Raw genomic sequence first — 57,671 nt, forward strand, 5'->3', positions numbered from 1 at the left:
AATGGCAGCTTCCCAACGTTTTCTGCCAGCACTTTCGTATAGTTTCCATGTTCCTAAAAAATGAATAACCTGTACGGCTAAGAAAAACACAAACCAAAGATATAGTGTCATAATTTTGAAAATTAGAAGTTAGAAATTAGAAGTTAGAAATCGATCTATTTTCTAATTGGAATTTGGAGTTTTTATTGTTTAGGATTTATTTTATTTGGTTAAATTCAATACATCTTTCATAGTAAACACGCCTTGTTTCCCAGCCAGCCATTCTGCAGCGATTACTGCGCCTAAGGCAAAACCTTCTCGATTATGAGCAGTGTGTTTTATTTCGATGGAATCAACCTCAGAATTGTAGGTTACGGTATGAGTACCAGGAACAGTCCCTGTTCTTATAGCTTCGATATGGATTTCATTCTCTTTCGGGCTGTTTAATGTCCAATTGGAATAATTACTGTTTTCAATAACTCCTTTGGCTAATGAAATAGCTGTTCCGCTTGGAGCATCTAGTTTTTGATCGTGATGAATCTCTTCCATTTCTACTTTGTAATAGTCAAATTTTGACATGATTTTGGCAAGATATTCGTTGAATTCAAAGAATAAATTAACACCAAGGCTAAAGTTGGAACTTGATATAAATCCTCCGTTTGTTTCTTTACAAAGGGCTATCATTTCGTCATAATGCTCCAGCCAGCCTGTTGTACCCGATACTACAGGAACATTGGCATGAAAACAGCTGGATATATTGCTTACTGCTGCTGTTGGCACGCTAAAATCGATGGCAACATCGGCAGTCGAAAGTCCTTCGTATGTATTGAATTCATCTTTCTTTAAAACAATTTCATGACCTCTTTCTAAAGCAATTCTCTCGATTACCTGCCCCATTTTTCCGTATCCTAAAAGCGCAATTTTCATTATGTGTAATTTTTTTGTTTTTTTTATAAAGAGAGCAATAATTTTCGAATCTAAAAGCGATAATTAAGTGTTAGTCCCATATTTGACTTTAATGTTACAGCATCGGGAGTTATTTCTGGTCTTACTGATAAAGTCTGATTAACATTGAATTGAATTAATGCTGCATCTACATTGGCATCTATAATGTTTAGTACATAAAAGCCAATCACAAAAAGTCCTGATAACGAAGCATTACGTTGGTAAAGTTCCTGTGCTTTTATTAATGTAGCGTCTGAAAATCTGGCATATTCTGGGTCTGGATTACCCGCAAGTCTGCTTTTATAGGCATCGCGATATTCGTGGTACTTCTTTTTATTGTCGGCATATAAATATAAACTGGTCCCCATAGCTCCATAAACTAATGGGATTTTCCAATATCTTTTATTGTATGCCTGACCTAATCCGGGTAATATAGCCGAGAAAAAGGCTGCTTTTGCAGGTGTCAATGGATCTATTTCTGTTAATTTTAAAGTATCTTTTGATTGTAAAACAGCATCTTTTTTTGCTTGTGCAAAAATTGCTGCGTTTCCAAAAAGAAAAAGCAATAGACCTATGAATATGATTTTATTCACTACCCTTCTATTAATTTTATAATTCTATTGAAGTCTTCTTCAGAATGAAAAGGGATTGTAATTTTACCTTTACCATTTCCAGCAACTTTTACATCTATATTTGTTCCAAAATATTTGTTGAAAGTACTTACATCTTCATCATTAATTTCAAAAGAAGCAGTTTTTGCAGGGATAGCTGGTTTTGGTTTCAAACTTTCGTGATAGTTTTTTACCAAAGTTTCAGTCTCTCTAACGGATAGATTTTGGCTTACTATTTTTTGATAAATATCTGTCTGAACATCATGATCGTCTATGTTGATGATAGCGCGGCCGTGACCCATACTGATGAAACCGTCGCGTATTCCAGTTTGAATAATCGGATCGAGTTTTAAAAGTCTTAAATAATTGGCAATAGTAGAACGTTTTTTACCAACTCTTTCGCTCATTTGTTCTTGAGTTAACTGAATTTCATCAATCAATCGTTGGTAAGAAAGAGCAATCTCTATTGGATCTAAATCATGACGCTGGATATTTTCAACCAAAGCCATTATTAATGACTCATTATCGTTTGCAATACGGATGTAAGCAGGAACGGTAGTAAGTCCGATCAATGTAGAAGCGCGTAAACGGCGTTCCCCAGAAATTAATTGGTATTTATTGAAGTCTAATTTACGTACAGTAATAGGCTGAATTACCCCCAATTCCTTGATGGAAGTGGCTAGTTCACGTAAAGATTCTTCGTTGAAATTACTTCGGGGCTGAAATGGATTTATTTCTATAGCATCAATTTCAAGCTCTATAATATTGCCGACAACTTTATCTGCATTTTTATCTTCTACCGATTGAATATCGTTTTCAGGATCTTTTAATAATGCAGATAAACCTCTACCTAAGGCTTGTTTTTTTATTGCTTTTGACATACAGCTATTTACTATTTTTCTTTATAATTTCTTGAGCTAAATGAATGTAATTAACAGCTCCTTTGCTTGTAGCATCATAGTTTATAATGCTTTCTCCAAAACTCGGGGCTTCACTTAATTTTACATTTCTTTGGATCACGGTTTCAAAAACCATATCGTTAAAATGCTTTTGAACCTCTTCGACCACTTGGTTCGATAGACGTAGTCTGGAATCAAACATAGTTAGTAATAAGCCTTCAATGTCTAAATCTGGATTGTGGATTTTTTGAATACTTTTTATGGTATTCAATAATTTACCCAAACCTTCCAATGCAAAATATTCGCACTGAATAGGGATAACTACAGAATCTGCAGCAGTTAAGGCGTTCAAAGTCAAAAGTCCAAGAGACGGCGCGCAGTCAATCAAGATATAATCGTATTGGTCTTTTATGCTTTCCAATGCTTTTTTAAGCATGTATTCTCTGTTTTCTTTATCGACTAGCTCAATCTCAATCGCAACAAGATCGATATGTGCTGGAATTAAATCAACATTTGGCGACGAACATTTTATGACAGCCTCCAAAGGGGTATGACTGTGTTCGAGAATTTGATAGGTTCCAATTTCGACTGTTTCTACATCAATTCCTAAGCCTGATGTGGCATTCGCTTGAGGATCAGCATCTATTAGTAATACTTTTTTTTCTAAAACACCTAATGAAGCAGCTAGGTTAATTGAAGTAGTTGTCTTTCCAACTCCGCCTTTCTGATTCGCAATCGCTATGATTTTGCCCATTTATTTTCTAAATTTTGAACGGTAAAAATACAATTATTTATGGGTTTTGAAAATCTATTTTGTTAACAAAAACAAATAGTTTTACACTCCCCAATTTATCTTAGGAATACTGTGGATTCTTTGCTTTTTTGGTAATTAATATATCTGAAAAAAGAGAACTGTATAATTAGTTCTCTTTTTGATCTATTATTGATTACTTTTAATCATCACAATCTGAATGGTGAATTCTGTAAACTGCTAACTCTTTTTCTTTGCCTTAATCATCATTTCTAATTGATCCCAAAGCTCTTCGGGAATGGCTTCTAATAAATTAAATTGTCCAGCACCTTTCAGCCATTCGCCTCCATCAATAACAATTACCTCACCATTTACATAAGCAGAAAAGTCAGAAACCAAATATGCGGCTAAGTTGGCTAATTCCTGATTATCACCAACTCTTTTTAAAGGGACTTTTTTTGACAGGTCAAATTTTTCGGCAAGATCTCCAGGCAATAATCGATCCCAAGCACCTTTGGTAGGGAATGGACCTGGGGCTATTGCATTGGTACGAATTCCGTATTTTGCCCATTCTACTGCCAGACTTCTTGTCATTGCCAGAACACCTGCTTTTGCTGTGGCACTTGGAACTACATAAGCAGAACCGGTCCAGGCATAAGTAGTAACAATATTCAAAACGGTTGCCGAAGTTTGTTTAGTATCTATCCAATGTTTTCCAAAGGCAAGAGTACAGTTTTTGGTTCCTTTTAAAACAATATCAATTACAGTATCAAAGGCATTGGATGATAAGCGTTCTGTTGGCGAGATGAAGTTCCCTGCAGCATTATTTAATAATACATCGACCTTGCCAAAAGCTTTTAATACTTCCTGCAGCATATTTTCGACTTCTTCATAATGGCGAACGTCACATTGTATAGGTAAGCAAATTCCATTGGTTTCTGCTTCTAATTCTTTGGCTGTGTTTTTTAATTTGTCTAAATCTCTTGAAGTGATGGCTACTTTTGCTCCTAATTCTAAGAAATACTTGGTCATCGCTTTTCCTAATCCGCTTCCACCTCCAGTAACTACTATTACTTTTCCTTGTAAAGCATCGTCTCTCAACATTTTATCGGTATAACTCATAATTTATTTTTTTTGGATTGTAAATGTAATAAAATAAAATAGTATGCATGCATAATTATTTTTAAGTTACAAAGTTTCTTAGGCTCTGAGTTGCTAAGAAAATGAAATGCGTATGCTAAAAAAAATTGACGCTTAGAAACTTAGCATCTCAGTAACTATATTACTTCCAATCTTCTCGCTGCTTCTGCTAAAGTTAAATCATCCTTGGCAAAACAAAAACGGATCAGTTTTAAATCTTTTCCATTTTCATAAAAAGTGGATATTGGAATGGCAGCGACACCATAATCGATGATTAATCGTTTGCAAAAATCAACATCGTTCTCATTGGAAATGTCGGCATAGGAAACTACTTGAAAATAAGTTCCTTCACAAGGCATCAGTTGAAATCGGCTGTTTTTTAATAGTGCCCTAAAGTAATCTCGCTTTTCTTGATAAAATGAGCTGATCTCATTTACATCGACTAAGGCTAAATATTCTGAAACGGCGATTTGACAAATGCTATTGACACTAAAAACTAGGAATTGGTGCACTTTTTTGATTTCTTTCATTAAATAGTTAGGTGCTACGAGATATCCTATTTTCCAGCCCGTTACATGAAATGATTTTCCAAAAGAGGAAACAGTAATGCAACGGTCAAGCAGTTTTTTTCGGGTATGAGTTGAAATGTGTTTTTGTTCAAAAGTGATGTATTCATAAACTTCATCAGAAAGCAATAATACATCGGGGTATTTTTCTAAAAGGGACTCCAATTTTTCAAAATCAGATTCATTTAAAATTTTTCCGGTTGGATTGTGAGGATTATTGATGATAATCATTTTGGTTTTCTCCGAAAATGCACTGTCAATAATGTTCCAGTTGGGTGTGTAATCATCATTGAGTGCTACGCGAATGGGCTTTGCTTGGCTTAACAAAATTGGAGCTTCATAGCAATCATAGCTTGGATCTAGAATAATTACTTCATCATCTGGTTTTAGCAAAGCTAGTAATGTGGTGAATATGGCTTGGGTTGCACCAGCTGTGACGAGTATTTCGGTTTCGGGAAGGATATTACGATTGTAAGATGATTTTACCAATGCTGCAATTTTGTTTAGCAATGGCGGATAACCAGACATAGGCGTATATTGATGAACGTCTTCAAGCGCTAATCGGGAAACAATTTCAGTTAATCTTTCGTCAACAGGGAAGTTTGGAAACCCTTGGGAAAGATTGATTGCGTTGTGTTCTGATGCCATTTTGGACATTTCAGTAAAAATGCTGGTCGTTACATTGGGTAATTTGCTCATACAATAAATGAAATTATTTAGTAGTATAAAAGTAGTTGAATTATTTTTTGTTAAAATATGTTCGGGAAAATAAAACTCTCTTGAGGTAAAATGAATGTTCTTGCGGACTGAGTGAGGGATAGAAGCAATCCGCCGCAGCGGAGCGTATAGCCCGACAGCATAAAGGAAATGGGCCGTCTTACCGCTGTGATGAGCTGGCCCATTTTTTTTATGGTGGCACTTCCAAAAGATTTTGAGAGTGCTAATTTTTTTACATTTTTTGGATGATAAAAATAGCAGGGTGCTTGTGTAAATCGATAGTTTCTTTTTCCATGCCGAAATTTTCTTGGTTTTTAATTCTTGAAGTTTTGAAAACTAATTTAGCTTTTCCAATTCCTTTTTAAATTTCTCGACATAAGGTCCAAAGCGACTGTCTTTGTCAATTTGAGTAAAGTTTATCCACTCGTTGAATTTTTTAAGTTATTCTGACTGTAGAATGCGCATAAAATATTGAATGCATTTTCAGATTTATAAGTTTTGTCAGTTATATCTTTTTCTATTTTATAATAGGTTTTTATTGCATCGGGGAGCTGGTTGTTATGTACTTGCGAATAAAGTAATTCTTTGTAAGCATAAGCGTCGTCCGGTGTTTGTTTAATTACTTCTTTCAGGATATTAATCGCATTTTGAGGTTGATTTAAACAATTATATGAAAAAGCAATCTCAGTTTTAAGCCCTTTGTAGTTTGGGTCGATGTTTTTTACTTTTTCTAAGTATGTCAATCCTTTAGCACATTCGTTCCAAGCGTTATAAGTAGAGCCCCATCTGAATAACCTATTGGCTGCGTTTTCGTCTTCTTGATATGCTTTGAGCCAATCGGGAGTTTTTGAAATATCGAATTCGGCAAAATAAGATTCAGGAATAATTGCTACTAAAGTTTTGTTTGGCTGTAATCTGAATTTCATAGAACTTCCCGCTTCATTTTTACTGATAAGAAATTTTTCATTGCTGTTTATTTTGAATGAACCAGCAAAATCGAAAGTTAAACCTGCTTGATTGTCCATGTATACAAAACCATAGGTGTAGGAACCAGATGAGTCAGACGGAAAGACAACCCATTTATCTTCGCAATCAATAGGTTTTGAATTGAAATTTAATTTGTCTTGAGCTACACAACAAATGCTTATAAAAAAGTTTATAATTAAAATGAAGATTTTCATAATTATTGTTGGTTTTGAATAGAAGGCTTAGTTGTAATTTTATTTTCAAAATTAAGAAAAAGTTGTATTATACCCTTTCTGGTTGACTAATTGTTTTTTTTAAAATAAAAACTTATTGCTTTATAAATTTATATGTAGTGGAAAACCCTCCTATTTTAAGATTACATAAATAGATGCCTTTGGATAAGCTGGCTAAATTGATAGATAACTTTTCATTAGGCGCAACTTTTTTAGAAGAGGAGGAAATTTTTTCTCCAGTGATAGAATATATATTTATAGTTGCGTCTCCTGAAATAGTATCGGATAAATCAATATTTAAAATAGTATCAACGATTGTAGGGTATAGTTTTATACTTTGGTTTAAAGTGAGATCTTCGATACCTAAATTTGAACAGGCAGATAATGCTCCCCCTGCTGTAACATTCAATGTTGCACCTGCTCCACAAGTTGCGTTTGGGATATAAGTTGCTACATCAGTAACGGATAAAGGCGTATACATATAAGAAGGTTTTGTAACAGTTCCAGCATCTAGGCCTGTAACGGCCGTTGAAGTTGTTCCTTTGAGACAGCCGTCAAACTGTACTCCAACAGTTCCTCCATCTGTTGAAATGTAGTCTTTATAAACAGTAGCAATTGTAGCAAAATTGGTGTTTTCAATATAACAAGTTGTGTTTTTGTCTCCGCCACCTAGACCTATGGCTAATGAACTGCCAACTGTTGTTTTATAGTAACAGTTTAGTATGTGTAATTCTGAATTTCGAGCTCTAGGCATTCTTTCTTTGCATCCCTCCGCCCAATAACAGTTTTGAAAAGTTATGCTATAATGACCATCAGTTGGAAAATCACTTTTACTAGAGCCCACTAAATCTGTAAATCGGTGATCTGCAGTTCCGCCTGATCCGCCAGCTGTTGGAGTTTTTAAATAAGTAAATTTACACCAAGAAATACTTACGTTATCGGCGCTTCCTTTGTTGTCAAAATTACCGTCCATTCCGTCTTGAAACTCGCAATGATCTACCCAGATATTGGTTCCTTCGTTAGTAAGATTGTCTTTGCCGTCAACATCATAGGCTCCTGGACCTTCAAAAATAAGATTTCTTATGATAACATTATTTGAGCCAGATTTTATGTAGAGGATTCCTGAATTAGCGGCAGATGTTGGTGAATCTCCAGGAGTTATCTGTAAGTTTCTTAGTCTTGCTCCAGGTAATCCTATAATGGTTCGATTGGTAAGCAATACGCTTGTATAGCTGCAGTCAATCGTTCCTGAAACTAAAATTACAGAATTGGCTACGGCAGTTGATGTAAGTGCAGTTTTTAATTTGTCATAAGTATCAACTGTTACGGTATTGGAGGCAGTTGGAGTGCCTCCACCGGTAGCGGCTGCACCAAATCCTTGCGGACTTGTCATGTAATAGTTTTGTCCAGACATGCTGTAAAGACCAAGTAAAAATACACCTAAAAATAATAATTTTCTCATTTAATAAAGTTTTTGGTTTAGTAAATTTAAGGGTGAAATCGACGCAATATACAATAAAATAGTTTGAGCGCAATCGATTACATTAAATTTTGATAACTTGATGTTTTTTGAATAAAAGCGGTTTTATCTAGCGAAGTGTGTGAGGGATAGGAAGTAACGCAGATGAACCCGACAGCATAAAGAAAATGGGCCTACTCATCGAAACAGTGAGTAGACCCATTTTCTTTATGGTGGCACGCCCAAAAGGTTTTGAGAGCGCTAAATTTATTTTTACATTTTATGGATGATAAAAATAGTGGGGCGTTTGTGTAAATCTATGGTTTCTTTTTTCCATTCCGAAATTTTCTTTGTTTTGATGTATTCCGTTGGTAAGGTGATATCGGTGGCTATGCATAGATGCGTTTCAGGATGCAGGGTTTGGATTAAATCTTCGAGTAATTTATTGTTGCGGTACGGTGTTTCGATGAAAATCTGAGATTGATTTTTTTCAAAAGATATGCGTTCCAGACTCTTGAAACTGGCTTTTTTTTCGTCTTTTTCAATGGGTAAATAACCATGAAAAGTAAAGCTTTGACCATTCATTCCGGAAGCCATTATAGCTAATAATATAGAGGATGGACCAACTAACGGAATGACTTGGATGCCTTTTTCATGTGCTAATTTCACAATTACAGCACCAGGATCGGCTACCCCAGGACAACCTGCTTCGCTCATGAGTCCCATGTTTTTTCCTTCTAAAAGAGGTTTGATAAACTCTTGATGTTCTTTAGTTTCAGTATGTTTATTTAGGATAAAAAGTTTTAATTCGGATTGTTTTTTCTCAGGATTAGTGAGTTTGATTGATTTGCGGGCTGTTTTGTCGTTCTCAACAACGTAATAGTCTATTAAATCAACGCATCTTTTTATGGTTTGCGGCAATACATCCATTGGGTCGCAATCGCCCATTGTGGTTGGAATTAAATATAGTTTTCCAAAAAGAGGTGCTGATTTCATAAATTGATTTTGTTTTTTAGGAACGAGAAGTTTTTAGCCTTATAAGAATGGTTTCTTGCTGGTGTATTTGTAGTCGCTGGCAAAGTTATGAAAAAACAGATTTGGTTTTACTCTGAATGTTTGGCAATCAGTCTTTGGGCTATTACATCACAAGCTTCGTCTAGCATTTGATAGACCATGTCAAAACCATTTGCTACGCCATAGTATGGATCTGGCACATCTACATTTTCATCAGGGAATATGGAATTCAAAATGAGTTGGACTTTTTCTTTTTGGATTTCGTTATTGGCAAGATGAATAACATCTCTGTAATTGGTGTTGTCCATTACAAAAATATAATCAAAAGTATCGAAATCTGTTTTTGAAAATTGTCGGCCTTTTTGATTGGCAATGTTTAAGCCGTTTTTTTTTGCCGTTGTTATTGAGCGATTGTCTGGAGCGTGACCAATATGCCAAGAACCTGTTCCTGCAGAATCTACGAAGAATTTATCATTTGGGAGTTTGGAGGCTAATATGCCTTCTGCCAGTGGAGAACGACAGATATTCCCCAAACAAACCATTAAAATCTTAACAGGCATTACTTTATAGCGTTAATTTTGAATTAATATCCTCGACATACTTTTTAAACTGTTTATCGGTAGCAACTAAATTATCAACCGTTTTGCAGGCGTGCAGTACGGTAGCGTGATCACGGTCTCCAATTTGAGAACCAATATTGGCCAATGAAGCTTTGGTGAATTTTTTAGCAAAAAACATAGCTAGCTGTCTAGCTTGCACTACGTGCCTTTTTCTTGTTTTAGACTGTAGGGTTTCTAAATCTAATTGGAAATAATCGGAAACAATTTTTTGAATGTAATCGATTGAAATTTCTCTTTTTACATTTTTTACAAATTTTTCTACGACACTTTTAGCCAATTCAATGGTTACTTCTTTTTTGTTGAAAGAAGATTGTGCAATCAATGATATGATAGCGCCTTCTAGTTCGCGAACATTTGATTTGATGTTTCTGGCCACATATTCTATAATTTCATCAGGCATTTCAACACCATCACGATATAGGATATTTTTTAAGATAGAAATTCTAGTTTCGTAATCTGGTTGGTGTAATTCAGCAGATAATCCCCATTTAAAGCGAGATAATAAGCGTTGTTCAATATCCTGCATGTCTACAGGAGCCTTGTCTGAAGTCAAGATTACCTGTTTGCCATTTTGGTGCAAATAGTTAAAAATATGAAAGAATACATCTTGTGTTCCTGATTTTCCGGAAAGGAACTGAACATCATCAATGATTAAAACGTCGATTAATTGATAAAAATGAATGAAATCATTTCTATTGTTTTTCTTTACCGAGTCAATATATTGCTGCGTAAAAATTTCGGCAGAAATATATAAGACAGTTTTTTCGGGAAATTTATCCTTAATTTCAACCCCAATAGCATGTGCCAAGTGAGTTTTTCCTAATCCAACTCCACCGAAAATTAATAATGGGTTAAAGGATGTTCCTCCTGGTTTATTGGCAACAGCCATACCTGCTGAACGGGCAAGTCTATTAGAATCTCCTTCTAAGAAATTATCAAAACTGTAATTTGCATTTAATTGAGATTCAATTTTTAAATTGCGAATTCCAGGAATTACAAAAGGATTTTTTAATTCAGGGTTAAGGTTTTTAAAAGGTGCATCTACTTCTTGCGCTTTTACAGGTCCTCTATTAGCACTTGGCAATTGTTCCGTAAACGGTTGTTTGTTGCCATAAGTGTTTTCCATTTTAATTTTATAAAGTAACTTTGCATTTTTTCCAAGTTCTTTGGTTAAGGCTACTTTTAATAATTTTACGTAGTGTTCTTCTAGCCATTCGTAGAAGAATTTACTTGGTACTTGAATATATAATGCATTATCGGTAAGTTCAACTGATTTAATTGGCTCAAACCAAGTTTTATAGGCTTGATCTTGAATGTTGTCCTTTATAAAGGACAGACAGTTTTCCCATACTGATTGTGCAGTCTTGTTCATATATCTAGTTAAATTATTTTGTTTAAAGTAATCTGTATCTTACAAAAGAAGTGTAAAATAGTTTCATATTTCGGGATAACAAATATGTGAACAATTATCTGTAAAAAAAAATATTTAGGTTATAATTTTTAAAAAAAAAAGTTGTAAGGAAGTTTTTAAAGTTTAAAATTTTAAGTCAAAATTAATGAAAGATCATCAAATTCAAATTCGTGTTCGTTACTCTGAAACAGATCAAATGGGCGTTGTATATCATGGAAATTATATTCCCTATTTTGAGATAGGAAGAGTCGAATGGCTTAGAAACAAAGGGATTTCATATAAAAGCATGGAAGAAAGCGGTATAGGCCTCCCTATTGTGAATATGAATATCAATTATAAAAAATCAGCTATTTATGATGAGTTGTTAACAGTACACACAGTTTTCAAAAGTCAGACGTCTGTGAAGATTGAATTTGATTGTGCAATATACAATGAAGCGAAAGAGTTATTAACAACGGCTCAATTTTTATTGGTTTTTGTATCTCTAAAAACAGGAAAACCAATTGCTCCGCCGGATTACATTTTAGAACTATTAAAAACTTTTGAATAATCATTAGAATGAGTTCTTTTAACTGAGAATTTATAGTTTTTTTATGTCAATTTCAAACAATGAATTAAAAGTGTCGAATATCATTTCGGCATTTTTTTTTCTGGTTTTTACTACAATTTTACCAATAGGCAAATTGGTTTCTTCATTTATTTCCATTTCTTGAGAAGCGATATCCAGTTTTTTTTCTTTGATCACCCGCATCACTTTGTTCATATTTTTATAATCAAACGAAATCTGAAAAGGAATGTCAATTGTTTTTTCGATTATTTCACAAGATTCCAATGTGATTTGCGCCGAAGTTTTATAGGCCGAAATCAATCCGCCAACTCCTAATTTTATTCCGCCATAAATTCGAACGACAACCACAAGTACATTAGTAAGTCCAAAGGATTGGATTTGGCCGTAAATTGGTGCGCCAGCAGTATTGCTAGGTTCTCCGTCATCATTAGCTCTGTATTGAATGGTTTCGGCTCCTATTTGATAGGCATAACAGTAGTGAACAGCGTGGGGATGTTTCTTTTTTAAGACTTCGATAATGGGTTTTACTTCTTCTTCGGATTCTATTGGGAATGCATATCCAAAGAATTTGCTGCTTTTTTCCTTGAATAAGGATTCTTCAGAAGGAAATACAATGGTGTTATAGGTGTCTTTCATGTTTCAATGTCAATATCAAAAATCAATTTCAATTTAAAAAAAATCAATATTGAAGGCTTAATATTTAATGGGTTTGCTGAATGTTTTTTATTTTAATTTTTTTATTGCCATTGAAATTGATTTTTACCATTGCTATTGAATAATTTTTTTCTCAAACAAATCAACAACATCTTCTTCACCTACTTGTAAGTTCCAAATATGAAGACCAAGTGCCTGTGCAGCATCCGTGTTTTCTTTTTTGTCATCGATGAATAATGTTTGTTTTGCCTGCAGTCCGTTTTGATTGAGTACAAAACTGTAAATATCTGGATTTGGTTTTCTCATGCCGATTTCAAAAGAAAAATATACTTTTTCAAAACATTGATAAAAATCACTGTAAAATGAAGCTCCTGATTTTTGTTCGAAAGTATCAATGTGAATAGCATCAGTATTGCTCAATAAAAACAAGCGATACTTTTGGGAAAGCATTTGAAGAAATTCCAAACGGTATAATGGGAAGTCTGCTAATATAGAATTCCAAGCTTCACGAATATCTTCGATAGAAGCGTTATTAGTGTGTTTTTGAATTCCAGACAAAAAATCTTCTCCCGAAATGGATCCAACTTCATATTGCAGGTTCAATTGGTTTAAATCTTCGTTCCATTGGGATATGCCAAGATTCTTTAAACCATCTAAGGTTGCTTGTTTATCTAAATTAATAAACACATCTCCAAAATCAAAAATGATAGCATTAATCATGGTTTTTTAGTATTGTAAGTTCGTCCTTTTCAATTAAGTGTTTTTCAGAATTTGTTTTTGGCAGTAAAGGAGCTTGAATTCCTTTGCCCAAAGTTGTTTTTCCTGTAAAAATTCGAGCTTCATCCCAAAGATTAGCATCGATAAAGGTCTGTAAAGTTCGAAGTCCTCCTTCTATAATTACCGATTGAATATTATGAATGTATAACGAATCAACAATTTGCGCGGCTATATTTTGTTTAAAATCTATTCTTTCAAAGGTAGTGTTTTCTTCGGGAATAGTATTTTTGGAATCAGTAAAAACGATTGTTTTTGTCTGATTGTCAAAAATTTCACTTTCTTTTGGAATACGATTGTTTTGATCTAATATTATTCGCACTGGATTGTTTCCATGCCAATCTCTGGCATTCAGTTTTGGATTGTCATCGATAACAGTTTGTGTCCCCACCAAAATAGCTTGTTCTTCAGTACGCCATTTGTGAACCAATTGTCGGGAATAGGTATTGGTGATCCAAACTGGTTTTTTCTCCAGTTTTTCAAGAGGCGCAATATAGCCATCTTGGCTCTGTGCCCATTTTAAAATGATATAGGGTCTTTTCTTTTGATGAAAAGTAAAAAATCGCTTGTTGAGTTCGTTGCATTCGTCTTCCAGGATTCCAACTGTAACATGAACACCCGCTTCAATTAATTTTTTGATGCCATTTCCAGCGACCATGATATTTGGATCTACAGTACCAATTACGACATTTGGGATTTTATTTTTTATGATCAAATCGCAGCAGGGAGGTGTTTTTCCAAAATGACTGCACGGTTCCAGACTCACGTAGATAGTAGCTTTTTTTAGCAGCGATTTATCCTGTACCGAATTTACGGCATTAACTTCGGCATGGGGTCCGCCTGCTTTTTTGTGCCAGCCTTCGCCTATAATTTTGCCTTCATAAACAATGACGCTTCCCACCATGGGATTGGGATAGGTTGTTCCTAGTCCGTTTTTGGCCAAAGCTATGCAGCGGCTTATGTATTTTTCATGTATCTTCACCTTGCAAAAGTAGTAATTTTGAGATTAGGATTTAGTTTCAAAACTTAGGATGTTTTACCATTTACAATGGCTATTTTTGTTTGCAGAATTAATAATAGGGAGTTTTTATGAATAATTGGATTATTAGAAAAATAGAAAAAGAAGACAATCAGGCGGTTGCTCAGCTGATACGGGATGTTTTTGATGAATTGAATATCCCGAAAGTAGGAACAGCCTATGAAGATCCATATCTTGATTTGATGTTTGAAGAATATAGTAAGCCAAGATCTGTTTATTATGTGGTGGAAAGTGATGGACGAATTATAGGTGGAGCAGGAGTGGCACCGCTGGCAAACGAGGTCGAGACTTATTGTGAACTGCAAAAAATGTATTTCCTGCCAGAAACCCGAGGAAAGGGAATTGGAAGCCAAATGATGGAACTATGTCTGCAAAGTGCCCGCGATTTCGGTTTTGAAAAATGTTATTTGGAAACGATGCCTTTTATGCTAGATGCTCAAAAATTGTATAAAAAAACAGGCTTCGAAAATATTTGTTCTCCAATGGGAAGTACTGGGCATATCAGTTGTCCAGTTTGGATGCTGAAGGAATTATGATTTTAGATTTTTGATTAACGATATTTGACCCAAGCGACAGCGAACTGGCGAAGCATTTCAGATTTACAACTGAAAGCTGAAAAAATAAAAAACATTCCTATTTGGAAATAAAAAACATGAAAATAAAAGAATACAGAATCCAATTTATTGAAGCACTTGCTTCGATTTATGGAGAAGGAGAAGCCGAGAGTTTTTTCTATTTGATATTGGAAGAAAAGCAACAATTGAAAAGGATTGATTTGGCTTTGCATCCCGATTTATTTTTTTCAGAAGATGAAATTACGGTTTGGAATTCTATTTTGGAACAATTAAAATTGGAAATTCCGATTCAGTATTTGTTAGGAAAAACGAGTTTTTATGGATTGGATTTTGAAGTCAATGAAAATGTTTTGATTCCAAGACCAGAGACCGAGGAATTAGTAGATTGGATTGTTTTCAATATTCGAAAAAGTGAAAGATCTAAAAATCTAAAAATTCTGGACATCGGTACAGGAAGCGGATGCATTGCTATTTCGTTGGCAAAGAATTTTCCGAATGCCCAGATTTTTGCAATTGATGTTTCTGAAAAAGCGTTGTCAACTGCCAAAAAAAATGCCGAACGTAATGAAGTAGAAGTTGCTTTTATATCCCAAAATATTCTTGAAACACTGGATTTAGGACAAGAGTTTGATATTATTGTTTCGAATCCGCCGTATGTTCGTAATTTAGAAAAAGAGGAAATAAAGAAAAATGTTTTGGACAATGAACCTCATTTGGCGCTTTTTGTTGAGGACGATGATGCCTTGATTTTTTATAGAAAAATAGCTGAATTGGCTCAAAAGAATTTATCAAATTCAGGGCAGCTGTATTTTGAAATCAATCAATATTTAGGAAAGGAAATGATTGATTTGTTAGAAGGAATGGATTTTAAGAATATTGAATTGAGAAAAGATATTTATGGGAATGAGAGGATGGTTCTTGGAGAGCCTAAGTAATTAAAGTTTTTAGATTCACTATCAATTTATTATTAACCAATATTCTCTATTAAATAATAGTAAGCGTAAAAATTTAAAAACACTGATAAAATGAAAATAAAATTTAAAAAAACGATATCCTTTTTATTTGAATGAATTTTAATGTTTTCCTTATTGTTGAAAGTGAAATAGTAAATGTACATTATTATATATACAAATATGTATGTGAGTATAAACCAGTACGGCTCAACGGATTTTATCTCAAGAAAATAAAAAAGTATATGAATACCTAAGAGTATGAAATTTGTATAAATAAATGATATGAATTTTATCGCCATAAAAGCAGGATTTCTCCTCTTTATAAATGTATACTCATACTCAGTTATAAATATCCAATCAAAAACTTTCTTTATAAAAAAACTCATATCTTGATTTTATAGAAATATTATTTTGGAAAACCTGTTTTATAAACTAATGATTTCGATTTCCAGGAACTGCGTGAGGGATAGAAGTCAATGCCTTTAAGTTAAGAGAAAAATTAAAAAAAAATAGCACACAGATTTAGCAGTTTCGACAGATTTCTTTCTCATTTATCTGCGTAAATCTGCGAAATCTGCGTGAAAATAAAAAAAGGCAATCCTTTTCTTAATGTGGTCACGCCCAAATTATTTGACGAAAACAGAAACCTACTCGTAACGCAGCGCCTCAATAGGATCCAGATTTGCCGATTTTACCGAAGGATATAATCCGGATACAACAGCAACAATAAAACTGGTTATAAAAGCGGCTATGATGGCTCCCCAAGGAATTACAAAGGCAAAGTTCATTAAGCTCGAAATTCCAAAACCAATTAAGATTCCAAAAATAATTCCGACAAAACCACCTATTTGACCAATGAGCAGTGTCTCAATAAAAAACTGAAAGGCAATAGTCGTTTTTTTGGCACCCAAAGCTTTTCGGACCCCAATTTCTCGAGTGCGTTCCGTTACCGAAACAATCATAATATTCATCAAAGCGATAGATGATCCCAAGATCGTAATAATCCCGATGAGCCAAGCAGCCATATTTAAATATTCAGAAATACTCAATATTTTATTGATTAAATCATCGCTTCGCACTACGCCAAAATTATTGTCTTTTACAGGATTTAATTTTCGAATTTTACGCATAGCACTAATAGCGTAGTCGGTAGCAGGACTTAATAATTCTTTTTTGCCAACCATGACGCTCACCGAATAGTTAATATTAGGAGCGGTAAATAAGGAGCGCGCTATTTGTATAGGAATTAAAACCCTTAAATCCTGACTGTTCCCAAAAGTAGAACCTTTCTCTTTTAGAACTCCGATTACTTTAAATTTGGCACCTCTTATCGAAATCGTTTTGCCTACTGGGTTAACATCTTTCAGAAGTCCTTTTTTAAAATCAGAACCTATTACACAAACATAGGCGTTATTAGAAATGTCAAAATTGGTAAAATTTCTACCCAAATCGGCTTCCAGCCCCGAGTTGCTTAAAAAATAATCGTCAACACCTAGAACACTTATTTCAGGATCTGTTTTTAAGGCTTCATATTTTACTTCGGCGGTTGATGTGGCTGTAAACGACAATGACGTTTCGGTCATTGGGTAATTGTATTTGTTTTTGAAAGCCACCGCTTCTGGATAGGAAATGATAGGGTTTATAACTTCGCGTTCCCCGCCACCACGACGTCGAGAGGTGTTTTCGTATTGATTAATGTTAAACGTATTGGCTCCCATCGAAGCAAAGTCAGATGATAGCGTGTTGCCCAGTGCCGCCACAACGGTCAGGATTCCAACCAGCGCCGTTATGCCAATGGCAATAATCAGCACCGTCAAAGTAGTTCGCAGCAATTGAGTTCGGATAGAACCCAAAGCGATTCGGATATTTTCTTTAAATAATTTTAGCATCATGGTAGTTTGACACGAAAACACAATTTTTGTTACAACAAGTATTTGAGAAATTCTGCTAATTTTTTTAAGGAGCTTATTCCAGCTGTCCGCAATATCTTTTATGCCGAACCCCGGCATAAAAGGATATTTGCTTCCATCTGGGCTAGGGCATTCCGTTAGTAAAGAAGCATTAAATTAAATCACAAATTTTTCAAACGGAATTATTTTAAAAGTAAGATATTTGCAGAGTGATTAGAGAATTATGTTTTCGATTAAAAAAGTTTTACTTGAATCTAATAATCTAAAAATCCAAGAATCTAATAATCTAAATAAATGGCTTCAAAACCGAGCATTCCAAAAGGAACCAGAGATTTTTCACCTGCTGAGGTGGCAAAAAGACAATACATTATCCAAATTATAAAAAGCAATTTTGAGAAATTTGGATTCCAGCCTATAGAAACCCCCTCATTCGAAAACTCCGAAACCTTGATGGGGAAATACGGAGAAGAAGGCGACCGATTGATTTTTAAAATATTGAATTCGGGAGATTTTTTGGCTAAAGCCAATGAAACATATTTGGAAGCCAAAGACAGTACTAGATTAACATCCAGCATTTCTGAGAAAGCGTTGCGTTACGATTTAACCGTTCCGTTTGCGCGTTACGTAGTGCAGCACCAAAATGAAATTGAATTTCCGTTCAAGAGATACCAAATCCAGCCTGTTTGGCGTGCTGACCGTCCGCAGAAAGGGCGTTTCAGAGAATTTTTTCAATGTGATGCCGATGTGGTAGGGTCAAAATCCCTTTGGCAGGAAGTAGAATTGGTGCAATTGTACGATTCCGTTTTTATGGCATTAGGTTTGGCAGGCGTAACGATTAAAATCAATAATCGAAAAATACTTTCCGGGATTGCCGAAGTAATCGGTGCATCCGATAAATTGATTGACTTTACGGTCGCTTTAGACAAACTGGACAAAATAGGCGAGGACGGTGTAAAGAAAGAAATGATTGAAAAAGGAATTGCCGAGGAGGCGATTGTCAAAGTACAGCCGTTATTCAATTTCACGGGAACAATCTCGGAGAAAATAGAAAAACTTTCTGTTTTACTTTCTTCATCAGCCGAAGGATTAAAGGGAGTTGAGGAACTTCGTTTTATCTGCGATAATGTTACCAATTTAGGATTGTCAACCGCCAGTTTGGATTTGGATGTAACACTAGCCAGAGGATTGAATTATTATACAGGCGCTATTTTTGAAGTAGCCGCACCCAAAACGGTTACCATGGGTTCCATCGGCGGCGGTGGCCGTTATGATGATTTGACTGGTATTTTTGGATTAAAAAATATGAGCGGCGTTGGGATTTCTTTTGGACTTGACCGAATTTATTTGGTTATCGAAAAGTTAGGATTGTTCCCAGAAACGGTAACTTCTACGTCCAAAGCTTTGTTCATTAATTATGGAGAGAAAGAAGCTTTTTATTCGATGAAAGCCATCAAAGAATTGCGTTCCTCTGGAATAAAAGTGGAATTATATCCTGATAATGCCAAAGTCGCCAAACAATTCCAGCATGCCGATAAACGATTTATTCCTTATGCAGTAATCGTGGGCGAAGAAGAAATGAATGATAATCAGTATAGTTTGAAAAATTTAGTTTCTGGAGAACAGAAAAAAGTAAGCTTAGATGATCTGAAGGGAATCTTAAAATAAACAATGAGGCAACCAGATGAGGTTGCCTTTTTTTATGGAATGAATTTACTTTTTTCCAGCATCCAGTCGTAGATTTTATCTTCTCTGAAATAACGCTCCACACTACCGTGATTCCCGCCTTTTACAATCGTAAAGGTGACATTGGCATCGGGATTGCAGGTCTGGATTGCTTTAACCATTTTTTTAGATTCTGATAATGGGACGATATAATCTCTGTTTCCGTGTATAACCCACAAAGGAATTTTTGTCAGATTGTAGGCGTCTTTTATATTTCCGCCTCCACAAATGGCCACTGCAGCCGTTATTTTATCAGGATATTTGCCTGCAAAATCAAAAGTTCCGTAGCCACCTAAACTCATGCCACATACATAAACTCTCGACAAATCGGTATTGTAATTGTTTTGGACATACTCCAAAAGCTGTAAAAGCTTGTCTGGATTCCAAGCACCGTGAGCTACTTGTGGAGCAATTACTATAGCAGGAATTTCTTTCCCTGTTTCGATTGCCCGAATTACTCCGTAACGTTTTACCCGATCCAAATTTGTTCCCGACAGACTTTTTCCGTGTAAAAATAAAATGACGGGTGCTTTTTTATCTAATATTTCCTGATTGGGCAGATTGATCCAGAAAGGATAGTCGGTTTGGTCAGTAATTGCTTTTAGTTGTGCTTGTGCTTTAGGAATGCTGCAAAGAATAAACAGGTAAAATAGAATATAAAATCGCATTAATTTTTTTGATAAAGATTTGAGTTGGGTTTGCAAATTAAGTTTTTTATAATCGTTGCCGCCAGCTTTTTTGATTTTTAATTGAGAAAAAATAATAATTCAATGTCTGTTTTACTTTTAATTCTCATAAAATCAATTAAATATGCATAAGTCCGATAATCTACAGTATCGAGTGTTTTTGAATTTCAATTAAGTAGGAAAAAAGAATATTAATATTTAAAAAATTTTCAAAATTTGTCTTAAATTATTGATAATTAATTAATTTTCATTTGTTTTAAAATGCAAAAAGTGTGAATGATGCAAAACTTGCTTGGAATTGTATAATGTTTTCAGAAGATAGCAAGGTCACCTTTGTTCGATAAAAACAATTAACTCTTAAAGCAAAATAAAATGAAAGCTAAAATTTTACTATTCACTTTTTCGATACTATGTTTTGGACTAATTTCTGGCTGCGCAAGTGATGATTATGAAGAAGTCATAGGTGTGTGTCCAGTGGTAGCGTCTACAATTCCCGTAGCTAATGCAGTAAATGTACCAGTGGGGCAGACTATTTCCGCTGTATTCAACGAGGAAATGGATCCGAGTTCGATTAATTCAGCCACATTTACAGTTGTTGGAGCTTCGCCAGTAGCAGGAACGGTTACTTACGCTGGTACAACAGCATCGTTTAAACCAACACTTCCGCTAGCAGAGAATACCACCTATACAGCTAGAATTTCTACAAAAGCAAAGGACTTAATGGGTAATTTTTTGCAGGTTGAGCATGTATGGGCATTTTCAACAGGTACGATTCTAAGACCTGTCGTGATTACAACAGATCCTATTAATAATGCCGTTGCTGTGAAGTTCGATAAAACAATTTCGGCTACATTCAATATGGCTATGAATCCATCAACTTTAAATGGGACTACTTTTAAAGTTAGCCAGGGAGTGAATGCTGTAGCGGGAACAATTACCTATACTGGGTTGACAGTTTCTTTTGTTCCAACGAATCCTTTATTGGCTAATAAAGTTTATACAGTAACTATAACTAAGGATGCTAAAAACTCATTGGATGCCGCAATGTCAGCAGATTATACTTGGACTTTCACAACAGATGTTGTGCCGACAGTAACTACAACAGACCCTAATAATAATGCTGTTGGCGTAGCTTTAAATCAAACTGTTACCGCTGATTTTAGTACCATAATGGATGCTGCTACAATCAATACGGCGACATTTACTTTGAAACAAGGAACGGTAACAATTCCGGGAACTGTTTCATATACAGGTACTACAGCTTCCTTTAATCCAACAAATTCACTTGTAGTTGGTACAGTTTATACCGCTACAATTACAAATGGAGCTAAAAACGTTGTTGGGACTGCTTTGGCTAGTGACTATGTTTGGAAGTTTACTACTATATTGACTCCTCCTGCTCCAATAATCGTTAATCTGGGTACTGCTGCTGTATTTGGAGCTTTTGGCGGAAATGCGGGAATAACAAATCAAGGGTTAAATACGGTAATCAATAACGGAAGCATCGCGACTACTGCTGCTTCAACGCTTATTACTGGGTTTCATGACAGTGTTGGGATTTATACCGAGACGCCTCTAAATGTTGGAAATGTGACAGGAAGCATATTTGCCGCACCTCCAGCTCCGGGAAATGCTACTTCATTTGCAGTAGCACAACAAGGACAGCTTGATGCAACGGCAGCCTATTTGAGTATTTCACCAGCTTCAAAACCGGGAGGATCAGATCCAAATGCAGGCGAATTAGGCGGATTAACATTAGCTCCGGGTGTTTATAAATCAGCAAGCGGTACTTTCAAAATCAGTAATGGAGATCTTACTCTGGATGCAAAAGGTGATCCAAATGCTACTTGGGTTTTTCAAACTGCGGCAGGTCTGACAGTTGGAATCGCAGGTCCTACAGGCGCTAAAAGCGTAATACTAAAGAATGGTGCATTAGCCAAAAATGTGTTTTGGTATGTAGGCAGTTCTGCAACTATTAATGGTGCCGGCGGCGGTACAATGGTTGGAACTATTATTGCGACTTCGGGTGTTACTTTTTCTACTCCTGGGAATGCAGTTCAAACGGTGCTTAATGGAAGAGCAATATCATTAGTAGCATCAGTGACAATGGTAAATACTACGATTAATGTACCATAAAACAATAGTGCTGATAAACAGTATATCCCGTTTTCGGACGGGATTTATCTCAAGAAAAATTTAACAAGAAAATATTTATAAAATGAAAGCTAAAATTAATTTTAAAAAGGATCTATGTATGGCATGGACTTCCAATAATCTAACCTTAAGAAGTCTTCTGCTGTTGACTTTGTTATTGTTATGCATTCAAAATCCAGTTCAGGCTCAGGAAATTAAGTATACAAAACCTTCTTGGTTTTTTGGTGTTGCAGGTGGTGCCAACTTTAATTTTTATCGTGGTTCGACACACCAGCTTAATTCGAGTTTAACTCCGCCAGTTACGTTTCATGATGGAGATGGAGTAGGACTTTATTTGGCTCCGCTTATTGAATTTCATAAACCTGATACAAGATGGGGATTTATGTTTCAGGCTGGTTATGACAGCCGAAAAGGTTCTTTTGATCAGGTAATCAGCCCTTGTGACTGTCCAGCAGATCTGTCTACAGATTTAAGTTATGTTACTGTAGAGCCAAGTGTTCGTTTTGCACCTTTCAAATCTAATTTTTATTTGTATGGCGGTCCGCGTTTGGCTTTCAATATGGATAAATCATTTAAATATTCGTTGGGAATAAATCCTGCTTATCCAAATCAAGAGCCAACACCCAGTGTTGAAGGAGATTTTGATGCAATAGATCAAACGCTTATTTCTATGCAGATAGGAGCAGGTTACGATATTCCATTATCCTCACAAAGTCATAAAATACAATTTGTTTTATCTCCTTTTGTGGCTTTTCATCCGTATTTTGGACAAAATCCACGCTCTGTAGAAACTTGGAATTTAACCACAGTTAGAGCAGGTGTAGCACTTAAATTTGGACAAGGAAGTGAAATTGTGGTTACCGAAGCAGTAGAGCTTCAAGTGCAGTTTTCAGTATATGCGCCTAAGAACATTCCGGGTGAGCGCAGTGTAAGAGAAACATTTCCATTGCGAAATTATGTTTTTTATGATTTAGGATCTAATCAAATACCAAGCCGTTACAAATTGTTGCAAAAAGATCAGGTAAAAGATTTTAATGAAGATCAGATTGCAGCTACAGCAGTTGTAAATCCATCTGGTCGTTCTGCAAGACAAATGACAGTATATTATAATGTAATTAACATTCTTGGTGATCGAATGGTAAAAAATCCTTCAACATCGATTACTCTTGTAGGTTCATCAGAAAAAGGATCGGAAGATGGTGCTTTGATGGCCGAATCTATCAAGACTCACTTGGTTAATGTATTCGAAATAAATGCTGCAAGAATAACTACTAAAGGGCAATTAAAACCAAATATTCCATCGGAGCAGCCAGGAGGAACAAAAGAATTAGAATTGCTTCGCGAAGGAGACCGCAGAGTTTCTATAGAAAGTAATTCGCCTGAATTATTGATGGAATTTCAAAGCGGTCCAGATGCTCCATTGCGACCATTAGAATTTACTGCTGTTCAAGAGGCACCAATAGATAGTTATGTTACTGTTGATGCAACTGGCTCAGGTGAAGCTTATTCATCATGGTCTTTGGAAACTACAGATCCAGCTGGACAGATGAAAACTTTTGGTCCTTATACACAAGAACAAGTAAGTATTCCAGGAAAAAATATTATGGGAACACGTGCAGAAGGTGATTACAAAGTAAAAATGATAGGTCAGACCAAAAGCGGTAAAATAGCAGTAAAAGAAACTACAGCTCATATGGTACTTTGGACTCCCTCTAAAACAGATGAAGGACTTAGATACAGCATAATTTTTGAATTTAATAAATCAAAAGCAATTGCTATGTATGATAAATATTTAACTGAGGTTGTTACGCCTAAAATACCTCAAGATGGAGTAGTTATTATTCATGGTCACACAGATATTATTGGAGAAGAATCGTATAATCTAAATTTATCTTTGGATAGAGCCAATGAAGTAAAAAACATCATGGAGAAAGCATTATCACAAGCAGGCAGAAAAGATGTTAAATTTGAAGTGCATGGTTTTGGAGAAGATGAAAGTGCATCTCCTTTTGAAAATAAATTTCCTGAAGAACGTTTTTATAACCGTACTGTGATAATTGATATTATTCCTGCTGCAAAATAAAAAATAGTAATTTGTCGAAAATACTTTTTTGCAGTTTAAAAAGGATAAGGATTTATAAAGAGGACACTGAAAAACATCGCTTATTTTGATAGCGTCATTTTTCAGACAAAAAAAAACGCTTATAACACGATTTTTAAACATTCGTTATAAGCGTTTTTATTTTTGTAGTTGTTTTTTGAACCGCCTTATTCTATTTTGAAAAATTGGTTATTAGAAATAATTTCTTTTAATGGCAACAAATCTTTTAGCTGTACTTTTAGCTGAAAAGCGGCCAGATGATTATTGTGATGCACATCAGACCCTACAAAATCATACATACCTTTCTTCAAAAGGTTTTCGGCAATTTTGGTAATGCTGTTTCCATAATATCCTACTGTTGACAATAAATTGAGTTGAAACAGGCAGCCTGCTTTTTTTAGTTTTACATATTCGTTAAAATTATTATGGTAGAATAAATAACGCTCTGGATGAGCTAAAACGGGTATGTAGCCTGCTATCTTGAGGTCAAAAAGAATGTTGTACAAATGAATAGGCGGGTTGATGTAAGACATTTCTACAAGAACATAATTATCTTTTAGAGTTAATAATTCTCCAGATTGGAATAAACGGACAAATTGGTCGTCCATAAGATATTCAGCTGCAGCACAGAAAGGGATATTTATGCTGTTTTTCTCTAGTTCTTTTACAGTATTCGCTTTGTTGGCTAGAATTTGTTCAAGGGTATTATCCCAAACATGTTGAATGATATGAGGTGTTGTTATAAATTGAGTGAAACCAAAGCTTAGAAGTTTTTGCGTAAGCCTTAAACTGTCTTCAAAAGTTTTTGCGCCATCATCGATTCCGGGCAAAAGATGGGAATGAATATCGACATGATTATCAGGTATGAGATCCTTGAGAGTAGGTTTTGATTTGAAAAGTGTAAACATGCCACAAAGTTAAGGAAATAGTTTCTAGTGAATCCTGAGATTTGACAAGTAAAATTGAAAAAGTGTAACAAACTCTATTCATTGAAAACAATTTTATAGATGTGAAGGGTAATTAATTTGTTTATAATAAGCTGATTTCGAATATTTTCACTCTATTTTATGCATAAATGATAAATAGTCGCAGAATGATTTTTGCTATATTTATTTTTTTTTATGTTTTAAAAATGATTATTATTAATAATAACTTGGTTTTTAGGGTATTTATGTTTTTTCATTTTTTTTTCATAGAAGGGCTTGTTAAAAGCACCATAATGTCTGTATATTTACAGCCGATTGATAAAATTATTCAGCTCTAAAATGGGAGTTTGAAAGGCGAAGCTGTGTACTATGTTGAGAGAAAGTCAATCAAAAGTTATGAAAATTGGAATCACTTTTAGTCCATTTGACGAAAGAGTTGGGTTGTTAAGGATTTAATTGAGTTAAATAAAGTTAAATAGATGGACAAAAAAAATAAGATTTATATTGCTGGACACAACGGAATGGTTGGCAGTGCTATTTGGCGAACATTACTTAATAGCGGATTTAATAATTTAATAGGAGCTTCTAGTAAAGAATTAGATCTTAGAGATCAAAAAGCAGTTCGTGATTTTATTGCAAAGGAAAATCCTGATGTTATAATTGACGCAGCTGCAAGAGTGGGCGGAATTTTGGCAAATAATGATTATCCATATCAATTTATTATGGAAAATATGCAAATACAGAACAATCTGATTGATTCAGCTTTGCAAAACGGAGTAGAGAAATTTATTTTCTTAGGGAGTTCTTGTATATATCCAAAATTGGCTCCTCAGCCTTTAAAAGAAGATTATCTGCTTACTGATACACTTGAGCCAACTAATGAATGGTATGCCATAGCAAAAATTACTGGGGTTAAAACCTGTCAAGCAATCAGGAAACAATTTGGTAAAGATTATGTCAGCTTAATGCCTACAAATTTGTATGGCACATACGATAATTTCGACTTAAATACTTCGCATGTTTTACCTGCTATGATCCGTAAATTTCATGAGGCAAAAGAAAATAATAATGCTCCTGTAACGCTTTGGGGCAGTGGTACTCCAATGCGTGAATTTTTGTTTGTTGATGATATGGCAAAAGCAGTTATTTTTGCATTAGAGAATAAACTGCCTGAGTATTTATATAATGTAGGAACTGGAGAAGATCTGACAATTAAACAATTAGCAGAAACTATTCAGCAGATTACAGGACATAAAGGTAAAATTATCTGGGATTCGAGTAAACCAGATGGAACACCTAGAAAGTTAATGGATGTTTCAAAAATGCATGAATTAGGCTGGAAACATAAGGTTGATCTTGAAGAAGGAATTCAAAAAACCTATGATTGGTTTTTGCAGAATATTGAAAATTTTAAAGAAGTTAAATTGTAGCGCAATAAGAAATCGTAGTAGCTATTAGTTGATTCTTTCTCTATTGGATTAGCAGAATAAAGTTAAAATATTTTTACTAATCAGATCTTAAAAAAATAAAAAATAAAAACTCAAAAGCAATGAGCAAACAAAAAATAGCATTAGTAACAGGAATTACAGGTCAGGACGGATCGTATTTAGCCGAATTATTATTAGAAAAAGGATATCAGGTACACGGAGTTAAAAGACGTGCATCTTCTTTTAATACGCAACGAATTGATCATATCTATCAAGATCAGCATGAGGTACATGTTAATTTTAAGTTGCATTATGGAGATTTGACTGATTCAACCAATATCATTAGAATAATTCAGGAAGTACAGCCTGATGAGATTTATAATTTAGGAGCGATGTCTCATGTAAAGGTATCTTTTGATTCACCTGAATATGTTGCAAATGTAGATGGATTGGGAACTTTACGAATTTTAGAAGCGGTAAGAATATTGGGTTTAACCAAAAAGACGAGAGTTTATCAAGCATCAACTTCAGAGCTTTATGGAGGTTTAGCAGAAAATAAAAACGAAAAAGGTTTTTATGATGAAAACTCACCCTTTTACCCGCGTTCTCCTTACGGTGCGGCTAAAATTTATGGCTTTTGGATAACGAAAAATTACAGGGAAGCTTATGATATGTTTGCTTGTAATGGTATTTTGTTTAATCATGAGTCACCGAGACGTGGTGAAACTTTTGTTACACGAAAAATTACTATGGCAACGGCAGCTATTGCAAAAGGAAAACAAGAATGTCTTTACTTGGGTAACCTAAACTCACAAAGAGATTGGGGACATGCAAAGGATTATGTTGAAGCGATGTGGAGAATTTTACAGCAAGATGTGCCGGAAGATTATGTAATAGCAACAGGTGTGACTACCTATATTAGAGATTTTGTGATCATGTCTTTTGCACAAATAGGAATAGAGTTAACTTTTGAAGGAGAAAATGAAAGTGAAACAGCTAAAATTGCAGCTTGTAATGATCCTTTGTATCAATTAGAAATAGGGAAAGTAGTAGTGCGTGTAGATCCGGAGTATTATCGTCCTACAGAAGTAGATCTTCTTATTGGAGATCCTACAAAATCTAAAACGCAACTGGGCTGGGAGCCTCAATACGATTTAGTAGCTTTGGTAAAAGAGATGGTATCAAGTGATTTAAAATTGTTTTAAAAAAACAGTAAAAAAAACTATTATAGAACTTTGAATTATTTGGAGTATTTTTTCTAATTAATTGTCATTATTCTAATTCATGCTTTATTTTGAAGTTATAAAATTTAAAAATTTAAAAATATGAAAATATTAGACTGTACTTTACGTGATGGAGGTTACTATACTAATTGGGATTTTGATAAGCAATTAGTTGAAACATATTTTACCGCTATAAATAATTTACCGATTGAGTATTTAGAAGTTGGTTATAGAAGCCCCAAATTATCTGGATACTATGGGGAATATTTTTATTGTCCAGATTTTGTTTTGGCAAAAATAGCTAGCTTAACAAATAAAAAACTGGTTATTATTCTGGATGAGAAAGATGTAAGAGAAGATGTTGTCGAAGAATTGTTGAACCCCTGTCTTGGAATTATTACCATGGTAAGAATAGCAATAGATCCCAATAATTTGATGCGAGCTATTGCTTTGGCTAAAAAAGTTAAAGCAATGGGGTTTGAGTTAGGGTTTAATGTAATGTATATGTCCAAATGGAAGAAACTTCCAGAATTTTTATCCAATTTAAAGCATGTTGACGGGCTTGCTGATTATTTTTATATGGTCGATTCTTATGGAGGTGTTTATCCTGAAGATGTTAAAGAAATTTTTGCCTTAGTACGAGCTCAAATGGCGACCAAAATTGGTTTTCATGGACATAATAATTTAGAGCTCGCACTTATTAATACGTTGACAGCAATTGAGTGTGGAGTTGATATGGTAGATGCTACAGTTACGGGAATGGGTAGAGGGGCAGGTAATTTAAAAACTGAACTTTTGCTTACAGCATTAAACCAGAGAAATAATTTAGAGGTAGATTTTAATTCGCTTTCTTCAGTTACAGATGCTTTTACAGAATTGCAAAAAGAATACGAATGGGGTACTAATTTGCCATATATGGTTTCAGGAGCAAATTCTCTTCCTCAGAAAGATGTTATGGATTGGGTAGGGAAAAGATACTATTCGTATAATAGTATAATTAGAGCATTAAGTAATCAGTCAAAGGGAATACAAGATAATGAAATATTAAATGAATATCATCCAAGCGAAATATTTAAAAAAGCTTTAATAGTAGGAGGAGGTGATAGTGTTAGAGAACATATAGATGGTATTAAAAATTATTTATCATTGAATCCTAATATGGTTATAATACATTCAAGTTCAAGGAATGTAAGTTATTTAAATGAGTGTGATAATAAACAATTTCATTGTTTAGCTGGAAATGAAGGACATAGGTTGGAAAAAGTTTTTAATTCTGTTCCAAAGAATAGGATTGCAATCTTGCCGCCTTTTCCAAGAACAATGGGAACTTACATACCCGTTAACTTTAAATCAAGCTCTTTTCAACTTTCCGAAATTAACGTAACAGAAATATATAAAAACTCTATTACAGCTTTAGTTCTTCAGCTAACGAAAGAAATGAATGTTGAAGAATTGATATTTTGTGGTTACGATGGATATAATGGCGAAATTACACAGCATAAATTAGAGCTGTTTAATGAGAATGAATATTTGTTTAAGAATTTTTCAAAAAATAATTTTAGTTTAAAATCTTTTACACCTACAAAATATAAGAGTTTACAACAAGAATCTGTTTATTCTGAACTATACAAATAAATATGGAAGGAGTAAGTGTTTTTTTGCCTACAAGAAAAGGGAGTGAGAGAGTAGCAAATAAAAATACTAGAATATTTGCTAATGTTGCTAATGGATTATTAGAAGTTAAATTAAATCAGCTTCTACAAACAAAATTAGTAGATGAAATAATTTTATCTTCGAATGATGAAGCATCTTTAGATTATGGAAAAAAACTTTCTAAAGAAGAAAAAAGACTGAAAATTATTGAAAGGCCGGATCATCTTGCATTAAGTAGCACTAATCTTCTTGATTTAGTTAAATATGTGCCTGCAATTTGCTCTATGCCTCATCTTTTATGGACTCACGTTACTTCACCATTTGTAACAGGAGAAGATTATGATAGTGCAATTGAAACATATTTTAAAACATTAAAAGAGGGGAATGATTCTTTAATGAGTGTTAAAACCCTTCAAAATTTTTTATGGTCAAAAGAAAAAAATGATCTAATCAATAGAATGTCAGAAATTAAATGGCCAAGAACTCAGGATTTAATGCCGTTGTATGAAATTGATAGTGCTTTTTTTATCGCATCACGAAATGTTTATATAGATAATCAGGATAGAATTGGAAAAAAACCTTTTTTAATGGAACAATCAGGATATAAATCATTTGATGTTGATTGGGAAGATGATTTTGAATTAGCAGAATTAATATACAAACATTTGAATGGAAAAGTTTAAAACAATTCTCTGGGATTTTGATGGTGTTATAATGGACTCTATGCCGGTTCGTGATAAAGGATTCGAAATCGTTTTACAAAGCTATCCTGAGGACCAGGTTGATCTTTTGATGGATTATCATCGTAAAAACGGAGGATTATCTCGTTATAATAAGTTTAGATATTTTTTTGAAGAAATAAGAAAGGAGCCTATAACTAAAGATCAAATTCAAATATTGGCTGAAGAGTTTTCTGTTATAATGCTAAAGAATCTTTTGGATAAAAATTTATTAATTCAAGATTCTACAAACTTTATAAAAGAAAACCATAAAAAATATAATATGCATATTGTTTCAGGATCGGATGGAAATGAGTTGAGGTATATTTGTGAAAGTCTGGGGTTGTCAAAATATTTTATTTCAATTCATGGTTCTCCTACATCCAAAAAAGAGCTAGTAAAAGATTTATTAATCGCAAATAAATATACAAATGATGAAACTTGTCTTATTGGAGATTCCCTTAATGATTTAGAAGCTGCAGAGGTAAATAATATTGCTTTCCTTGGATATAATAATGAATTATTGATTTCGAAATCTAAAAGATACATCCAGATGTTTTCGAATATTTAATTATTTAATAGACCATTTTACTCTAAACAATCACTAAATAACCAATTTTTTATTATATAAAAAAAATTTATGAAAAAGAACTACTTTACTTTTCTATATTTATTTTTGATATTTATTTTTACTTATTGTAGCTCAGAAAAAGATTCTTTTTCTGAGAAGCCTCCAATAGATAATAACAAATCTCCAACGGAAGAAGCTTTTACCTTATTTCCAAAAGATCATGTTCCTAATTCTGACTTATATGGTGAGGGGGAGATATTGCAGAATCAGAGTGATAATCCTAAGTTTCTTTTATCTACAAGAAAGTGGCAAGGTGTACCCTCAATTGGTAAAGATAAATTCGGTAATTTATATGTAGCTTTTTTAGCTGGATCATGTCCTGGAGAATGTGATCTTAATTACCTGACCGTTTCGGTAAGCAGAGATAATGGAATAAGTTGGAGCGATAACAAATTAATATTATCGGTTACTCCTGAAGACTCTACAAAGATGAATGAGGCAAATTTTTTCAATGATAAATTTGGTAATCTTTATATGTATTGGGGTAAATACGTAAAGAAAAAAGGCGTTAAGGAATGGACTATAAGTTGGTATTCTAAGATTGATTTATCAGATGATGGTACTAAAATTAACTATACCCCGCCTCGAAGAATCGCAGAAGGGATTATGTTAAACAAATTGTTCTATTCTGATATCTCGGATCAAGTTATTTTTCCTATTGCTAGATGGTATGAAGGGGATCCTGAATTGCATAGACCTTTTATATACAAGGCAAACTATGGAGCTAAAAGCTTAACTAATTTTACAAAAGTGGGAGCAATTCCTGTGCCTGTTTCTGTGAGTGGGATTTATGAACATATGATTGTTCAGCTTAAAGATAATACTTATTTGGGAATGATTAGGACTAAAGATGGAATTTATTACTCAAAAAGCAGTGATGGAAATGTATGGGAGGATAGCAAGAGATTTACAGCTGTCGGCGCTACTACATATTCCCGATTTTATTTAGGTAAATTAAATTCTGGACGATTAATACTTATTTTTAATAATGACTATCTTAGGTCTAAAATGACTGTTTGCCTTTCTGAAGATGATGGTGTTACTTGGCCTTATAAAGTAGTGATAGATAATTATAAAGTACTTGTTAATACAGATACAGGTGATTATCATGGTGTAAGTTATCCTGATATGATTGAAACATCTCCTGGATTGTTGAACATAGTGTATGATCGCTTAAGAGCTCCGGAAGGAAACATTATTTTTGTTAAAATTTTAGAAGATGATATTTTGAAAAATAATACTTCCAATATTTTTACAACTAAAATAAGTACACTCAAATAAATATATTGAAAGTAATTCAGACTCTTGGGTCAAAAAACTATTTTTATAACAAAAAATGTCAAATAAAGCTTTAGCAAAGAATACACTTTTCCTTTATTTCAGGATGTTCCTTTCCTTGGTAATATCTCTTTATACTTCGAGGATTGTTTTGCGAGTACTAGGTGTTGAAAATTTTGGTATATATAACCTAGTAGGCGGGGTAGTGGTAATGTTTTCTTTTTTAAATGCAGCCATGTCTTCTACCACGCAGCGCTATATAAATATAGCGTTTACATCTAGCGTATTGGAGGATATAAGAAAAGTTTTCTCTACAAGTCTTAATGTTCATCTGGTTATTTCAATTGTAATAGTTATTCTTTCTGAAACTGTTGGTCTTTGGTTTTTAAACTGCAAATTAAATATACCGGATAATCGTATGTATGCTGCAAATGTAGTATACCAGATCTCAACTATTACAACCGTATTTGGAGTGTTACAAGTTCCGTATAATGCCATGATACTTGCGCATGAAAAATTTTCTTTTTTTGCGATTCTGGGCATTTTTGAAAGTTTGTCTAAACTGGCTGTGGTTGGCATACTAATTTATTTTCCAATATATGATTATTTGGTGTTGTATAGTTTGTTGATTGCATTAGTTATTGTTATGATTAATTTTATTTATTATATATATTGTCACAAAATATTTAAAAAAGAAGTTGAATATCATAACTTTAAAGATAAGGCTTTGTTTAAAGAATTAGTTACTTTTTCCAGCTGGATGCTTATGGGGCAGGTGGCTGCAATAGGTGCAACTGAAGGGCTAAATATGATTTTGAATATATTTGTAGGTGTTTTGGTTAATGCTTCAATGGGTATTGCTATTCAGGTTAATAATGCAGTGTACTCATTTGTGTCTAATTTTCAGACTGCTTTCAGACCACAACTTATACAATCCTACGCCCGAAAAGAATTAGATGCACATAAGAAAATGGTATTAAATACTTCAAAATATTCCTTTTTTTTAATGGCATTATTATCAGCTCCTGTTCTTTTTTTTTCGAATTATATTTTGACGCTATGGCTCGGTGATTCGCTTCCTCCCTATGTGGTAAGGTTTGTACAGTTTGTCATCCTGATTTCTTTAATAGACTCACTGTCTGGGCCTTTTTGGATGTCTGCACAAGCTATTGGGAGTATAAAAGAATATAATATTGTACTAACCATCATTAATATGTTAGTACTACCGTTAGCTTATTTATTGCTTTATTTAGGTTTCGATCCTGTTTCGGTAATAATTGGGAAATTGTGTATCAGTGTAGTAAATCAAATTTTCAGGTACTTCTTTATTAATAAATATCTTCATTTTGATAAAAAAGAACTCGTTTCATATTTTGTGGCTGTCCTTATACCATTTTCCTACCTGATTGCCCTTGTTGTCTTCAGTTTAGATTATAAGTTAAACTTTTTAGAATTTGCAGGCGGGGCGTCAGTTTTAGAGGTAATACTTTTGACGATTTTTATCGTATTTGGCTTAAGTGCTGTCGATCGAAAAATAATTAATGAGTTTATTAAGAATAAAATTAAAAAGCAATGAATGTTATAAAGAAGATAGTAAATAAACTAAAATTTAAGGTTTGTTTACAAAAAGCAAAATTCAGCTCTAAGAAGGTACTTATTAATTTTGATCCAAATTGGTTTAAAGATAAGCGTGTAGCGATTGTAGGTGGAGCAGATTCAGTGCTTAAAGAAAAATTAGGAGGCTATATTGATGGGTTTGATGTTGTTGTAAGGATTAATAAAGGAGTAGAGATTATAGCAACCCAATTTGAGTTTGTGGGTAAGAAAACTGATGTGCTTTTTCACAGTTTTCATGAAATTCCTTCTAATATGGGAGGAAGTCCAATTACTCCCGAATTGTGGCATGAACGCAATGTAAAAATACTTTTGTTTGCACTAAACTATGAGTATGGCTGGAATATCCTTAATCTTTTTCTTTTGTTTTTGAAAAACACAAAAAGAAGATTTAAGTTTTCGCAATTACCTAAAGATTTGTATTTAAAAAATGTGGCAGTAGTGCAGCCTACAGGGCCTACAACAGGATTTACTGCTATAAATACTGTGTTTAACTGTCAGCCAAAAGAACTTTACATTACTGGGATTACTTTTTTTAAGACGCCACACAATGCTGAATACCGAATTGTCAGTGATGATTTTTTAAAGGAAACATTGTGTGTAAATAATAGTCATGATGCGGAAGTAGAATATCGTCATGTTAAGAATTTGTATTTACAGAACACTGACATTATAAAACCAGATGCAACATTAGAGCTGATTTTTAAGAACAACTAAAATGTCAATAAATGCTATAAAAAAATAAATTGTCTTAAGGTATAGGATGACTTATCTTTGACGTCATAGGAATAAAATTATCAAAGTTCAAAAAAATATTTTTAAATCATATAATGTATATCGACCCAAAAGTAACAGTAGCAATACCTGTTTATAATGTAGAACCGTATGTAGAACGTTGTATAAATTCTGTAATAAATCAGGATTATAAAAATATAGAAATTCTAATTACTTATGATGTTAGTGACGATAATAGTTTGCAGATAGTAATTGATACATTGGAAAAAAGCACATTATCGTACAAGATTATTGAAAAAAAGAAAGAAGAAAAAGGATTAGGAAAATCACGAAATATTATTCTTGATAATTTTCAAGGAGATTACCTTTACTTTTTAGATAGTGATGACTACATAGCCCCATTTACAATTTCTTTAATGGTTACTGAGGCTATCTCTAACGATGCAGATATTGTGGCTGCATCTCATTGTAGTTTTGATGAGACAGAAAATAAAGTTGATAAATTTCAATATGCTGTTAAAAGAACTTTTGATAATAGTTTGTTGAAGTATTATGTTTATGTTGATAATGGCTATTTTTCTGTTTATTCATGGAATAAACTTTATAAAAAATCTTTTTTACGTGATAATAATATAAAGTGCATGCACGACGTAATTGAAGATGCCATTTTTTCTTTTCTTATAATTGAAAAAGCAAAAAAACAGTTGTTTTGCCAGATATTACTCTTCATTATTTAATTCGCAATTCATCAATTACAAACACAATAATGTATAATGATGTATCATTAGATACAGCAAGAATTTATCTCTCTATTCGAGATTATAAATATTTTTTGAAAAAAGACAATGATAAATTAGAATCTATATGCTGTAATATTGAAGCCTTTCTTTTTGGCTATATTTCAACGGTAAGAAATTCTTATAATAGTAAAAATATAAATAATCAAGAAAAATTAGATCTCTGTAAATCGGCATTTATAACACCTGACATACCATTTAAATACTTTTTTCAGTCTTTACATTCTAAAAAAGTAAGTCTAATACTGCTATTAGTAGTAAAGGTATTGCCGTTCAGATTTAATATGCTTTTAGTTAAATTATATCATAAAATTAAAAGTCTATGAGAGTACTTTGGTTTACTAATTCTTCGGTCGATTATCAAGAGCATATAACTGGATATAATGGTGGTGGCTGGATGAACTCATTAAAAAGCGTTCTAGACAAAGAGACAGATATTGAATTAGGAATTTCGTTTTTGCTTGAAGATTCTGAGTTTAAAAAAGAAATTAATGGAACTACATATTATCCGGTTTCTAATCATTCAGGTATTTTAGATAAAGTTATTTCTAAACTGAAATATGTAAACAATTTAAATAAACGTTTCAAAAATTCAGATAATCAATATGTGAAGAAATATCTTGATGTAATTAACGATTTTAAGCCTTCTGTTATTCATATTTGGGGAACTGAAAAAAATTTTGGTTTAATATGCGAACACACTAAAATTCCTGTAATTATTCATTTACAAGGAATAATTAATCCGTATTTGAATGCTTTTTTTCCTCCAAATATTTCACTGAAAGATTTTATTATTAAAGATGGTTTTAGTCCACTTTCTATTAGTAAAAATATAAAAGAATACAATGGCTGGAAATATATTGCAGACAGAGAAAAATATATATTTAAGAATTGTAAATTTTTCATGGGACGTACTGATTGGGACAGGATTTTGACTAAAATTTATTCGAAAAACGCAACTTATTTTCATTGTGAAGAAGCATTAAGAGATGAATTTTATACAAATTTAAAATGGGAACCACAAAAATCTAATAAAGCCAAGATTTTAACAACAATATCGGATCCATTGTATAAAGGTGGAGATTTATTATTGAAAGTTGCGAATTTATTAAAACAAGAATTAGATTTTGATTTTGAATGGGAAGTATACGGGATTGATGATTTAGTAGTTCAAGAAAAGTTAATAGGTATTAAGGCTTCTAATGTCAATTTGATGTTAAGAGGAATGGGGACTTCTGAACAAATACGTTTAGCATTGCAAACAGCTAATGTTTTCGTCCATCCCTCATACATTGATAACTCTCCAAATAGTGTATGTGAGGCTCAGATTTGTGGAGTTCCTGTGATTGCCTGTAATGTTGGAGGTATGTCCTCATTGATTAAAAATAATCTAACAGGAGTTATTGTACCGGCTAATGATCCATATACATTAGCTTATAGTATAAAAGAAATATGTTTAACTGAATCAATTGCAGAAAAAATTTCTACAGAAGCTGTTAAGGTTGCAAATAGTAGACACAATCGTACCGAAATAATTATGAATTTAATTTCTATATACAAAATTCTTCATGATAGTCAAACTTCATAGAAAGGGGAGTAAGTTTCTTAATATTGTAATTAATTCCTTAAACTGGAGATGGGGACGTTTTAAAATGAAATCTTATGGTATTTCATTTGGTAAGAACCTCATTGTTCAAGGCAATTTATATTTAAAAACAGGAATTAATTTTAATGCAGTAATAGGTGATAATTGTTGTTTTAAAAGTGGAAGAGGGCTTAACCCCTTAAGTAGAAATATAAAAACTTCAATTCAGATTGAAGATGGAGCATCACTTATTATTGGTAATCATTGTGGATTTAGTTCTGTTTGTTTATGGTCGCACCAATCTATATTTATCGGTAATTATGTAAACATAGGTGCAGATACGATTGTTCTTGATTCAGATGCTCATTCTTTATCATTCCTAGACCGACGTAATGATGAGTTAGATTTTAAAAATAAAGTGAATAAGCCTATTGTCATCGGGGATGATGTACTTATCGGGACTAGATGTATAATTCTTAAGGGTGTAAAAATTGGTGCGCGTTCTATAATTGGGAGTGGAAGTATTGTTTTGCATGATATACCTGAAGACTGTATAGCTGCCGGAAATCCGGCAAAAGTAATAAGACGAATTAATTAAATTATAACATGATATACGTAGTTTTTTGTGATAGACTTGGTAACAATCTTTTTCAACTGGGTGCAGCATTATCTTTAAGTTCTGAAATTACAATATGTGTGCCGTTAGAAAATGAGTATGAGTTAACACTTAAATATAAAGATACATTTTTCAAAGGGTTTCCTATTTTAAATTATATTCCTAATGGTATTAGCGTCTATGAAGAATCTTTTTATCATTATAGCGAGATACCTTATACGATTGGTACTAATTTAATAATTAAAGGATATTTTCAGTCTTATAAGTATTTAAATAGAGATAAAGTGTTGGAGCAATTTGCTGTTGACAAAGTTACTATGGAATTTATTCAGTTGACTTATCCAAAAATCTTAAACGGAGGGTATACAAGTATCCATGTAAGGAGAGGTGACTACCTCAAAGCATTGCACAAACATCCATTTTGTGGCATAAATTATTATTTAAAGGCAATTAATTTAATAGGCGAAAACGAGAATTTTATTTTGGTAAGTGATGATATCGGATGGTGTAAGAATAATATAAAATTAAAGAATATTATATATGTTGAGAATACATCTCCCATTATTGATTTATATATTCAATCATTTTGCGACAATAATATTCTTAGCAATAGTTCTTTTAGTTGGTGGGGTGCTTATTTAAATAATAACAATAATAAAAAAATTATTATGCCAAGTTTGTGGTTTGGATATCGATTTAAAGTGGATGTTAAAGATTTAATCTTACCTTCATATATAGTTATTAAAAACAGATATAGCTTGATTTTATTTTTAAAGTCATTAGTTCAAATGATTAGCGAAAAAAAATATTTTTAAAAAAATCAGATGTCTAAAATAAATAGGGTTCAATTTAAAAGGTGTTTGTCATTAGGAATCCTTTTTTTTTCAGGAACAGGTTTTAATATCCTCCATATGAGTGGTGGTCTTATAATTTGGTTATTGATTTTACTTTTTTTAAATTTCAAAAATTTACGCAGAGTATTGTTGCCAGATTTGTTGGTTATAACAGCTTTGTGTTTTATTCTTTTTGTGTTTTATTCTATTAAAAGTAATGAGATACCATATTTTATTTTTGTAGCTATAGTTTCTTCATATATTGTCTTACTAAATTATCGTATACCTAACTATCGAAATAAATTCACAAGCGATATTACCATACTCCTTAAATTTTATATGTACTTCACTTTATTACATATAATATTTTTATTTGTTGGTCAGTCGCTGTTTCAACCGACTTATGTTAATACTTATTATCGACAAATAGGTTATGTTTTATGGTACATTGATTCTGGAGGACCATCATTTTTAAATAATTATAGATTGTGCGCATTAGCTTGGGAACCTGGTATTTGGCAAATGTACTTAAATATGAATCTTTTACTAATGTTTTATTGGAAAAAAAAGTTTATTGAGATTTTTTTATCAATACTTGCAATAATATTTACATTCTCAACCACTGGAATAATTTTAATGTTATTTGTTATACTTTCATATTTTTTATACATTAAATCAGTGAAAAATGTTAAAGCTATAATCATTCCTGTATTAATATTATTAAGTTTATCAACTCTTATTATTAATAATATTACTGATAAGTTTCAGGGAAGTGGAGCAACTTCATCTATGGTAAGACTAGGTGATTTTACCTTAGGAATAAAAATGCTAGAAAGAAGTCCTATTATTGGTGAAGATCCTAAAAAGACACTAAATTCTTCTGATCAAATGATATTAAAGGTAAGAGAACAAAATTGGGATGATTCATTACAGGGTGACAAAACTGGATATTTGAGTGCAGAAATGGTGAATGGATTATTTATTTTTTTATTGGATTTCGGTTTAATTGTAGGAGGCTATTTATTGTATAAAACGTATTCTTTTAACTTGTTTACTGATAATAAATTGAAAAATATATTCATTACTGTTATTATACTGACACTTTTATCGGAACCAATTTCTCGTACAGGGTTTTTCTTCTTTTTTGTGCTTGCATCAATTATAATGGTACAAAAAAAGAAGAATTTTTTTTTTAAAAATAATTCATTGATAATAAATTAATTCATGAATAGCAATTTGATAACTATCGTTATAGCTACTTACAATGCGGGTAAGTATCTAGAAATATGTTTAAACAGTATAATTCCCCAATTAAATAATGATATTGAATTAGTCATTATTGATGGAGCTTCAAAAGATGATACAATTGATGTCATAAAAAAACATCAAAAATATATTTCATATTGGATCAGTGAAAAGGATAAAGGTATTTATGATGCTTGGAATAAGGGAATTAAAGTTGCTACTGGTGATTGGATTATGTTTATTGGAGCTGATGATGAACTTTTGCCTGATGCTATTAACAAATACATAAATCTGCTTGCAAATAATGATTTTTCATCGTTTGATTATATTTCGGCTCAAAATGAATATGTAAATGAGGATGAAAAATTGATAAAATTGCTTGGTAATGGAGCAGATTGGAAACTAATGAGAAAAGGCAATTCGGCAGCTCACGTTGCTTCGCTACATCATAAAAAAAATTTATTTGAAAAAGTAGGTTTTTATAATTTGGATTTTAAAATATGTGCCGATTATGAAATATTACTTCGAAAAAAAGATAGCTTAAAAAGTTACTTTTTACAGGAGAAAATTGCCAAAATGAAAGTAGGAGGGATGAGTTTTTCTGTGAAAGCAATCAAAGAATCTTATGAAATCAGAAAGCTCCATAAAACAATTATCCCACTTCTTAATAACCTATTATTTTTAAGAGATTATTTTGCGTACAAACTGTTTAAAATAAGAAAATTTGTATGATTGATTTAATGAATAAAATGGTTTCTAAACTAAAAGGAGAAGAGTTTAAAATAGACGAATCAGTGCCTTTGTCTTATTTACTCTATTTTTTTATAATTAAGTTTTATTCTTTATTATATGGTATTTACTCATTGAGGAAGTTTAAGATGGTTTTTGTACATCCATCTTCTACAATACATTGCAGTTCCAAAATAAAATTCGGAAAAAATTTTTCTATAGGTAGAAATTGTTATGTAAATGCCTTATCAAAAGAAGGGTTGGTTTGTGGAGATAATGTTTCCATGGGGTTTCATACTCATATGGATTTAACAGGAAGTCTTAAAAATATTGCAAAAGGTATTAAAATTGGAAACAATGTTGGACTCGGATCTCACGGTCATTATGGAAGTGGAGTTGGGGGGTTGGAAATAGGTGATGATACCATTATTGGAAATTATGTTAGTTTTCATCCCGAGAATCATAATCATTCAGATTTATCAATCCCGATAAGATTACAAGGAGTTTCTGGTAAGGGAATAAAGGTTGGGAATAACTGCTGGATCGGTGCTAAAGCTACTTTTTTGGATGGAGCCGTAATTGGTGATGGATGCATTGTAGCTGCTGGAGCAATTGTAAAAGATGTTTTTCCTGAAAATGTTATTATAGCTGGTATTCCAGCAAAAATTATAAAGCATAGAAAATAAAGAGTCAATAACAAATAAATGCAAAATATACCTGTAATATCAATATGCATACCTGCGAATGGTAGGATAGAATATGTAAGAAATACATTAAATAGTATTTATAGTGAAAAGAATCTATTTGAGTGTGATCAGAATGACTTTGAAGTAATTGTCTCGGATAATAATTCCAGTAAGTCTTTAGAGATTTTATTAAAAGAGTTCAGGTATTCAAATTTTAAATATTTTTACACCGAATGTGAAGGGTTTATGAATTCCTATTTTGCATTGACTTATGGAAATGGATATTTTATTAAATTGCATAATAGTCAAGAAATTTTTAATCCTGGTGCTTTGTTAACATTAATCAGCAATGTTAAAAGTAATCTAACTAAGAAGCCTCTAATGTTTTTTACAGCTGGCCTACTCAAAAAAGGTACTATTTGTGAATATGACAACTTTAATGAGTTTAATTATAACTTATCCTATTTATCCTCATGGAGTAATGGGATTTCTATATGGAAAGAAGACTTTGATCTTATAGACGCTTCTGCTTCATTAAATACGCTCTTTCCTCATACAAGTATATTTTTTACTCAACATTATAAAAATGGATTTGTTATAAATGATCAGAATCTTTTTACGACACAATTTATTAAAAAAAGAGGGGGACATAATAAATTTCATGCTTTTACTATAGAGTATCCTTCCTTAATTGAAAATGCTTGTAATAAAGGTTATATAAAATTAGACACAAAAAATAAAATATTTAAAGATATTTTATATAACTATCTTCCACTACTTTTTTTTAATGTTAAAATTGCAAAACGAGAAACTTTTAGTTCTGAAGGTTTTCAAAATGATATAAAAGTTTATTTTCCAAAATGGAGCTATTGGCTGGTTTTAGTTTTTAGTTTTTTATTCCCATAAAAATTATTTGGAGGAAAATAAAAATTAAATACTTGTTGAAATCTAAATTTTAAAATTATGAAAATAGCAATAATGGGGACAAGAGGAATTCCTAATCATTATGGTGGTTTCGAACAATGTGCGGAGTACCTTGCTTTAGGATTTGTGAAAAGAGGATTTGAAGTTGTCGTTTACAATTCACATAATCATCCATATAAGGGAAAAGTATGGAAAAGAGTTCAGATAGTTCATTGCTATGATCCAGAGTATAAACTGGGCACTGCTGGTCAGTTTATTTATGATTTAAATTGTATTTTGGATGTGAGAAGACAAAATTGTGACATTATATTACAATTGGGTTATACCAGTAGTTCAATTTGGGGATGGTTAATGCCAAAAAAAGCTATAATTACAACTAATATGGACGGTTTAGAGTGGAAGAGAACTAAATACTCTGAAAAAGTAAAAAAGTTTCTACGTTATGCAGAGTCATTAGGAGTTAAATACAGTGATCATCTTATTTCGGATTCTATTGGGATTCAAAATTATTTAAAAGAAACCTACAACGCAGTATCTGTTTATATTGCTTATGGGGCTACACTTTTTGAAAATAATGACGTCAGTGTTCTTAAAAATTATAAGTTGCAACCTAATGAATATGATATGCTTATTGCAAGATTAGAACCTGAGAATAGTATAGAAATTATTTTAGAGGGTGTAGCAAAAGCAAATCTTTCACGTCCTTTTTTAGTAATTGGGAATCATGAAACTACATATGGAAATTATTTAAAAAATAAGTTTTCTTTGTCTCCCCAAATTCAATTTATTGGAGGTATTTACAATATTGATATTTTGAATAACTTACGTTATTATTCTAATATTTATTTTCATGGACATACAGTTGGAGGTACAAATCCATCATTATTAGAAGCGATGGCTTCAAACAGTTTAATTTGTGCAAATAATAATGATTTTAACCGATATATTTTGGGTAATGATGCGATTTATTTTAATGACGCAAATGATATAACCAATCATTTACTGAATATAAAGTATAGTGATGGTAGTTGTCAATCAATGTTAATTGAGAATACAAAAAAAATCAAAAATGTTTATGATTGGGAACTTATTATAAATCAATATGCAGAACATTTTGCAGATATTTTCAAAAAGGAATAATAATATTTAATTTTTTTATATGTCAATTTTACAGAAATTAAATAACCATAATTTTTCTCGTTATTTCAAACTCTTATTTGTTTTTTGGGATATCATTCTGTTAAACAGTGCTATTGTTCTTTCTGCTTTGTGCAGGTTCGGTAACATAGAACATCTTTTTTTAAGAGAAGTACAAACAATTTCCTTGTTAGGGAATATTCTATGGATTGGATTATTGCTGCATCGTGATTCCTATAGGATTGTAAGGGTTGAGTCAATAGAGTCTATTTTAAAAAGGACTACAAAGAAAATAGTATTTCATGCGGCTTTGATTGCTGTTTTCGTCGGTTTCTTAAGATATCCCAATATTTCAAGTCTGAGATTGTCTTATTTTTATATTTTTTTCTTTTGCCTTCTGATGATTTCAAGATATTTAAGCATGAGGCTTTTAGGATATATAAGAGCTAAGGGTTATAATTTTAGAAACTTTGTTATTGTAGGAGCGAATGATACAGGAGAAAGGATTCGTAAAGTGCTGGCAAGAGACTTGACGTATGGCTATCGGTTTTTAGGTTTTTTTGATGAAAAGGTCGATCCTTTTGCCTTTATATCTTCTCCTATTTTAGGAGATTTTGACTATATTGAAGAGTTTCTTTTTAAGAAGCAAGTTGATGAGATGTATGTTGCATTACATATTGATAATATTGCAGTTATTAATAAATTAATTCAAATTTGTGAGCATCATATGGTGCGGATTAAATTTATACCTGATTTTCAGTTGTATACCAAGTCAAGTAAAGTCGAAATCTCTTTTTATGAGAATACTCCAGTACTAATGTTTCGCAGTGAACCGTTAGAGTTTACTGTAAATCGTCTAATGAAAAAAACCTTTGATATTTTCTTTTCTTTAGGGGTTATTTTATTGATATTTCCTTGGCTTTTTCCTCTTTTGATGCTGATTATAAAGATAGAATCACCTGGTCCAGTTTTCTTTACACAAGAACGCACAGGAAGAGATAACAGATCTTTTAAATGTTTAAAATTCAGAAGCATGAGGGTTAATAATTCTTCTAATGATTTGCAGGCAAAAAAAGGAGACAGCCGCTTGACAAAATCTGGCGCCTTTATTCGTAAAACTAGTATTGATGAACTCCCACAGTTTTTTAATGTGCTTTGGGGAGATATGTCTGTGGTGGGGCCAAGACCACACATGGTTAATCATACAATACAATATACAGGATTAATTAATCATTATTTGGTTCGACAATATGCTAAACCAGGAATTACGGGTTGGGCACAAATAAATGGGTACCGTGGAGAGACAAAAGAACTAATAGATATGGAAAATCGTGTAGATTTTGATATTTGGTATATTGAGAATTGGAGTTTGTTGCTTGACGTAAAAATCATCATAAAAACTGTTGTAAATATATTTAAAGGAGAAGAAAATGCATATTAATTTTTTAAATGATTTAAAAGAAAACACTTTCGTTTATATTATCTGTCAAATCCTAGATTGAGGATGAATAAATTTTAAATCCCTATATTTGTCAACTAAAATTGTAAGTCGAATGAAATTGATATTTTCTTTTTTTATAAAGATAACTGGTTTTTTATCATTGTTATTTTTGTTTTATGCTTGTGCTTCAAAACGAGATGTTGTTTATTATCAAAATATTGATGGAATACAATCTCAAAAAAATGCCAATAGTTACGAAATCAAAATTCAGCCCGATGATTTGTTGTCTATTATTGTTTCTGCTGAAGATCCAGAAATTGCTATCCCATTTAATTTGCGTACAGTAAGTGTATCTAATCAAAGTAAGCAAAATACAGTAAGTGCTCGTGGTGAGGAAACTATGCAATTGTATATGGTGGATTCCAATGGCAATATCGATTTTCCCGTTTTGGGAAGATTAAAGGTGGGTGGTTTAACTCGAACAGAGATATTAGATATGTTTCATAATAAGATAGGGGTTTATATTAAAAATCCGATTATTAATATTAGAATCACAAATTTTAAAATTTCTGTACATGGTGAAGTTAATTCACCAGGAACCTATGGAGTAGCTTCTGAAAGGATTACTCTTATTGAAGCTTTAGCTATGGCCAAAGATCTGACAATTTACGGTAAAAGAAATAATATATTAATAATAAGGGAAGTTGATGGAGTTAAAACCTATAACAGAGTCGATATCACAAAGGCAGATTTTATCAACTCCCCTTTTTATTACTTAGCACAAAATGATGTTCTGTATGTAGAACCCAATAAAAATAAGATAAACGGAGCTGCTGTTGGTCCTAATACAGGAGTGCTTATTTCTATTACCTCTTTAATAATTACAATAATTACATTAATTGTCACTTCTACAAACTAAAATTTTAAATGGAAAATAATAATTATAGCTTTAATGACGACTTAGAGAATGATTTTGATTTGAAAGCATTTTTTGACAAGTATTTGATTCACTGGAAATGGTTTGGGTTAGGAGTCGGCGTTAGTTTAATTTTTGCCTTTTTGTATTTAAGATATACAATACCGTTGTATCAGGCTTCGACAACAATTTTAGTAAAAGATGAAAAAAAAGGGGGCATGCTTTCAGAGCTTTCTGCTTTTGCCGATATAGGAGGAATAGCTGGAGGAATGAAAAGCAATGTCGATAATGAAATAGAAATTTTAAAATCAAGAACATTAATAGAAAATACTGTAAAAAAATTAAATCTTACTGTAAGCATAGTTTTTAAGGGAAAGATAACAGATAATGAGCTCTACAAAGAAGCTCCTATTGAAGTAATACTAGTCAATCCTGAGAATCACTTTTACAAAAGTAAAATGAATTTAAATTATAAGGAATTAACTTCAGATACTTTTGAGTTAAAAAAGGAACCGCTTGATGAAAATTCAAAAATATACTCGACTACTAATAGGTTTCATTATGGCGAACTAATAACTACTAGAAATGGGCAAATGATTATTAATAAAACAAAATCAATATCAAAAAATATAAAAGAAAGCGATAGGGATATTATTATAGTAATTAGTCCGCTTGAAGATATAGCTGATAGTTTTAGAAATCGGCTAACAGTGAATCCTATAAGTAAGACTAGTAGTGTTGTAGAAATATTTATAAAAGATCCAGTAGTGGAAAAAGCAGAGGATTTTCTTGATAATTTGATAGCAATTTACAATAGTAATGCTGCGACTGATAAGAATTTTATAGCTGAAAACACTTCTGAATTTATAAATAATAGACTAGAAATTATAACACAGGAACTGGATGGTGTTGAAAAAAATGTCGAAAGCTTTAAAACTTCAAATAAAGTAACAGATATTGAATCAGAAGCTAAGCTTTATGTTGAAGGATCAGAAGAGTATGTTCAAAAGGGAGCAGAAACTGAAATTCAATTGAATGTGGTTTCTTCAATGTTGGGTTTTATTAATAAAAGCACTAGTTCTGATTTGCTTCCTGCTAATCTTATTAGTGGTCAGGGAGATGCAAGTGGCTTAATTGATTCCTATAATACACTAGTATTGGATCGTAACAGGATTCTGAAATCAGCTACTCCAGAGAATCCTTCTGTAATCAAATTAGATCAGCAGATAGCTTCGCTAAAAGCAAATGTAAAGGCTAGTCTGTTAAGAATACAATCCAATTTAACTATTCAAAAGAATGATTTAAAACAAAGTGAGGGTATTTTGAATGCCAAAATTGGAAAGATTCCTGTTAAGGAACGCCAGTTTAAAGTAATTGCGAGACAGCAAAAAGTTAAAGAAGAATTGTATTTGTACTTGTTGCAAAAAAGAGAAGAAACAGCTATTTCGTTAGCGGCAACAGAACCAAATGCACGCGTGATTGATGCAGGTAAAGCCTTGAAAACACCAGTTTCTCCTAAGAAGAACATTATTTATTTAGTTGCTTTATTGTTAGGATTATTAATTCCTTTTGGAATTATTTATGTAATTGATTTATTAGATACCAAAATAAAAAGCAGGTTAGATTTGGAAGGAAAGACCATGATTCCTTTTGTAGGGGATGTTCCTAGTTCTGATTCGCCTTCAGAGATTATAAAATCTGAAAGCCGAACCAGTTCTGCAGAAGCATTGAGAATTATCAGAACTAATCTGGAATTTATATTAAGCAAAGCAGATGAAAATAGTGCTAAAACTATATTTTTGACTTCTACTTTTCCTAAGGAAGGGAAGACCTTTGTGTCAGCTAATCTAGCGGGAACTTTTGCTTTATCTGGCAAAAAAGTATTATTGATTGGAATGGATATCAGAAATCCAAGATTGGATGAATATTTTGCTTTGCCAGAAAGAGGCTTTACTAATTATTTGTCATCGAAAGATTTAAAATTGGAAGATCTAATTGTAAAGCAAGATGGTTTTGATAATTTTTACATTCTTCCTGCTGGGGTAATTCCTCCAAATCCAGCAGAATTATTAATGAGTAATAAGGTAGATGATCTTTTTAAAACTCTCAGAGCACAATATGATTATATTATTGTTGATACTGCTCCTGTAAGTTTAGTAACTGATACTCTGCTGGTAGCTAAACATGCTGATTGTTTTATTTATGTTGCTCGTGCGAACTTTTTGGAAAAACGCATGCTGAATATTCCTAATGAATTGTATAAAGCAAATAAGCTGCCAAATATGTGCTTATTACTAAACGATACTGACTCGACAAAAGGATATGGATATGGATATGGATATGGGGTTAATATTAAAAAAGCCTCATGGTATGATAAAATATGGAGAAAGTAATTTATAGTAAAGTTGTTTTGAACTTAAAAAGTAGTAACAACGTTTTTTTGTCGGGCTAGTTATTAAGTAAGACCTTTTTAAGACCTTTAAAAATCTGTATATAAATGGAAGCAAACCCTTAAGCAATTAATGTTTAAGGGTTTGTTTTTTGTAATATATATCAACAAAAATAAATGGATTTTTTTATACCATTTAGAAATTTAAAATAGTTTTTTTGTTTAACCTCACCCCAACCCTCTCCAAAGGAGAGAGATAGAATTGGATTATATTTTATATTTCTAAATGGTATATTTTAAAATTAAAGGTAATGTGGTCAAAATGGTTGATGAATTTTCATTTTAGATTGATTATATTTCACAATCAAATCGAAGAGGAAGGTGGCTCTGCTTTTTTCCAGTATATTGGGAATGAATCCATATTGTTTCATGAACTTTATAACTGGCGAATAATTGTCATAAAAATTTCTTGAAGAAAACTATTGCCGTTAAGATAATTTCGCTATCACTAACTTTTCTTCTTACACACAAACCCTCATACTTTTTTTACTACTTAAACATTTACAGGATACTACCTTTAAAATCAATTTAATCGAAATATTTTTATCTCTTTATTGAAATCTATTTCGATAGAATCCTTGTAAACTTTTTTTACTGTTATACCTTCAGACTGCACATTTAGTTTTAGTTTATGCAGTTTTTTATCTATGTTTACTAATATTAGTAATTCATCTTTTCGATCTTTAGAATTGATATAACCATGATAAGAAATCAGTGGCCAATTTAAAATTTCTACATGTTTAATTATTATTTTCTTTTTTATAATAGTGCTTTTAAAATGTGTGTTTTGAGCTAACGAAGAAGTAATTACGCCGCCTTCTTTGTTTAAAAAAGGGTCTCTATCAATATGATTGATAGAAAAAGTGTCTTTATTAATTTGATTTATTTTTAAATTTGAATTGTAATTTTTTGTATGATTTGTTTTTTTATCTAAAAAAAAATATTGCTTTAGAGTTTTTGATGCTACTAAACCCCATACAGTCAAAACAATTAATATTAAAGCGACATTAATTTTCTTTTTCATTAGGTATTGAGAATTATTTATTTTACTATAAATTTAAAAGGAGTACTATAGATACTTACGTTTCCTGCCAAATCAGTTGCTTTAATTCGCCAATAATAACTTCCAATTGCAGTGAAAGCTTTATCAAATGACGCTGTCGAAACATCATTTTTTTGGATTATAGTTGTAAAATTAATATCGTTTGAGAATTCTATTGTGTATGAAATGGGTGATTGAATAGCACCGACATCGGCTAGGATTGACCAACTAAAATTAATTGTTTGGTTTGTTGTAAATGATGCATTTTGTATGGGAAGTGTATTGCTAGGTTGATTAGGATTAGTTCTGTCAACAGAAAATGTATTTGAACTAAAAAGAGTTGCAGATGTCCCATTTACTCCTTTTACTTTCCATTTGTATTTAGCTTCTGCGCTTAAATTAGTGTTATTTATTATAAATGTTGGGTTCGTAATATTTGATTCCTGAAAAACAATAGTTTCTCCATTGGTTACATTTAATAATTCAAACTCGTAATAATCTGCCATCTTAAGTGCTTCCCAATTACAAGTTAGAGTACTGCTTTTTGTATAATGATTATCTGCTGGATTTTTTAAAATTATTTTTTGGTTACCTAAATCAGTTGATTCGATTACAGAAAAATCAGCATGGAGAGAGTAGGAAGATTGATATGCAAAATTTTCGCCCCTTACTCTCCATTGGTATTCACCAGGAAGGAGAGAATACGTTAAATTTGTTTTAGTTATTAATGAATCTAATATTTTTGTTTTATCTGTTTTGAAAATTTGTATGCGATATTTATCTGAGTCAGAAAGGCTATTCCATTTAAAATTGACAACATTACTTTCAATCTCTTCATAATCTTTTGGTGATATAAGTTCTATCATATTATTTGTTATGTCCTTTTCTAGTATATCATCACAGGAAAACAAAACTAATGCAATTGCTATTATTGAAACTCTATTTATTTTTTTCATAATTTTGAAATATAATTTTAAAATGTAAAAGATCTGTTTTGTTGTTTTTTTTTGAGACATAGAAATGCATATTTACAATTCTTGAATCACTAAAATTTTTCTCAAAATCGTATCCTAATTGTAATAATTGGTTAACATTACCGGTGACATCCAGTTGATTTGTGATAATAGTATGGCTTTCATCTTTAAAAAGGTGTATCGGCTCTAATACATTAATGGACACTTTAGGGTGTCTTTTTGCTGTAAAGTTTACAATTTCTTGCTGTATTACCTCTTTTGACACTCCCTCTTTACCTATTAGCCTGTCTAAATAAGCCACCTCTTTGGCCAAATTGCTTGAATTATTAGCTTTTTTATTTACATCTTCAATTTTTTCTGATAAAGCATTATGTTCTTTTATTACTTGAATTAATGTACTAAATGACCTTTTGTATGCTGTTATCGCAATTATAAAAGTCAAAAGTAGTAACGCTAGAAATTTTTTCTTAAAGGAATATTTTTCAAACATTTTTTATTGTGATTTTTATTTCAAATTGAGATTTGTTTTTTTTGTCTTTTTTCAAACTAATAATTTCAAAATTTCCCAACCAATTCATTTTTTTTAGACTTTCCATCCAAGTGTTAAATGAAGATTCATTAAAAGTTTCTCCTTTTACATTTATGGTGTTAGAGTCAAAAATTAATTTTTGGTTTGCTTTTGATTCCTTGGTTAGGGGAGTTATTTCTAAAACGGTTAATGAGACATCTCGCGGAACTATTTTAATGATTTCATAAGAATAGAAGGATAGGAATTTTGAAGATGAGAAGCCTGATTCTAACAGTATTTTTTCTTTATTTTCTTTTTGTTTTTCTAAATCTAATGTTTGCTGATAGTTTTTATCGGTATATATATTTTGAATATTCAGAGCTGTGTTTTTGGATGTATAATATTGAATTAAAAAGAAACTTATCAAAAGCGAAATCAAGAAACCAACTAGTATTGAGATTCCAAAATATTTAAAAGCTTTCTTGTATATAATTTCGTCTGTATTTAATGTTTCAATTTTTGTTTTTGAAATTTCTTTAGATTTTATAAAAAAATCAATTACTGTAGCATATAAAGGCAAGTATATGTTAGAGATAGTTTCGTTTCCAATTATGTAATTCTCTTTTTTGGTAAAATCAGTTTGTTTTACAAATTTATGTAGTTTGCTATTTTTGAATTCTAATAGTAAATCATTTGAAAGTATTACTTCTTTTTTTATTGAATTAATCAATATTGCTGAAATGAATGACCCTAAATAGATATCAATTATTTGAAAATTATTTTTTTTGAATTTTGAGAGAGTATCGATTATAATATTTTTTCTGCTGAAGCTTATAAAATCAATGTTTAAGCCTTTTAAGCTTATGTGATATATAGAGTTTAAATCAATGTTTTTATACCAACTTACATCAGCTTCATTGTTGAAATCAATAGCCTTGTTTAATACGCCCTTTCCGTCAATAAATAAAAGTAACGGTAAATTTGGATCTACATTTTTTTTAAGGTCCTCAAATTCTGTAAATGAAGCCATAGAAACAATCGTTACTTTATTTCCCTTTTTTTTAACTGTTAAAACATGATAAAGCTCTTCATTATCTTTTTTAATGATTCCTATAACGTGTAATTCGTTAATTTGTATTATTTTAGATAGAACTGTAATCATTAATATACTACTGTTGGTTTAATAAATAGATGCAATTTTGACGTGCTTTTTCCTTTTTGTCTGCTGCTAAAAAACCATTTAATGATTGGTATTCTTGAAATTACAGGTGTTCCCGTTCCAGAATTCTCTTTCTTTAATTCGTCTAAACCTCCTAATAAAATCATTTCGTTATTTTTCACCCTAACTAGGGATTCGAATTTTTGTGTAGCTTTTCCAGGAGGAGCATCTTCACCTGCTCTGGCTAAAAAGGAGCTTTTTTCAACAACTATGGTTAAAGTCACATTTTCATCAGTTGACACAAACGGTTTAATTGATAGGCTTAGATTGGCATCTGTAGATTTCCAAACACCAGAGTTTAAAACATCGTTTCCAATATTATTGTTAATTAATCTATTAGTCTGTTCAAAATAATAGCTGGTTTCTCCAATTGACAATTTTGCTTCATGACCACTTATAGTTGCTATTTTGGGAGTTGATTCTACATTAATTATGGAATTATTCTCGAGTAATTTTAAATTAGCATAAAAGGATTCGGCTACTTTGCCTAATTTAAAAATTCCAAAACCGTTAAAAGCATCAATTAGAGAATTTATAGAAGATCCATTTACAACGACATCAGCAGTTGGATTTGTAGATGGAAATATTGTGCCACCAGTAACTGCTTTATTTAATTTGTCTATTCCGATCTTCATTCCAGTTTGAATAGAATATGATTTATTATACTGAACAATAATTACCTCAATTTGAACCATAGGAACAACTTTGTCTATTTGTTTTATGTATAATTTTAATTCATCAACAGTATTCTTTGATCCAGAAACTATTAATCCGTTCAATTCTGTAAACTCTTTTATCTCTAATTTGTCGGAAAAAACTTTTGGTAAAGAACCAAGAACTAGTTCTATAGATCTATTTTCCATCTGTATTAGTTCAGTCACTCTTAATCCTTCTGCAATTTGCTCTCCTATTAAATAAAATTCTCCTTGTTTTTTGAAAGTGTATTTTTTTCCTTCAAGGATTTGTTCCAAAAGATCGTCAAATGTTATATTTTCTACAGAAAGCGTGATTTTTTCATTTTCAGGTTTGTTATAAAAAAAATAATTGATTTTTAGTTTTTCTGCTGCTTCGGTTATTAGATCCGCGACATCAGCGGCATATGCTTTTATGGTTAATAGTCCATTTTTGCTGGCTGAAACATCATAATACCCTGGGAGACCCACGGCAGCTTTTGGCTGTTTGGCTTTTAAATTAGAATTGTTACTTGTTAAATTTGCCGTTGATTCTGTGTTGTTTTTTTCAATATAATAAATTCCATCATCATCCTTTGCTGCTAATAGATTATTTGACTTTGCAATCATTTGTATTACTTGGTCAAATGGGCGATTTAATATATAGGAGGAAACGGTTATGTTTCTGATGGTTGGGGCCAAGATCAAATTCTTACTTGTTTTGTCTATAATTGTTTTAATAACGGACGATAAAGTGTCATTTTCCAATTTAACGGATAAGAAATCATTTAGCGGATTATATGTGACATCGATTATTTTAGCAGTTTTTTTTTGGACAATAACTCTTTCAATTCTTTTGTTGAAAATAATAATGTTATTTCTAAAAGTTACTTCGAGATCATATTTTTGCACTAAATGTATAAATACGTCTTTAACTTTTACATCAAAAAAATTATTGGACACCATTTGATTTAGACTCTGATCTACATCAACATTTAATTGATGATCTTCTGAGATAGTAGAAATAAAGTCATGAAGTGTAAGTCCATTTATATCTATTTTTATTGATTCGTCAAGTCCTTTATTTTGTGCTGACATTGCATCAAAATTCTTAACTAATTCATTTATATCTTGTTGAGCTATAATAGTATTTGTGAAAAATAAACCAATTAGAACGTAAATAATTTGTTTGAACATTTATATGTTTATTAAAATAGAATAAATTTCTTCTAGTGCCGTTTCTCCTTTTGATAAGATATCAAATGCCTTTTCTGACAATGATTTGTAGTTATCATTAGTATTAAATTGTTTTGATATAGTATTGTTTTTTATTGCTTCAACAATAGTATTTTCAATTGGTAAAACTTCATAAATAGCAGTACGGCCTTTATAGCCTGTATGATAACATTTGTTACAGCCTACACCCTTATAATAGTTGGATATTTCATAAGGAAATTGAAAATTACCAGGAAAATCACTTTTATTGCATTCAACCTCTTTCTTACAATCATTGCATAATTTTCTTATTAATCGTTGCGCTACCGAAAGATTTAAAGTCTCGGCAATCAAATAAGAGGGGACTCCCATATCAATTAATCTTGAGATTGTCCCTATTGCTGAATTGGTATGAATTGTCGATAAAACTAAATGACCTGTTAAGGAGGCTCTAATTGCCATTAAAGCTGTTTCTGAATCTCGAATTTCACCAAGCATAATCACATCGGGATCTTGTCGTAAAAATGATTTTAAGGCAGTCGAAAAAGTAAGCCCGATGTCTTCTTTTAATTGAACCTGATTGATTCCTTTTAGTGTATATTCAATTGGATCTTCTACTGTAACAATATTTCTTTTACTATCATTGAGCAATCTCAGAGTAGCGTATAGCGTTGTTGTTTTTCCAGACCCGGTTGGTCCGCTTATTAAAATAATTCCATTTGGTTTTTTTACAGCTTCTAGATAGTTCTGTAATTCTTCTTGCTGAAGGCCTAGAGTATTCAAATCAATATTTGATGCATCTTGTCCTAACAAACGCATAACTATTTTCTCTCCAAATAATGTTGGCAAAATGGAGACTCTTATGTCAAATGAATCGTTTGTAATTCTTCCGTCTTGCGGTAGGCGTTTTTCGGTAATGTTAAGCTTGGCTTTTATCTTTACTTTATTAACTAATTCAAGATAATTGTCTCTTTCAACTTTATATCGCTCGATTAATTGCCCATCAATTCTAAACCGAATTCTAGATGAATCTTCATAAATTTCAAAATGTATATCACTGCATTTTAGAGATTTTGCTTCTCCCAATAAATTTTCAAGAAAATCACCTTTATCAACATTAATTGATTTACTTGAATTAGTAAGCCGTTCTTTGCGATAATAAATGGATAATGCTTTTTCAATTTCTGATGAATCAAACGAGATTAATGATATGTTTTTTCCAATAAAAAGTTCTAATTCTTCTTTGGTATCCAGATTGTTATTTGATTCATCTATATAAAGTTCTAAACTAGAGTCAGACACAGTTTTTGGTAATACCCTATACTGATTTGCCAGGTCATTGGACAAAATATGCTGATTTTCTGGATGAACAATTATAGTTTGCATTTATATTAAAGAGATTTTTGGGATGCTTAATAAACTATCCATTGCAAGAATTATGAATAAAAATAATGCCGAAAATCCAGCTAGAGGAACCGTATCGTGTTTCATTTTTTTTCTCAATGTAAATTGCAGACAAATGGCAAAAAACATTGAAAGTATGAAAAAGAGAATGTAATTTTTATTATTGAAAAATGGGGTAATTGCGATATAAAACAACAAATCACCTAATCCAAAATAGTTTTGAAAAGGATTTAAAAAGCGTTTGTTTTTTAAACTCATATAGATGGTTAATATGCTCAGAGTTATTAGAAAAAAGCATATGTTTAGGAGCATGATTTTATTTGAAAGTTTATTTTCCTGTCTTATTATAAAATAGGATGACAAGAAAATCAGTAAAGGCAAAACCACATGAATTGCGCGGTATTTCCAATCTTGAAAAAACACAATTAGTAGACAAAGTAATAAACCTGTAAAAATTATTTCCAATTTATTCTTTTGTTACTTCTGTTAACATTTTCTTACTGTCAATTTCCCAAGTGTTAAAGATTCCATCTCCATCTAAATCTGAGGTTGCTGTTGCACGTGCTAAGAATGAATCATTTGAAGCTTCAACAATTTCAATTTTATATACCGCTTGACCACCTTCGTCAACTGTGAGTTCTGGTTCGAAACCAAGTTCTTCCAGATTACTTGAATATTTTGAATGTCTATAGAAATGACTTTTTTCCAGGCCGTAGACTTGATTAAGCATCGCTTGAGCTTCAATAGCTTTTGCTTGACCAATCACAGATGTTTGGTTAGGTAATACCATTAATAGCAGGATTCCAATGATACATAATACTATCAAAATTTCGGTTAGAGAATAGGCTTTAACCATTGCTCTTTTAGTATTTTGAAAGTTTATTTTAATGTTACTCAACATCTTTATCTTATTTTAGTCGTTAAAAATTGTTAATTTTAATTTTGACAAAAATACAAATTGTAATTAAATTTTTGTTATTTATTTATTATTTTGCTTAAATCAAACATTGGAGCATACATAGAGACCATTATTACCCCAACAATCACTCCAATTACTATTATAATCATAGGTTCTAAAATAACACCTATCATCTTGGTCTGATGGCTAATTTCTTCATTATATTGTTCAGTTAATCTTTCGAACATCGTTTCAAGTTGATTCACTTGTTCAGCTACTTCCACCATAGAAACCATTTTACTTTCGAATACATTGTGTTTTTTTAAACTTTCATGTAAAGAAGCACCTCTTGTTATGTCTTCTTTTATTTCTTCAATAGCAACTTCAATAGGATAAAAACCTATCATTTTGGCAGTCAATGTCAAAGAATTTATTAATGTTGTTTTGGAAGTGATTAATAAATTCATTGCTTGACAAAAGCGGGAAATATAAATTTTCCGAATCAAGTTTCCAAAATAGGGAGTTTTCAAAATTATTTTTGTTGTAAATGCTCTGTAATTTTGATCTTTTTTTAATAGAGTATGTGTGGCGATTAATCCAATTATAACAGCTAATACAACCGTAAAAATTGCTCCTGAATGATTTGATAATTTTATAATAATCTGAGTACTTTTAGGTAGTTCATTTCCAAATTGTCTAAAAACAGAACTAAACATTGGAACTACTTTATTGAGCATGAAATAAAGCACTAAAAAGGTGACCAGCATTACAATTGCAGGATATGTCAGCACAGAGATAATTTGCCTTTTCATCTGTATTTTTCTGTTGAAATATTTTTGTAATTCGGCTAAAACTTCTTCTAGTTTCCTGGTTTCTTCTCCTATTTGAATGCTGTAATATTCGTATGGGGAAAATTGATTTGTTTCTTTTATAGATTCATAGATACTTCTTCCTTCTACAACTTTGTTCTTTAATTCAATGATTATTTCTTTTTCAAATTTATTGGAAGACTGGTTGCCTAATATTTCTAATGCTTTTTTAAAATCGACTCCAGATTTTAAAAGCATACTCAACTCCCTGTAGAATACTTCTTTTTGTTTATCTGAAAGAGATTTTGAAAACTGAAGATTAATACTTTCTATTTTAACTGGTTTTTTTTCAGATTTATATGTGCTTAAATCAAGACTCATTTTTCGTTATTTTCTTTTAATAATAATTCATTTGCATAAATGCGTTTGTAGAATTTCAAGTCCATTTTGTTTTCATTTATTTCTATATTGAATTTTAATTTTTGAAAAACAAATTGTTCCGATTTACTTTTTACTGTATCAATATGTATTTGATTTAGCTTTATTTTAAATGTGTCAATAAATATTTCATTACTTCTCAAAGCATAATCTTCCAGAAAACTGTATTTTATGCTTTCACCTGAATAACTTTTAAATGTAATTTCATTGTCAAGAATATTCATCTTTTCATTTTCAAAAATATCCTTGTTGATGCTATATGTAAGTCTATTTATATCACAGATTAACTCATTTTGATTTTTGTAATCCATCATCCTTTCTGTTACAATAGAAAAAACGACAAAAATTATACTCATAATGATAGCCGTTATGACCATGCCAACAATAGCTTCTACTATGGAAAAGGCAGATGCCATTTTTTTGTTATTCATGATTATTTTGAATATAAAAACTTTTTTCAAATTCAAACTGTGTACTGTCTT

Annotated in this window: 55 protein-coding genes (2 of these 55 cut by a window edge); 26 read left to right on the forward strand and 29 right to left on the reverse strand. The window is 31.9% G+C overall.

What is annotated here, in order from left to right; all coding sequences use genetic code 11:
- The 12 genes from lepB to dnaA form a co-directional block, all read right to left on the reverse strand.
- Positions 1-111, reverse strand: the start of a protein-coding gene (gene lepB, locus CLU83_RS21570) for a signal peptidase I (protein ID WP_100433490.1). It extends 1,443 nt beyond the left edge of the window; only the first 111 of its 1,554 coding nucleotides appear in the window; the start codon lies at positions 109-111; the stop codon falls past the left edge of the window.
- A 90-nt stretch (positions 112-201) separates the two neighbouring features.
- The gene (gene dapB / locus CLU83_RS21575) at positions 202-906 is read right to left on the reverse strand and encodes a 4-hydroxy-tetrahydrodipicolinate reductase (protein WP_100433491.1); all 705 of its coding nucleotides are present in this window, start codon (positions 904-906) and stop codon (positions 202-204) included.
- Positions 907-956: 50 nt separating this feature from the next.
- Complete coding sequence (locus tag CLU83_RS21580; protein WP_198512324.1) at positions 957-1,517, reverse strand: DUF5683 domain-containing protein; 561 nt, start codon at positions 1,515-1,517, stop codon at positions 957-959.
- The gene (locus tag CLU83_RS21585; RefSeq protein ID WP_100433492.1) at positions 1,517-2,416 is read right to left on the reverse strand and encodes a ParB/RepB/Spo0J family partition protein; all 900 of its coding nucleotides are present in this window, start codon (positions 2,414-2,416) and stop codon (positions 1,517-1,519) included. Before CLU83_RS21585 ends, CLU83_RS21580 begins: the two co-directional genes overlap by 1 nt.
- A 4-nt stretch (positions 2,417-2,420) precedes the next feature.
- Positions 2,421-3,188: a ParA family protein gene (locus tag CLU83_RS21590; RefSeq protein ID WP_100433493.1), complete on the reverse strand. Its 768-nt coding sequence runs from the start codon at positions 3,186-3,188 to the stop codon at positions 2,421-2,423.
- 237 nt (positions 3,189-3,425) lie between these two features.
- Positions 3,426-4,307 (reverse strand): SDR family oxidoreductase, encoded by an 882-nt coding sequence (locus CLU83_RS21595; RefSeq protein ID WP_198512325.1) that lies wholly within the window; start codon positions 4,305-4,307, stop codon positions 3,426-3,428.
- Between the two features lie 155 nt (positions 4,308-4,462).
- Positions 4,463-5,590 carry a methionine aminotransferase gene (locus CLU83_RS21600; RefSeq protein ID WP_100433494.1) on the reverse strand — a complete coding sequence of 376 codons (1,128 nt, stop codon included), beginning with the start codon at positions 5,588-5,590 and terminating at the stop codon, positions 4,463-4,465.
- Positions 5,591-6,024: 434 nt separating this feature from the next.
- Positions 6,025-6,789: a lipopolysaccharide assembly protein LapB gene (locus tag CLU83_RS21605; RefSeq protein ID WP_100433495.1), complete on the reverse strand. Its 765-nt coding sequence runs from the start codon at positions 6,787-6,789 to the stop codon at positions 6,025-6,027.
- Positions 6,790-6,901: 112 nt separating this feature from the next.
- Positions 6,902-8,269, reverse strand: a complete 1,368-nt coding sequence (locus CLU83_RS21610) for a T9SS type A sorting domain-containing protein (protein WP_100433496.1) — start codon at positions 8,267-8,269, stop codon at positions 6,902-6,904.
- A gap of 270 nt (positions 8,270-8,539) precedes the next feature.
- Positions 8,540-9,262 (reverse strand): SAM-dependent methyltransferase, encoded by a 723-nt coding sequence (locus CLU83_RS21615; RefSeq protein ID WP_100433497.1) that lies wholly within the window; start codon positions 9,260-9,262, stop codon positions 8,540-8,542.
- Positions 9,263-9,369: 107 nt separating this feature from the next.
- Positions 9,370-9,840 (reverse strand): low molecular weight protein-tyrosine-phosphatase, encoded by a 471-nt coding sequence (locus CLU83_RS21620; RefSeq protein ID WP_100433498.1) that lies wholly within the window; start codon positions 9,838-9,840, stop codon positions 9,370-9,372.
- Between the two features lie 4 nt (positions 9,841-9,844).
- Positions 9,845-11,272 carry a chromosomal replication initiator protein DnaA gene (dnaA, locus tag CLU83_RS21625; protein WP_100433499.1) on the reverse strand — a complete coding sequence of 476 codons (1,428 nt, stop codon included), beginning with the start codon at positions 11,270-11,272 and terminating at the stop codon, positions 9,845-9,847.
- A gap of 184 nt (positions 11,273-11,456) precedes the next feature.
- Here dnaA and CLU83_RS21630 point away from each other — a divergent pair, with 184 nt between their 5' ends.
- Complete coding sequence (locus CLU83_RS21630; RefSeq protein ID WP_100433500.1) at positions 11,457-11,861, forward strand: thioesterase family protein; 405 nt, start codon at positions 11,457-11,459, stop codon at positions 11,859-11,861.
- Between the two features lie 30 nt (positions 11,862-11,891).
- On the opposite strand, the gene CLU83_RS21635 is transcribed toward CLU83_RS21630, so the two are convergent.
- The 3 genes from CLU83_RS21635 to ribD form a co-directional block, all read right to left on the reverse strand.
- The gene (locus CLU83_RS21635) at positions 11,892-12,515 is read right to left on the reverse strand and encodes a YigZ family protein (protein WP_100433501.1); all 624 of its coding nucleotides are present in this window, start codon (positions 12,513-12,515) and stop codon (positions 11,892-11,894) included.
- Between the two features lie 132 nt (positions 12,516-12,647).
- Complete coding sequence (locus tag CLU83_RS21640) at positions 12,648-13,253, reverse strand: HAD family phosphatase (RefSeq protein ID WP_100433502.1); 606 nt, start codon at positions 13,251-13,253, stop codon at positions 12,648-12,650.
- Positions 13,246-14,289: a bifunctional diaminohydroxyphosphoribosylaminopyrimidine deaminase/5-amino-6-(5-phosphoribosylamino)uracil reductase RibD gene (ribD, locus tag CLU83_RS21645; RefSeq protein ID WP_100433503.1), complete on the reverse strand. Its 1,044-nt coding sequence runs from the start codon at positions 14,287-14,289 to the stop codon at positions 13,246-13,248. The genes CLU83_RS21640 and ribD overlap by 8 nt, the downstream gene beginning before the upstream one ends.
- A 107-nt stretch (positions 14,290-14,396) precedes the next feature.
- Between ribD and CLU83_RS21650 the strand changes: the two genes are divergently transcribed.
- Both CLU83_RS21650 and prmC read left to right on the forward strand, forming a co-directional pair.
- On the forward strand, positions 14,397-14,882 hold the full coding sequence (locus CLU83_RS21650; RefSeq protein WP_100433504.1) for a GNAT family N-acetyltransferase: 486 nt from the start codon (positions 14,397-14,399) through the stop codon (positions 14,880-14,882).
- Positions 14,883-14,998: 116 nt separating this feature from the next.
- Positions 14,999-15,856 carry a peptide chain release factor N(5)-glutamine methyltransferase gene (prmC, locus tag CLU83_RS21655; protein ID WP_100433505.1) on the forward strand — a complete coding sequence of 286 codons (858 nt, stop codon included), beginning with the start codon at positions 14,999-15,001 and terminating at the stop codon, positions 15,854-15,856.
- Between the two features lie 665 nt (positions 15,857-16,521).
- Here the strand turns inward: prmC and CLU83_RS21665 are convergent.
- On the reverse strand, positions 16,522-17,766 hold the full coding sequence (locus CLU83_RS21665; RefSeq protein WP_198512326.1) for an ABC transporter permease: 1,245 nt from the start codon (positions 17,764-17,766) through the stop codon (positions 16,522-16,524).
- Positions 17,767-18,078: 312 nt separating this feature from the next.
- Here CLU83_RS21665 and hisS point away from each other — a divergent pair, with 312 nt between their 5' ends.
- Entirely contained in the window at positions 18,079-19,449 is a 1,371-nt protein-coding gene (gene hisS / locus CLU83_RS21670) for a histidine--tRNA ligase (protein WP_100433507.1), read from the forward strand.
- A gap of 32 nt (positions 19,450-19,481) precedes the next feature.
- Here the strand turns inward: hisS and CLU83_RS21675 are convergent, their stop codons facing one another.
- Entirely contained in the window at positions 19,482-20,174 is a 693-nt protein-coding gene (locus tag CLU83_RS21675) for a prolyl oligopeptidase family serine peptidase (RefSeq protein ID WP_100433508.1), read from the reverse strand.
- 390 nt (positions 20,175-20,564) lie between these two features.
- Between CLU83_RS21675 and CLU83_RS21680 the strand changes: the two genes are divergently transcribed.
- Positions 20,565-22,328 (forward strand): Ig-like domain-containing protein, encoded by a 1,764-nt coding sequence (locus tag CLU83_RS21680; RefSeq protein WP_100433509.1) that lies wholly within the window; start codon positions 20,565-20,567, stop codon positions 22,326-22,328.
- Positions 22,329-22,446: 118 nt separating this feature from the next.
- Entirely contained in the window at positions 22,447-24,429 is a 1,983-nt protein-coding gene (locus CLU83_RS21685; protein WP_232727214.1) for an OmpA family protein, read from the forward strand.
- 185 nt (positions 24,430-24,614) lie between these two features.
- Here CLU83_RS21685 and CLU83_RS21690 read toward each other — a convergent pair whose 3' ends face one another.
- Entirely contained in the window at positions 24,615-25,355 is a 741-nt protein-coding gene (locus CLU83_RS21690; protein WP_100433511.1) for a tyrosine-protein phosphatase, read from the reverse strand.
- Between the two features lie 497 nt (positions 25,356-25,852).
- Between CLU83_RS21690 and CLU83_RS21700 the strand changes: the two genes are divergently transcribed.
- From CLU83_RS21700 to CLU83_RS21800, 20 genes are all read left to right on the forward strand, one after another.
- Positions 25,853-26,803: a GDP-L-fucose synthase gene (locus CLU83_RS21700; protein ID WP_100433513.1), complete on the forward strand. Its 951-nt coding sequence runs from the start codon at positions 25,853-25,855 to the stop codon at positions 26,801-26,803.
- 119 nt (positions 26,804-26,922) lie between these two features.
- Positions 26,923-28,005, forward strand: a complete 1,083-nt coding sequence (gmd, locus tag CLU83_RS21705; protein ID WP_100433514.1) for a GDP-mannose 4,6-dehydratase — start codon at positions 26,923-26,925, stop codon at positions 28,003-28,005.
- Positions 28,006-28,125: 120 nt separating this feature from the next.
- Positions 28,126-29,658 (forward strand): aldolase catalytic domain-containing protein, encoded by a 1,533-nt coding sequence (locus CLU83_RS21710; RefSeq protein WP_100433515.1) that lies wholly within the window; start codon positions 28,126-28,128, stop codon positions 29,656-29,658.
- Between the two features lie 2 nt (positions 29,659-29,660).
- Positions 29,661-30,359 carry a cytidylyltransferase domain-containing protein gene (locus CLU83_RS21715; protein WP_100433516.1) on the forward strand — a complete coding sequence of 233 codons (699 nt, stop codon included), beginning with the start codon at positions 29,661-29,663 and terminating at the stop codon, positions 30,357-30,359.
- Positions 30,346-30,966: an HAD family hydrolase gene (locus CLU83_RS21720; protein WP_100433517.1), complete on the forward strand. Its 621-nt coding sequence runs from the start codon at positions 30,346-30,348 to the stop codon at positions 30,964-30,966. The genes CLU83_RS21715 and CLU83_RS21720 overlap by 14 nt, the downstream gene beginning before the upstream one ends.
- A gap of 69 nt (positions 30,967-31,035) precedes the next feature.
- Complete coding sequence (locus CLU83_RS21725; RefSeq protein ID WP_100433518.1) at positions 31,036-32,307, forward strand: sialidase family protein; 1,272 nt, start codon at positions 31,036-31,038, stop codon at positions 32,305-32,307.
- Positions 32,308-32,362: 55 nt separating this feature from the next.
- Positions 32,363-33,880: an oligosaccharide flippase family protein gene (locus CLU83_RS21730; protein ID WP_100433519.1), complete on the forward strand. Its 1,518-nt coding sequence runs from the start codon at positions 32,363-32,365 to the stop codon at positions 33,878-33,880.
- Positions 33,877-34,635: a glycosyltransferase family 29 protein gene (locus CLU83_RS21735; protein ID WP_100433520.1), complete on the forward strand. Its 759-nt coding sequence runs from the start codon at positions 33,877-33,879 to the stop codon at positions 34,633-34,635. The genes CLU83_RS21730 and CLU83_RS21735 overlap by 4 nt, the downstream gene beginning before the upstream one ends.
- A 113-nt stretch (positions 34,636-34,748) precedes the next feature.
- Positions 34,749-35,390, forward strand: a complete 642-nt coding sequence (locus CLU83_RS21740) for a glycosyltransferase family A protein (protein ID WP_100433521.1) — start codon at positions 34,749-34,751, stop codon at positions 35,388-35,390.
- Between the two features lie 382 nt (positions 35,391-35,772).
- A complete protein-coding gene (locus tag CLU83_RS21750; RefSeq protein WP_100433523.1) occupies positions 35,773-37,038 on the forward strand; it encodes a glycosyltransferase in 1,266 nt (421 codons plus the stop codon).
- Entirely contained in the window at positions 37,019-37,633 is a 615-nt protein-coding gene (locus tag CLU83_RS21755; protein ID WP_100433524.1) for a DapH/DapD/GlmU-related protein, read from the forward strand. The genes CLU83_RS21750 and CLU83_RS21755 overlap by 20 nt, the downstream gene beginning before the upstream one ends.
- Positions 37,634-37,641: 8 nt before the next feature.
- Positions 37,642-38,466 (forward strand): alpha-1,2-fucosyltransferase, encoded by an 825-nt coding sequence (locus tag CLU83_RS21760; RefSeq protein ID WP_100433525.1) that lies wholly within the window; start codon positions 37,642-37,644, stop codon positions 38,464-38,466.
- A 45-nt stretch (positions 38,467-38,511) separates the two neighbouring features.
- Complete coding sequence (locus CLU83_RS21765) at positions 38,512-39,705, forward strand: hypothetical protein (RefSeq protein ID WP_198512327.1); 1,194 nt, start codon at positions 38,512-38,514, stop codon at positions 39,703-39,705.
- A 3-nt stretch (positions 39,706-39,708) separates the two neighbouring features.
- Entirely contained in the window at positions 39,709-40,461 is a 753-nt protein-coding gene (locus CLU83_RS21770) for a glycosyltransferase family 2 protein (protein ID WP_100433527.1), read from the forward strand.
- A complete protein-coding gene (locus CLU83_RS21775) occupies positions 40,458-41,144 on the forward strand; it encodes an acyltransferase (protein ID WP_198512328.1) in 687 nt (228 codons plus the stop codon). Before CLU83_RS21770 ends, CLU83_RS21775 begins: the two co-directional genes overlap by 4 nt.
- An 18-nt stretch (positions 41,145-41,162) precedes the next feature.
- Complete coding sequence (locus CLU83_RS21780; RefSeq protein ID WP_198512329.1) at positions 41,163-42,050, forward strand: glycosyltransferase family 2 protein; 888 nt, start codon at positions 41,163-41,165, stop codon at positions 42,048-42,050.
- Positions 42,051-42,107: 57 nt separating this feature from the next.
- Entirely contained in the window at positions 42,108-43,208 is a 1,101-nt protein-coding gene (locus tag CLU83_RS21785; protein WP_100433528.1) for a DUF1972 domain-containing protein, read from the forward strand.
- A gap of 19 nt (positions 43,209-43,227) precedes the next feature.
- Positions 43,228-44,646 carry an undecaprenyl-phosphate glucose phosphotransferase gene (locus CLU83_RS21790; RefSeq protein ID WP_100433529.1) on the forward strand — a complete coding sequence of 473 codons (1,419 nt, stop codon included), beginning with the start codon at positions 43,228-43,230 and terminating at the stop codon, positions 44,644-44,646.
- A gap of 112 nt (positions 44,647-44,758) precedes the next feature.
- Positions 44,759-45,565: a polysaccharide biosynthesis/export family protein gene (locus CLU83_RS21795; protein ID WP_100433530.1), complete on the forward strand. Its 807-nt coding sequence runs from the start codon at positions 44,759-44,761 to the stop codon at positions 45,563-45,565.
- Positions 45,566-45,573: 8 nt separating this feature from the next.
- Complete coding sequence (locus CLU83_RS21800; protein ID WP_100433531.1) at positions 45,574-47,955, forward strand: polysaccharide biosynthesis tyrosine autokinase; 2,382 nt, start codon at positions 45,574-45,576, stop codon at positions 47,953-47,955.
- A 579-nt stretch (positions 47,956-48,534) separates the two neighbouring features.
- On the opposite strand, the gene CLU83_RS21805 is transcribed toward CLU83_RS21800, so the two are convergent.
- From CLU83_RS21805 to CLU83_RS21855, 11 genes are all read right to left on the reverse strand, one after another.
- Complete coding sequence (locus CLU83_RS21805) at positions 48,535-49,035, reverse strand: hypothetical protein (RefSeq protein WP_100433532.1); 501 nt, start codon at positions 49,033-49,035, stop codon at positions 48,535-48,537.
- A 17-nt stretch (positions 49,036-49,052) separates the two neighbouring features.
- A complete protein-coding gene (locus CLU83_RS21810) occupies positions 49,053-50,009 on the reverse strand; it encodes a hypothetical protein (protein WP_157802159.1) in 957 nt (318 codons plus the stop codon).
- Positions 49,993-50,517 carry a hypothetical protein gene (locus tag CLU83_RS21815; RefSeq protein ID WP_100433534.1) on the reverse strand — a complete coding sequence of 175 codons (525 nt, stop codon included), beginning with the start codon at positions 50,515-50,517 and terminating at the stop codon, positions 49,993-49,995. Before CLU83_RS21815 ends, CLU83_RS21810 begins: the two co-directional genes overlap by 17 nt.
- Positions 50,510-51,697, reverse strand: coding sequence for a PilN domain-containing protein (locus tag CLU83_RS21820; RefSeq protein WP_100433535.1), 1,188 nt, complete (start codon positions 51,695-51,697; stop codon positions 50,510-50,512). The genes CLU83_RS21815 and CLU83_RS21820 overlap by 8 nt, the downstream gene beginning before the upstream one ends.
- Positions 51,697-53,622, reverse strand: a complete 1,926-nt coding sequence (locus tag CLU83_RS21825) for a type II secretion system protein GspD (RefSeq protein ID WP_100433536.1) — start codon at positions 53,620-53,622, stop codon at positions 51,697-51,699. Before CLU83_RS21825 ends, CLU83_RS21820 begins: the two co-directional genes overlap by 1 nt.
- Positions 53,623-55,026: a GspE/PulE family protein gene (locus tag CLU83_RS21830; protein ID WP_100433537.1), complete on the reverse strand. Its 1,404-nt coding sequence runs from the start codon at positions 55,024-55,026 to the stop codon at positions 53,623-53,625.
- Positions 55,027-55,509, reverse strand: a complete 483-nt coding sequence (locus CLU83_RS22930; protein WP_100433538.1) for a prepilin peptidase — start codon at positions 55,507-55,509, stop codon at positions 55,027-55,029.
- Between the two features lies 1 nt (position 55,510).
- Positions 55,511-55,945, reverse strand: a complete 435-nt coding sequence (locus CLU83_RS21840) for a type IV pilin protein (protein WP_100433539.1) — start codon at positions 55,943-55,945, stop codon at positions 55,511-55,513.
- 74 nt (positions 55,946-56,019) lie between these two features.
- Positions 56,020-57,132 (reverse strand): type II secretion system F family protein, encoded by a 1,113-nt coding sequence (locus tag CLU83_RS21845; protein ID WP_100433540.1) that lies wholly within the window; start codon positions 57,130-57,132, stop codon positions 56,020-56,022.
- Positions 57,129-57,620, reverse strand: a complete 492-nt coding sequence (locus CLU83_RS21850; RefSeq protein ID WP_232727216.1) for a hypothetical protein — start codon at positions 57,618-57,620, stop codon at positions 57,129-57,131. The genes CLU83_RS21845 and CLU83_RS21850 overlap by 4 nt, the downstream gene beginning before the upstream one ends.
- Positions 57,613-57,671 carry the end of a hypothetical protein gene (locus tag CLU83_RS21855; RefSeq protein WP_100433541.1) on the reverse strand. The gene runs 289 nt beyond the window's last position, so only the last 59 of its 348 coding nucleotides appear in the window; the start codon falls outside the window, past its right edge; the stop codon is at positions 57,613-57,615. Before CLU83_RS21855 ends, CLU83_RS21850 begins: the two co-directional genes overlap by 8 nt.

This window comes from Flavobacterium sp. 1 (genome assembly GCF_002797935.1).
Classification (GTDB): Bacteria; Bacteroidota; Bacteroidia; order Flavobacteriales; family Flavobacteriaceae; genus Flavobacterium.

Excerpts from the sequence above, each read along its gene's own strand:
- dapB (WP_100433491.1), bottom strand. The coding sequence starts at position 906 with ATGAAAATTGCGCTTTTAGGATACGGAAAAATGGGGCAGGTAATCGAG.
- CLU83_RS21585 (WP_100433492.1), bottom strand. The coding sequence starts at position 2,416 with ATGTCAAAAGCAATAAAAAAACAAGCCTTAGGTAGAGGTTTATCTGCA.
- CLU83_RS21590 (WP_100433493.1), bottom strand. The coding sequence starts at position 3,188 with ATGGGCAAAATCATAGCGATTGCGAATCAGAAAGGCGGAGTTGGAAAG.
- CLU83_RS21595 (WP_198512325.1), bottom strand. The coding sequence starts at position 4,307 with ATGAGTTATACCGATAAAATGTTGAGAGACGATGCTTTACAAGGAAAA.
- CLU83_RS21600 (WP_100433494.1), bottom strand. The coding sequence starts at position 5,590 with ATGAGCAAATTACCCAATGTAACGACCAGCATTTTTACTGAAATGTCC.
- CLU83_RS21605 (WP_100433495.1), bottom strand. The coding sequence starts at position 6,789 with ATGAAAATCTTCATTTTAATTATAAACTTTTTTATAAGCATTTGTTGT.
- CLU83_RS21610 (WP_100433496.1), bottom strand. The coding sequence starts at position 8,269 with ATGAGAAAATTATTATTTTTAGGTGTATTTTTACTTGGTCTTTACAGC.
- CLU83_RS21615 (WP_100433497.1), bottom strand. The coding sequence starts at position 9,262 with ATGAAATCAGCACCTCTTTTTGGAAAACTATATTTAATTCCAACCACA.
- CLU83_RS21620 (WP_100433498.1), bottom strand. The coding sequence starts at position 9,840 with ATGCCTGTTAAGATTTTAATGGTTTGTTTGGGGAATATCTGTCGTTCT.
- dnaA (WP_100433499.1), bottom strand. The coding sequence starts at position 11,272 with ATGAACAAGACTGCACAATCAGTATGGGAAAACTGTCTGTCCTTTATA.
- CLU83_RS21630 (WP_100433500.1), top strand. The coding sequence starts at position 11,457 with ATGAAAGATCATCAAATTCAAATTCGTGTTCGTTACTCTGAAACAGAT.
- CLU83_RS21635 (WP_100433501.1), bottom strand. The coding sequence starts at position 12,515 with ATGAAAGACACCTATAACACCATTGTATTTCCTTCTGAAGAATCCTTA.
- CLU83_RS21640 (WP_100433502.1), bottom strand. The coding sequence starts at position 13,253 with ATGATTAATGCTATCATTTTTGATTTTGGAGATGTGTTTATTAATTTA.
- CLU83_RS21650 (WP_100433504.1), top strand. The coding sequence starts at position 14,397 with ATGAATAATTGGATTATTAGAAAAATAGAAAAAGAAGACAATCAGGCG.
- prmC (WP_100433505.1), top strand. The coding sequence starts at position 14,999 with ATGAAAATAAAAGAATACAGAATCCAATTTATTGAAGCACTTGCTTCG.
- CLU83_RS21665 (WP_198512326.1), bottom strand. The coding sequence starts at position 17,766 with ATGATGCTAAAATTATTTAAAGAAAATATCCGAATCGCTTTGGGTTCT.
- hisS (WP_100433507.1), top strand. The coding sequence starts at position 18,079 with ATGGCTTCAAAACCGAGCATTCCAAAAGGAACCAGAGATTTTTCACCT.
- CLU83_RS21675 (WP_100433508.1), bottom strand. The coding sequence starts at position 20,174 with ATGCGATTTTATATTCTATTTTACCTGTTTATTCTTTGCAGCATTCCT.
- CLU83_RS21680 (WP_100433509.1), top strand. The coding sequence starts at position 20,565 with ATGAAAGCTAAAATTTTACTATTCACTTTTTCGATACTATGTTTTGGA.
- CLU83_RS21685 (WP_232727214.1), top strand. The coding sequence starts at position 22,447 with ATGGCATGGACTTCCAATAATCTAACCTTAAGAAGTCTTCTGCTGTTG.
- CLU83_RS21690 (WP_100433511.1), bottom strand. The coding sequence starts at position 25,355 with ATGTTTACACTTTTCAAATCAAAACCTACTCTCAAGGATCTCATACCT.
- CLU83_RS21700 (WP_100433513.1), top strand. The coding sequence starts at position 25,853 with ATGGACAAAAAAAATAAGATTTATATTGCTGGACACAACGGAATGGTT.
- gmd (WP_100433514.1), top strand. The coding sequence starts at position 26,923 with ATGAGCAAACAAAAAATAGCATTAGTAACAGGAATTACAGGTCAGGAC.
- CLU83_RS21710 (WP_100433515.1), top strand. The coding sequence starts at position 28,126 with ATGAAAATATTAGACTGTACTTTACGTGATGGAGGTTACTATACTAAT.
- CLU83_RS21715 (WP_100433516.1), top strand. The coding sequence starts at position 29,661 with ATGGAAGGAGTAAGTGTTTTTTTGCCTACAAGAAAAGGGAGTGAGAGA.
- CLU83_RS21720 (WP_100433517.1), top strand. The coding sequence starts at position 30,346 with ATGGAAAAGTTTAAAACAATTCTCTGGGATTTTGATGGTGTTATAATG.
- CLU83_RS21725 (WP_100433518.1), top strand. The coding sequence starts at position 31,036 with ATGAAAAAGAACTACTTTACTTTTCTATATTTATTTTTGATATTTATT.
- CLU83_RS21730 (WP_100433519.1), top strand. The coding sequence starts at position 32,363 with ATGTCAAATAAAGCTTTAGCAAAGAATACACTTTTCCTTTATTTCAGG.
- CLU83_RS21735 (WP_100433520.1), top strand. The coding sequence starts at position 33,877 with ATGAATGTTATAAAGAAGATAGTAAATAAACTAAAATTTAAGGTTTGT.
- CLU83_RS21740 (WP_100433521.1), top strand. The coding sequence starts at position 34,749 with ATGTATATCGACCCAAAAGTAACAGTAGCAATACCTGTTTATAATGTA.
- CLU83_RS21750 (WP_100433523.1), top strand. The coding sequence starts at position 35,773 with ATGAGAGTACTTTGGTTTACTAATTCTTCGGTCGATTATCAAGAGCAT.
- CLU83_RS21755 (WP_100433524.1), top strand. The coding sequence starts at position 37,019 with ATGATAGTCAAACTTCATAGAAAGGGGAGTAAGTTTCTTAATATTGTA.
- CLU83_RS21760 (WP_100433525.1), top strand. The coding sequence starts at position 37,642 with ATGATATACGTAGTTTTTTGTGATAGACTTGGTAACAATCTTTTTCAA.
- CLU83_RS21770 (WP_100433527.1), top strand. The coding sequence starts at position 39,709 with ATGAATAGCAATTTGATAACTATCGTTATAGCTACTTACAATGCGGGT.
- CLU83_RS21775 (WP_198512328.1), top strand. The coding sequence starts at position 40,458 with ATGATTGATTTAATGAATAAAATGGTTTCTAAACTAAAAGGAGAAGAG.
- CLU83_RS21780 (WP_198512329.1), top strand. The coding sequence starts at position 41,163 with ATGCAAAATATACCTGTAATATCAATATGCATACCTGCGAATGGTAGG.
- CLU83_RS21785 (WP_100433528.1), top strand. The coding sequence starts at position 42,108 with ATGAAAATAGCAATAATGGGGACAAGAGGAATTCCTAATCATTATGGT.
- CLU83_RS21790 (WP_100433529.1), top strand. The coding sequence starts at position 43,228 with ATGTCAATTTTACAGAAATTAAATAACCATAATTTTTCTCGTTATTTC.
- CLU83_RS21795 (WP_100433530.1), top strand. The coding sequence starts at position 44,759 with ATGAAATTGATATTTTCTTTTTTTATAAAGATAACTGGTTTTTTATCA.
- CLU83_RS21800 (WP_100433531.1), top strand. The coding sequence starts at position 45,574 with ATGGAAAATAATAATTATAGCTTTAATGACGACTTAGAGAATGATTTT.
- CLU83_RS21805 (WP_100433532.1), bottom strand. The coding sequence starts at position 49,035 with ATGAAAAAGAAAATTAATGTCGCTTTAATATTAATTGTTTTGACTGTA.
- CLU83_RS21810 (WP_157802159.1), bottom strand. The coding sequence starts at position 50,009 with ATGAAAAAAATAAATAGAGTTTCAATAATAGCAATTGCATTAGTTTTG.
- CLU83_RS21815 (WP_100433534.1), bottom strand. The coding sequence starts at position 50,517 with ATGTTTGAAAAATATTCCTTTAAGAAAAAATTTCTAGCGTTACTACTT.
- CLU83_RS21820 (WP_100433535.1), bottom strand. The coding sequence starts at position 51,697 with ATGATTACAGTTCTATCTAAAATAATACAAATTAACGAATTACACGTT.
- CLU83_RS21825 (WP_100433536.1), bottom strand. The coding sequence starts at position 53,622 with ATGTTCAAACAAATTATTTACGTTCTAATTGGTTTATTTTTCACAAAT.
- CLU83_RS21830 (WP_100433537.1), bottom strand. The coding sequence starts at position 55,026 with ATGCAAACTATAATTGTTCATCCAGAAAATCAGCATATTTTGTCCAAT.
- CLU83_RS21840 (WP_100433539.1), bottom strand. The coding sequence starts at position 55,945 with ATGTTGAGTAACATTAAAATAAACTTTCAAAATACTAAAAGAGCAATG.
- CLU83_RS21845 (WP_100433540.1), bottom strand. The coding sequence starts at position 57,132 with ATGAGTCTTGATTTAAGCACATATAAATCTGAAAAAAAACCAGTTAAA.
- CLU83_RS21850 (WP_232727216.1), bottom strand. The coding sequence starts at position 57,620 with ATGAATAACAAAAAAATGGCATCTGCCTTTTCCATAGTAGAAGCTATT.